General features: G+C 71.6%; 48 protein-coding genes (1 of these 48 running past the window's edge). 18 read left to right on the plus strand and 30 right to left on the minus strand.

Annotated features, from left to right (window positions below; translation table 11 throughout):
• The 3 genes from AB0B89_RS04705 to AB0B89_RS04715 form a co-directional block, all read left to right on the plus strand.
• Nucleotides 1-339: urease accessory UreF family protein (locus AB0B89_RS04705; protein WP_358548126.1), on the plus strand; the 339-nt coding region annotated here is incomplete at its 5' end.
• Entirely contained in the window at nucleotides 329-1,027 is a 699-nt protein-coding gene (ureG, locus tag AB0B89_RS04710) for an urease accessory protein UreG (protein ID WP_358548128.1), read from the plus strand. The genes AB0B89_RS04705 and ureG, both read left to right, overlap by 11 nt.
• A 23-nt stretch (nucleotides 1,028-1,050) precedes the next feature.
• The gene (locus AB0B89_RS04715) at nucleotides 1,051-1,980 is read left to right on the plus strand and encodes an urease accessory protein UreD (protein ID WP_358548131.1); all 930 of its coding nucleotides are present in this window, start codon (nucleotides 1,051-1,053) and stop codon (nucleotides 1,978-1,980) included.
• A gap of 8 nt (nucleotides 1,981-1,988) precedes the next feature.
• Here AB0B89_RS04715 and era read toward each other — a convergent pair whose 3' ends face one another.
• Genes era through AB0B89_RS04730 form a run of 3 tightly spaced genes read right to left on the minus strand, consistent with a single transcriptional unit; the run spans nucleotide 1,989 to nucleotide 3,926 of the window.
• Nucleotides 1,989-2,909 carry a GTPase Era gene (gene era / locus AB0B89_RS04720; RefSeq protein ID WP_358548134.1) on the minus strand — a complete coding sequence of 307 codons (921 nt, stop codon included), beginning with the start codon at nucleotides 2,907-2,909 and terminating at the stop codon, nucleotides 1,989-1,991.
• A gap of 9 nt (nucleotides 2,910-2,918) precedes the next feature.
• Nucleotides 2,919-3,257: a cytidine deaminase gene (locus AB0B89_RS04725; protein WP_358548136.1), complete on the minus strand. Its 339-nt coding sequence runs from the start codon at nucleotides 3,255-3,257 to the stop codon at nucleotides 2,919-2,921.
• Nucleotides 3,258-3,266: 9 nt separating this feature from the next.
• Nucleotides 3,267-3,926 carry a hypothetical protein gene (locus tag AB0B89_RS04730; RefSeq protein ID WP_358548139.1) on the minus strand — a complete coding sequence of 220 codons (660 nt, stop codon included), beginning with the start codon at nucleotides 3,924-3,926 and terminating at the stop codon, nucleotides 3,267-3,269.
• Nucleotides 3,927-4,298: 372 nt separating this feature from the next.
• Between AB0B89_RS04730 and AB0B89_RS04735 the strand changes: the two genes are divergently transcribed.
• Complete coding sequence (locus tag AB0B89_RS04735) at nucleotides 4,299-4,901, plus strand: hypothetical protein (RefSeq protein WP_358548142.1); 603 nt, start codon at nucleotides 4,299-4,301, stop codon at nucleotides 4,899-4,901.
• Between the two features lie 43 nt (nucleotides 4,902-4,944).
• Here the strand turns inward: AB0B89_RS04735 and AB0B89_RS04740 are convergent, their stop codons facing one another.
• Nucleotides 4,945-5,091: a hypothetical protein gene (locus tag AB0B89_RS04740; RefSeq protein ID WP_358548145.1), complete on the minus strand. Its 147-nt coding sequence runs from the start codon at nucleotides 5,089-5,091 to the stop codon at nucleotides 4,945-4,947.
• A 1,335-nt stretch (nucleotides 5,092-6,426) separates the two neighbouring features.
• Here AB0B89_RS04740 and AB0B89_RS04745 point away from each other — a divergent pair.
• Nucleotides 6,427-7,092: a hypothetical protein gene (locus AB0B89_RS04745; RefSeq protein WP_358548148.1), complete on the plus strand. Its 666-nt coding sequence runs from the start codon at nucleotides 6,427-6,429 to the stop codon at nucleotides 7,090-7,092.
• A 52-nt stretch (nucleotides 7,093-7,144) separates the two neighbouring features.
• On the opposite strand, the gene AB0B89_RS04750 is transcribed toward AB0B89_RS04745, so the two are convergent.
• From AB0B89_RS04750 to AB0B89_RS04770, 5 genes are all read right to left on the minus strand, one after another.
• Nucleotides 7,145-10,888, minus strand: a complete 3,744-nt coding sequence (locus AB0B89_RS04750; RefSeq protein ID WP_358548151.1) for a BTAD domain-containing putative transcriptional regulator — start codon at nucleotides 10,886-10,888, stop codon at nucleotides 7,145-7,147.
• Between the two features lie 110 nt (nucleotides 10,889-10,998).
• Complete coding sequence (locus AB0B89_RS04755) at nucleotides 10,999-12,309, minus strand: hemolysin family protein (RefSeq protein ID WP_358548154.1); 1,311 nt, start codon at nucleotides 12,307-12,309, stop codon at nucleotides 10,999-11,001.
• Nucleotides 12,306-12,785 (minus strand): rRNA maturation RNase YbeY, encoded by a 480-nt coding sequence (gene ybeY, locus AB0B89_RS04760; protein WP_358548156.1) that lies wholly within the window; start codon nucleotides 12,783-12,785, stop codon nucleotides 12,306-12,308. Before ybeY ends, AB0B89_RS04755 begins: the two co-directional genes overlap by 4 nt.
• 8 nt (nucleotides 12,786-12,793) lie before the next feature.
• Complete coding sequence (locus AB0B89_RS04765) at nucleotides 12,794-13,750, minus strand: PhoH family protein (protein WP_358548274.1); 957 nt, start codon at nucleotides 13,748-13,750, stop codon at nucleotides 12,794-12,796.
• Between the two features lie 257 nt (nucleotides 13,751-14,007).
• Complete coding sequence (locus AB0B89_RS04770; protein ID WP_358548158.1) at nucleotides 14,008-14,358, minus strand: histidine triad nucleotide-binding protein; 351 nt, start codon at nucleotides 14,356-14,358, stop codon at nucleotides 14,008-14,010.
• A gap of 267 nt (nucleotides 14,359-14,625) precedes the next feature.
• Between AB0B89_RS04770 and AB0B89_RS04775 the strand changes: the two genes are divergently transcribed.
• Nucleotides 14,626-15,105, plus strand: a complete 480-nt coding sequence (locus tag AB0B89_RS04775; RefSeq protein ID WP_358548277.1) for a SigE family RNA polymerase sigma factor — start codon at nucleotides 14,626-14,628, stop codon at nucleotides 15,103-15,105.
• Nucleotides 15,102-15,821 (plus strand): hypothetical protein, encoded by a 720-nt coding sequence (locus tag AB0B89_RS04780; RefSeq protein ID WP_358548160.1) that lies wholly within the window; start codon nucleotides 15,102-15,104, stop codon nucleotides 15,819-15,821. Before AB0B89_RS04775 ends, AB0B89_RS04780 begins: the two co-directional genes overlap by 4 nt.
• Here the strand turns inward: AB0B89_RS04780 and AB0B89_RS04785 are convergent.
• The 6 genes from AB0B89_RS04785 to pstC all read right to left on the minus strand — a co-directional run bounded on the left by AB0B89_RS04785 (nucleotide 15,772) and on the right by pstC (nucleotide 24,071).
• A complete protein-coding gene (locus tag AB0B89_RS04785) occupies nucleotides 15,772-16,707 on the minus strand; it encodes a methyltransferase domain-containing protein (protein WP_358548163.1) in 936 nt (311 codons plus the stop codon). The genes AB0B89_RS04780 and AB0B89_RS04785 overlap by 50 nt on opposite strands.
• Nucleotides 16,708-16,725: 18 nt before the next feature.
• On the minus strand, nucleotides 16,726-19,080 hold the full coding sequence (locus tag AB0B89_RS04790; RefSeq protein WP_358548166.1) for a hypothetical protein: 2,355 nt from the start codon (nucleotides 19,078-19,080) through the stop codon (nucleotides 16,726-16,728).
• Nucleotides 19,081-19,126: 46 nt separating this feature from the next.
• Nucleotides 19,127-21,004 (minus strand): substrate-binding domain-containing protein, encoded by a 1,878-nt coding sequence (locus tag AB0B89_RS04795; protein ID WP_358548169.1) that lies wholly within the window; start codon nucleotides 21,002-21,004, stop codon nucleotides 19,127-19,129.
• Nucleotides 21,005-21,032: 28 nt separating this feature from the next.
• Nucleotides 21,033-21,827: a phosphate ABC transporter ATP-binding protein gene (locus AB0B89_RS04800; protein WP_358548280.1), complete on the minus strand. Its 795-nt coding sequence runs from the start codon at nucleotides 21,825-21,827 to the stop codon at nucleotides 21,033-21,035.
• Between the two features lie 64 nt (nucleotides 21,828-21,891).
• Nucleotides 21,892-23,070 (minus strand): phosphate ABC transporter permease PstA, encoded by a 1,179-nt coding sequence (gene pstA, locus AB0B89_RS04805; RefSeq protein WP_358548172.1) that lies wholly within the window; start codon nucleotides 23,068-23,070, stop codon nucleotides 21,892-21,894.
• Nucleotides 23,067-24,071 (minus strand): phosphate ABC transporter permease subunit PstC, encoded by a 1,005-nt coding sequence (gene pstC / locus AB0B89_RS04810; protein WP_358548175.1) that lies wholly within the window; start codon nucleotides 24,069-24,071, stop codon nucleotides 23,067-23,069. Before pstC ends, pstA begins: the two co-directional genes overlap by 4 nt.
• Nucleotides 24,072-24,404: 333 nt before the next feature.
• Between pstC and AB0B89_RS04815 the strand changes: the two genes are divergently transcribed.
• The 3 genes from AB0B89_RS04815 to AB0B89_RS04825 are packed head-to-tail and all read left to right on the plus strand — an operon-like array spanning nucleotide 24,405 to nucleotide 30,787.
• Entirely contained in the window at nucleotides 24,405-27,002 is a 2,598-nt protein-coding gene (locus AB0B89_RS04815) for a hypothetical protein (protein WP_358548178.1), read from the plus strand.
• Nucleotides 26,999-28,471 carry a sortase gene (locus AB0B89_RS04820; RefSeq protein WP_358548181.1) on the plus strand — a complete coding sequence of 491 codons (1,473 nt, stop codon included), beginning with the start codon at nucleotides 26,999-27,001 and terminating at the stop codon, nucleotides 28,469-28,471. Before AB0B89_RS04815 ends, AB0B89_RS04820 begins: the two co-directional genes overlap by 4 nt.
• A 3-nt stretch (nucleotides 28,472-28,474) precedes the next feature.
• On the plus strand, nucleotides 28,475-30,787 hold the full coding sequence (locus tag AB0B89_RS04825; RefSeq protein ID WP_358548184.1) for a hypothetical protein: 2,313 nt from the start codon (nucleotides 28,475-28,477) through the stop codon (nucleotides 30,785-30,787).
• Nucleotides 30,788-30,814: 27 nt separating this feature from the next.
• Here the strand turns inward: AB0B89_RS04825 and AB0B89_RS04830 are convergent, their stop codons facing one another.
• Both AB0B89_RS04830 and AB0B89_RS04835 read right to left on the minus strand, forming a co-directional pair.
• Complete coding sequence (locus AB0B89_RS04830; protein ID WP_358548187.1) at nucleotides 30,815-31,693, minus strand: sulfotransferase; 879 nt, start codon at nucleotides 31,691-31,693, stop codon at nucleotides 30,815-30,817.
• 92 nt (nucleotides 31,694-31,785) lie between these two features.
• Nucleotides 31,786-32,970, minus strand: coding sequence for a substrate-binding domain-containing protein (locus AB0B89_RS04835; protein WP_358548189.1), 1,185 nt, complete (start codon nucleotides 32,968-32,970; stop codon nucleotides 31,786-31,788).
• A gap of 301 nt (nucleotides 32,971-33,271) precedes the next feature.
• On the opposite strand from AB0B89_RS04835, the gene AB0B89_RS04840 reads away from it, so the two are divergent.
• A complete protein-coding gene (locus tag AB0B89_RS04840; protein ID WP_358548192.1) occupies nucleotides 33,272-33,673 on the plus strand; it encodes a hypothetical protein in 402 nt (133 codons plus the stop codon).
• Nucleotides 33,674-33,694: 21 nt separating this feature from the next.
• Here the strand turns inward: AB0B89_RS04840 and AB0B89_RS04845 are convergent, their stop codons facing one another.
• From AB0B89_RS04845 to AB0B89_RS04860, 4 genes are read right to left on the minus strand one after another with little or no spacing between them, the layout of a single operon-like run.
• A complete protein-coding gene (locus AB0B89_RS04845) occupies nucleotides 33,695-34,372 on the minus strand; it encodes a class I SAM-dependent methyltransferase (RefSeq protein WP_358548195.1) in 678 nt (225 codons plus the stop codon).
• Between the two features lie 17 nt (nucleotides 34,373-34,389).
• On the minus strand, nucleotides 34,390-35,634 hold the full coding sequence (locus tag AB0B89_RS04850) for a glycosyltransferase (RefSeq protein WP_358548198.1): 1,245 nt from the start codon (nucleotides 35,632-35,634) through the stop codon (nucleotides 34,390-34,392).
• Entirely contained in the window at nucleotides 35,631-37,049 is a 1,419-nt protein-coding gene (locus tag AB0B89_RS04855) for an O-antigen ligase family protein (RefSeq protein ID WP_358548201.1), read from the minus strand. The genes AB0B89_RS04850 and AB0B89_RS04855 overlap by 4 nt, the downstream gene beginning before the upstream one ends.
• Nucleotides 37,046-38,566, minus strand: coding sequence for a hypothetical protein (locus AB0B89_RS04860; protein WP_358548203.1), 1,521 nt, complete (start codon nucleotides 38,564-38,566; stop codon nucleotides 37,046-37,048). Before AB0B89_RS04860 ends, AB0B89_RS04855 begins: the two co-directional genes overlap by 4 nt.
• Nucleotides 38,567-39,071: 505 nt before the next feature.
• Here AB0B89_RS04860 and AB0B89_RS04865 point away from each other — a divergent pair.
• The gene (locus AB0B89_RS04865) at nucleotides 39,072-40,268 is read left to right on the plus strand and encodes a glycosyltransferase family 4 protein (RefSeq protein ID WP_358548205.1); all 1,197 of its coding nucleotides are present in this window, start codon (nucleotides 39,072-39,074) and stop codon (nucleotides 40,266-40,268) included.
• Between the two features lie 6 nt (nucleotides 40,269-40,274).
• On the opposite strand, the gene AB0B89_RS04870 is transcribed toward AB0B89_RS04865, so the two are convergent.
• The 7 genes from AB0B89_RS04870 to hrcA form a co-directional block, all read right to left on the minus strand.
• Nucleotides 40,275-40,439, minus strand: coding sequence for a hypothetical protein (locus tag AB0B89_RS04870; RefSeq protein WP_358548207.1), 165 nt, complete (start codon nucleotides 40,437-40,439; stop codon nucleotides 40,275-40,277).
• The gene (locus AB0B89_RS04875; RefSeq protein WP_358548210.1) at nucleotides 40,436-41,047 is read right to left on the minus strand and encodes a class E sortase; all 612 of its coding nucleotides are present in this window, start codon (nucleotides 41,045-41,047) and stop codon (nucleotides 40,436-40,438) included. Before AB0B89_RS04875 ends, AB0B89_RS04870 begins: the two co-directional genes overlap by 4 nt.
• An 80-nt stretch (nucleotides 41,048-41,127) precedes the next feature.
• Complete coding sequence (locus AB0B89_RS04880; RefSeq protein WP_358548212.1) at nucleotides 41,128-42,645, minus strand: HtaA domain-containing protein; 1,518 nt, start codon at nucleotides 42,643-42,645, stop codon at nucleotides 41,128-41,130.
• Nucleotides 42,642-42,965, minus strand: a complete 324-nt coding sequence (locus tag AB0B89_RS04885; protein ID WP_358548214.1) for a hypothetical protein — start codon at nucleotides 42,963-42,965, stop codon at nucleotides 42,642-42,644. Before AB0B89_RS04885 ends, AB0B89_RS04880 begins: the two co-directional genes overlap by 4 nt.
• A gap of 394 nt (nucleotides 42,966-43,359) precedes the next feature.
• Nucleotides 43,360-44,085 carry a 16S rRNA (uracil(1498)-N(3))-methyltransferase gene (locus tag AB0B89_RS04890; RefSeq protein WP_358548215.1) on the minus strand — a complete coding sequence of 242 codons (726 nt, stop codon included), beginning with the start codon at nucleotides 44,083-44,085 and terminating at the stop codon, nucleotides 43,360-43,362.
• 111 nt (nucleotides 44,086-44,196) lie between these two features.
• Nucleotides 44,197-45,339, minus strand: a complete 1,143-nt coding sequence (dnaJ, locus tag AB0B89_RS04895) for a molecular chaperone DnaJ (protein WP_358548217.1) — start codon at nucleotides 45,337-45,339, stop codon at nucleotides 44,197-44,199.
• A complete protein-coding gene (hrcA, locus tag AB0B89_RS04900) occupies nucleotides 45,340-46,350 on the minus strand; it encodes a heat-inducible transcriptional repressor HrcA (protein ID WP_358548220.1) in 1,011 nt (336 codons plus the stop codon).
• Between the two features lie 184 nt (nucleotides 46,351-46,534).
• Between hrcA and AB0B89_RS04905 the strand changes: the two genes are divergently transcribed.
• From AB0B89_RS04905 to AB0B89_RS04915, 3 genes are read left to right on the plus strand one after another with little or no spacing between them, the layout of a single operon-like run.
• Nucleotides 46,535-47,491: a hypothetical protein gene (locus AB0B89_RS04905; RefSeq protein ID WP_358548223.1), complete on the plus strand. Its 957-nt coding sequence runs from the start codon at nucleotides 46,535-46,537 to the stop codon at nucleotides 47,489-47,491.
• Nucleotides 47,492-47,512: 21 nt separating this feature from the next.
• Entirely contained in the window at nucleotides 47,513-48,340 is an 828-nt protein-coding gene (locus AB0B89_RS04910) for a DUF3097 domain-containing protein (protein WP_358548226.1), read from the plus strand.
• On the plus strand, nucleotides 48,337-48,954 hold the full coding sequence (locus AB0B89_RS04915; RefSeq protein ID WP_358548229.1) for a DUF4870 domain-containing protein: 618 nt from the start codon (nucleotides 48,337-48,339) through the stop codon (nucleotides 48,952-48,954). Before AB0B89_RS04910 ends, AB0B89_RS04915 begins: the two co-directional genes overlap by 4 nt.
• A 78-nt stretch (nucleotides 48,955-49,032) precedes the next feature.
• Here AB0B89_RS04915 and hemW read toward each other — a convergent pair whose 3' ends face one another.
• Both hemW and lepA read right to left on the minus strand, forming a co-directional pair.
• A complete protein-coding gene (hemW, locus tag AB0B89_RS04920; RefSeq protein ID WP_358548231.1) occupies nucleotides 49,033-50,250 on the minus strand; it encodes a radical SAM family heme chaperone HemW in 1,218 nt (405 codons plus the stop codon).
• Between the two features lie 152 nt (nucleotides 50,251-50,402).
• Nucleotides 50,403-52,223 (minus strand): translation elongation factor 4, encoded by a 1,821-nt coding sequence (gene lepA / locus AB0B89_RS04925; RefSeq protein ID WP_358548283.1) that lies wholly within the window; start codon nucleotides 52,221-52,223, stop codon nucleotides 50,403-50,405.
• Nucleotides 52,224-52,596: 373 nt separating this feature from the next.
• On the opposite strand from lepA, the gene rpsT reads away from it, so the two are divergent.
• The 3 genes from rpsT to AB0B89_RS04940 form a co-directional block, all read left to right on the plus strand.
• Nucleotides 52,597-52,869, plus strand: a complete 273-nt coding sequence (gene rpsT, locus AB0B89_RS04930; protein ID WP_358548234.1) for a 30S ribosomal protein S20 — start codon at nucleotides 52,597-52,599, stop codon at nucleotides 52,867-52,869.
• A gap of 258 nt (nucleotides 52,870-53,127) precedes the next feature.
• Entirely contained in the window at nucleotides 53,128-56,478 is a 3,351-nt protein-coding gene (locus tag AB0B89_RS04935; protein WP_358548237.1) for an ABC transporter permease, read from the plus strand.
• Between the two features lie 43 nt (nucleotides 56,479-56,521).
• A protein-coding gene (locus AB0B89_RS04940; RefSeq protein WP_358548239.1) for an FtsX-like permease family protein crosses the window boundary here: on the plus strand, nucleotides 56,522-57,671 show its 5' portion. The gene runs 1,553 nt beyond the window's last position; 1,150 of the gene's 2,703 nt are visible here — the first part of the coding sequence; its start codon is at nucleotides 56,522-56,524; the stop codon falls past the right edge of the window.

Here is a 57,671-nt window from a genome sequence, read left to right on the forward strand (position 1 = left end):
GCGCTGGACGCCATGGCGCGAGCCGTGCCGGAAGGCGCGCACCACCCGATCGCCCTCGGCGCGGTGGCGGCCGCGGCGGGATGCGCACCCCACGACGCGGCGCTCGCCACCGCGTACACCTCGATCACCGGATCGGCCACCGCGGCGGTCCGGCTCCTCGGGCTCGACCCCGTCGTCGTGCATCGCGTGCTCGCCGGCCTCGTGCCCGACTTGGAAGGCGTGGCGCGCACGGCTCGCGCCCGCACCGCGTGGGAGGACCTTCCCGCGCATGCCGCTCCCGCACTCGATCTGCTGGCTGAACAGCACCTACGCACGGAGGTACGGCTCTTTGTCAGCTAACCACGACGACCGTCACCACTCTCCCGACCCGCATGGACGGGCGCTGCGCCTCGGCGTCGGCGGCCCCGTCGGGAGTGGCAAGACCGCGCTGGTCGCCGCTCTGTGCCGCACGCTCGGCCCGATACTCCGCCTGGGCGTGGTCACCAACGACATCTACACCACCGAGGACGCCGACTTCCTGCGCAGGGCCGGGGTGCTCGACCCCGAGCGCATCGTCGCCGTGCAGACCGGCTGCTGCCCGCACACCGCCATCCGCGACGACATCGCGGCCAACCTCGACGCGGTCGAGACCCTGGAGGAACGCTTCGGCCCGCTGGACCTCGTGATCGTGGAGAGTGGCGGGGACAACCTGACCGCGACCTTCAGCAGGGGGCTCGCCGACCAGCAGATCTTCGTGCTGGACGTGTCCGGCGGCGACAAGGTGCCGCGCAAGGGAGGCCCCGGCGTCACCACCGCCGACCTGCTGATCATCAACAAGACCGACCTGGCGAAGCATGTGGGAGCCGATCTGACCGTGATGTCCAGGGACGCGGCGGCCGTACGCGACGGCAAGCCGGTCCTGTTCACCTCGATCAGGGAGGTGCCGGAGGTGTACGCGGTCGCCGAGTGGGTGCACGGCGTGGTCGAGTCCTTCGCCCACGCGCGGGAGCACCCGCACGGCCCCGCCGTCCCGACGAGCAACGCCTGAAGCCGGCGAGCCGCGTACGAAAGATGAGCACCACGACCGGTACGGGTGACCCCTCGCCGAACAGGAGGTCGCCCGACGCGCGGGCGGCCGTCGCGACCGAGCGGAACAGGAGGTCGTTCGACGCGCGGGCGGCCGTCGCGACCGAGCGGGCGGGCGGCCGTACCGTGCTGGGCACGCTCAGGTCGGACCCGCCGCTGACGTTGCGCCAGACCGGGCCCTGCACGGTCCATCTGGTGGCGACCGCGGCGGGACCGCTCGGTGGCGACCATCTCGCGCTCCACATTGACGTGGCCCCGGGCACCTCACTGGAGATCGCCTCGGTCGCGAGCACGCTGGTGCTGCCCGGTCCTGGCGAGTCGGTGTCGGTCGTCGAGGCGCGGGTGGGCGCGGGCGCCACGCTGCGGTACGTGCCCGAGCCGACCGTCCTCGCGGCCGGGTGCGCCCACCGCGTGATCGTCCGGCTGACGCTGGAGGAGGGCGCATCCGTGCACTGGCGTGAGGAGATCGTCTTCGGCCGCCACGGCGAGCGGCCGGGCACCTGCCATGCGCGCTTCGACGCGACGATCGGCGGGGTGCCCCTGCTGCGCCAGGAGTTCCTCGTGGGCGACCCGTCCGTCGACGGCAGCCCGGCGGTGTACGGCGACGCGCGGTGCGTCGGCAGCGTCCTGCTCACCGGCTCCTTCGCGGGGGAACCCGCGCCGGACCCGGCCTCAGAGAGGCCGGGCACGTCCCCGGCCTCGGAGAAACCGAGCGCGGCCCCGGAGAAGCCGGACCGGGCTTCGGTGAAGCCCGTTCCGTCCTCGGAGAAGCCGGGCGCGGCCGAGGCGGTGCTGGCGGAGGGCTGCGCCGTGCTGCCCCTGGCGGGGCCGGGCACGCTGATCTCGGCCCTCGCCCCCGACGCCGCGACCCTGCGCCGGCGCCTGACCTGGGGGGAGGCCCAGGTACGGCGGTGACGCCGTGATCAGTCGTAGAAGCCGAGACGGCGAAGCTGCTTCGGGTCGCGCTGCCAGTCCTTGGCTACCTTGATGCGCAGGTCGAGGTAGATGTGGGTGCCCAGCAGGGCCTCGATCTGCTTGCGGGCGCGGCTGCCGACGTCCTTGAGCCGCGCGCCCTTCGGCCCGATCACGATGGCCTTCTGCGAGGGGCGCTCGACGAACATCTGGGCGTACACGTCGAGGAGGTCGTCGCGGCCCTCCCGGGGGGTCATCTCCTCGACCACCACGGCGATGGAGTGCGGAAGCTCGTCCCGCACGCCTTCGAGGACCGCCTCGCGGATCAGCTCGGCGACCAGCACCTGCTCGGGCTCGTCGGTGAGCTCTCCCCCGGCGTACAGCGGAGGGGACTCGGGGAGGCGCTCGACCAGCTGGTCGGCGAGGACGTCGAGCTGCTCCCCCGACTCCGCCGAGACAGGGATGATCTCGGCGAACTCCGCGAGCTGCGACACGGCCAGCAACTGGGCGGCGATCTGCTCGCGGGTCGCGAGGTCGCACTTGGTGACCACGGCGACCACCGGGGTCTTCTTGACCGCCGCGAGCTTCTCGGCGATGAAACGGTCGCCCTTGCCGATCGGCTCGTTGGCGGGGACGCAGAAGCCGATGACGTCGACCTCGGTCAAGGTGGACAGCACCAGGCTGTCCAGACGCTCGCCGAGCAGGGTGCGCGGCCGGTGGAGGCCGGGCGTGTCGACGATGACGAGCTGGGCGGCCTGCCTGTTGACGATGCCGCGGATGGCGCGACGGGTCGTCTGTGGCTTGGACGAGGTGATCGCCACCTTGGCGCCGACCAGCGCGTTCATCAGCGTCGACTTGCCGACGTTGGGCCTGCCGACGAAGCAGGCGAATCCGGCACGGAACTCAGCGGCTGAAGAACTCACGCCACCCATTGTCGCCGATCAGATGTACCGCCCCTTCACGCTGCCGTCCGGAGCGGCCAGAAAGACGACGGCGTCGCCGAGGTCGCGGACCACCGCGAGGTCCCGCTCGGCGGGCTCCTCGACGTCGCCGACGAGGGCCGCGGCCTCCAGCGAGACGGCCCCGCTGGACACGGCCATCGCGACCGCGACCTGCACGGCCGACAGTTTCAGCGAGGGCAAATCGACGTTGGTCGCGGTGTAGGTGCGTCCGGTCTCGTCGCGCACCGCGCCGCCCTCGGCGGTCCCGTTGCGCGCGCGGGCCGCACGGGCCAGGGTAATGATCTTGCTGTCCTCAGGGTCGAGGATGGTCTCAGTCACGGGCACAGGCTACTGGGCGGCCTCGTGGACCTTGGCGGCGAGGACGGTGGCCAGCCTCTGGGTCCGTCCGGGGTCGAGCTTGGCCAGGCCCGTGTGGACGAGCGAGATCACCATGTCGCCCGAGCGCACCACGACCAGATGCATCTCGTACGGGTAGCCGCCGACCCTGCCCTTGAACCTCCGCGCCTCGACCCCGTCCCCGATGTCGCCCACGGGCAGCGGGGAGCCCACCAGGCGGTCGCCCCCGCCCGCGCTCTTCACCGCGGCCACGGGGCAGTCGCGCATCAGGTCCGCGACCGTACGGAGAGCCTGGCGGGCCCCGGACGGGGCGTAGGCGGCGAGCACGACCCCGGCCGTCTCGCCCAGGCGGTTGCCCCGGAAGCTCGTGGACTCCGCCGTCGTCGCGGACGCGAGGTCGGACGCCTTGCCCTCGGCGAGCTCGAAGAGCCTGCCGCACTCCCGCTTCGCCGGGACGAACGGCGGCTGCCAGGCGGCCTCGGCCCGCTCGGTGAAGTCCACCGACGGGTCCTCGACCTCCGCCAGGGCCTTGCGCGCCCGCGACAGCTCCTGCTTGCCGGCGGACCCGCCGAAGACGCCCTCGCCCAGGCCGCAGGACGCCGTCATACCGGTGAGCAGGGCGAAGGCAAGGACCACACCGGTGATGCGCATCGTGCTCCCCCGAACTCCCGCCGGACGGGAATCCCCGGTTCCCGCCTGCGGGAATTCTTCCCGATCAACAAAAGGCGCAATCTCCCCGCGAACTGACAGATCGAAAAGAACCGTAAAGCCCAGTTGGCTAGGCTGCTCGGCCCCTCACGCGGGGCGAGGGCGTGACCGTGGCCTGATCGACAGCGGGGTGGACACGCGCCATCCGCAGGTGCGGGTCGCCAAGTCGGTCGACCTGACCGGCACCGGGCCTCTCGACTGCGTGGGGCACGGCACGGCGGTGCCGGGAGGACGGGCATGGACCCCGTACATCCGGAGCGGGACCCGGCCGATATCGTCGAAGGGCACCGGGAACGGCCGGCGAAGGGGGAGGCCATGGCATCGCTTCACGCGAGGACGCTCACGGAGGCCTACCTGTTCGTCGACCTCACGGCCGTGGCCACCGAGCGGGGCGACGCCCTGGAGCCGGTACGCGACTACGCGGCCCACACGAAGCTGACCGAGGTGGCGGGCGCCTGGAAGCTGCGCTTCGACGGGCGCGACATCGGCCTGCGGCTCGCCTTCGACGTCTTCGTGCCCTTCGAGAGCGAGTTCCAGGCCAGGCGTGAACGCCTGCGGTTCGGGGAGGGGCCCTCGGAGCTGATCGACGCCGGACAGTGGCGGGTGGCCGGCGCGGGGTACGCCCAGCGGGCCATGCGCGACGACCTGCGCCACCGCGAGGACCCCGGGGACGCCGCGCTGTCCGAGAGCGTCGTGGTCGGGTGGGAGTGCGCCAGGGACGCCGCCGCCGAGGTGGCCAAGTTCCTCCCCGAGGGCGCCGCAGAGGTGCCCGCCACGGCGTTCTGGTCGGAGATGGGCGAGACGGCCCTGCGCGACGAGCCCGAGCTGTTCACCCGGGAGGCGGTGGAGAGCGACATCGCCTTCTTCCAGCAGAGACGTGACCACCTCATCGCCAGGCACGCCGACCGGCATCCCTGACGAGCCACCGTGCGGACGCGGCGGGCGCGGTGTCCGCGAAGGTTCACGGTTCACCCGCCGTACAGCGGCGTCGAGTTCGCCGTCCCACATCCCGCCGCACCGGCGCCGGAACGAGGATGTTCTTGAGCATGATCTCGGCCGCGCCCTTGAACGCCTCCCCGTCCTGGGCCGTCCAGTCCCTGGGAGGCACGTCGCCGACGTGCTTCTTGAGGTCCGTCCCCAGGCCTTCGATTCCCTTGGCGATCTCGTCCCACTTGTCCCCCGCCCCCGACAGGCTGCCGGGGCCGGGAGGCGATGCCCGCGATGGCGAGCCCGATCATGCGCCCTCTCACCGGGTTCACCTCGGGAACGTTCGGATCAGGGATGCCGGGAACGTTCGGATCGGGGATGCCTGGGACGTTCGGATCGGGAACGTCCGGCACGCTGGGGTCAGGGACGTTCGGGTCCGGCACGTTCGGGTCCGGCACGTTCGGGTCCGGCACGTTCGGGTCCGGCACGTTCGGGTCGGGGACTTCGGTGGTGTCCGGATCGGCAGAGGGGGAGGTCACCGAACTTTGCCTGTTCAGCAGCGCTTCTATGCCCAGTTGCCCGCTCACTCCCGCCCCCGTCCCGCCCTGACAGCACGTGATCAACCGTTGAATCGCAGACTAGCCCAGCCCTCATCGGGCCGTACAGAAAGGCTCGAAGCCCGTCTTCCGGCCGTGTCCGGGCGTGAACCCCCACTTCACCGGCACGATGCCCGTCCCCGCACAGGCGCTTCTATGCTGTCCGCGATGACCCGCCAGGCAAGGGTGAGGTGGCATGCAGACTCGTCGCGATCTCTACCAGGCGCATCGGCTGATGATGCAGCGCCTGGGCATGGCCCTGCTCCAGGGGGGAGCCCGACGTCCCCCATGCGCAGGCACAACTCAGCGCGGAACCTGCCGGCCCGACCAGGCCAGAACGGGCCAGCCACGAACAGACCAGACCAAGATCCGACCCCCCCAGAACCAGTCGGCCCAACCCCACCAGACCGACGCCCAACCAGACCAGACTCGGTCAGGCCAGCACCCGTCAAACCGCACCCGGCAACACCAGGGCGCGTCGGACCGGTCGGCCCCATCAAGCCCAAAGGGTGCCTCACCCGCCCAGCGCAGGTGAGGCACCCTTTTGGGCGTGTCGGACCCGGCCGGTCTCCCGGCCAGGGCCGCCACGCGTCCCCCCCAGCTCTGCCGGTGCGCCGTGAACCCCTCCCCGGTACACCGGCCCTCCCCCTTGCCGGCGCCCCGAGCCGGTGAGCGCCTGGGGACAACCTTCCACGACCCACTTGCAAGACGCTTAAAGGTCGCTTGCCACGGTCGCGGCGACCGGCGGCGCACTCGGGTGAACTCCTCCCCGGCACACCGGCCCTCCCCTCACCGGCGCCCCAAGCCATCGGCGCCTGGAGGGAAATCCTCGCACTTGCAAGTCATTCGAATCCGGCTTGACGCGTATACCGGCGATCGCCCCCTAGAGCCCTCCAACCGCCTGCCAGCATGCTCGCCAGGTGACCATCGACTCCGACGACGACGTCCCAAATCGCTCACACCCCGCCGTCTCCCCCCACCACGGCCTGCCGGACCCCGTCCACCACGTCCACCCCGTTCATTCCGTCCACCCCGTCCAGCTTGTCCAGTCCGTCCACCCCGACCTGCCGGACCACGGCCACCACCGGTACCCCGTCGGCCATGACCTGCCCCGCGGCCCGGAACGCCGGCGCCTGGTCGAGCATGTCCTGCGCGGCGGGCTCCTCCAGCTCGCGATCCTGCGTCCCGACGGCGCCCCCGTCCTGTGCGACGTGTGGTACCGCGCGACCTTCTCACCCGACCGGCTGCACTTCCTGGCCCGCCCCGAGCGGCTGCTTCCCGGCGACCTGCGGCTCGACAGCCGTGTCGCCGGCTCGATCGTCACCCCTCCCCCGGCCGGACCCGGGCCGCGCGAGTTCACGGTCACCTTCACGGGCACCGCGCGGGAGTTGGCGGGTCGCGCCGCCGCCACAGAGCTTGCGGGTCACCTCACCCGCTGGCCCGTCCTCGCCGACACCACCGACCCCGTACGGCTGAAGCGCGGCGAGGCACCCGAGCGGATGTACCGCGTCGAAGTCACCGAATGGACCATCCTCGGCCACCAGGACGGCACCGAACGCCCCCGCACACTCCCCGCGAGCCCCTGATCCGCCCCGGCGCACGCCCGCGGCCGGACACCCACCCAATCCGGGCGGGCTGTCAGCCGCGGGCGGCGCAGCGGGCGAGTCCCTCGCGGGCGGCCCTCACCCAGGCGGGGGCACCGACGGCGGTGGAGATCTCCAGCGCCGCCCGATAGTGCTCCCGCGCCTCCTCGGGCCTGCCGAGGTAGAGATCGATATCGCCGAGCACCTGGGCCACCGGCCACAACGAGATCACGGCCGACCCGTCGGTGACCGGCCGCCTCGCGTAAGGCAGCAGCGCCTCGCGGGCCCACAGCACCCGCCGCCGGTCGTCGATCGCCACGCCGAGCAGCCCGCGCACCACGACGAAGAACCGCCCGAAGAAGTCGGGCCTGACACGGGAGAGATCGTCGCCGAGCACGGCGTCGGCCTCATCCGGCCGCCCGGCCCGTACCAGGGCGAGCGCGTGGGGCTCCCGTGCCATCTCCCAGTGGCCGGCGATCAGATCCGCCTCGGCCGCCAGCTCGCCCACGGTGTCGTCGAGCAGGTGCAGGCAGTAGCGCGCCATGAAGGACAGCCCGATCTCGAAACGCCAGGCGCCTGCCTTGCTGTGCGCCCGCGCCGCCTCCCGGTAGAGCTCCTCGGCCTTGCCGTAGTCCTCCGCGATCGCGTACCGGAATGCCCGGTAGAAGCCGGCGAGGGACGCCTGCATCGGCAGGTCGTACCGCGCCGCCAGCCGTTCCACGGCGCTCGCCTCCTCGTCGGCCCTCACCCAGTCGTAGGACGCGATGGCCTGCTGCATGAGGATGAGACGCGCCAGCACCTCCGCCACGGCCATGCCGTGCGCCTGCGCGAGTTCGAGCAGTTCGGTCCCGATCTCGCGTCGCTCCGCGAGGCCGTCGCCGCGGAAGGTGTGGAAGTAGCGCGCGTTCAGCGCCTTGGCCAGCAATCCCGGATCACAGAGCCGCCTGGCCATGGCGAGCGCCTCTCCCGCGGCCTGCTCGCCGCGCGTGGTCGCCTCACCGCCCAGCTCGGTGGCGAGGGAGCAGAGCAGCGCACACCTGGCGTGGCCGTCCCCCGGGCCCAGCTCGGCCAGCGTGTGCTCAACGACCTGGACGATCTCGTGGGACACCACCCCGTACTCGCGGATGCTCCACAAGGCGGGCACGTCGAAGGCCACGATGACCCGTGCGGTCAGCTCCGGATCGCCCAGCGGCAGCGCCAGCCGCACCGCCTGCTCGCGGTGCTCGCGCGCGGCCGACAGCTCGTTGGCCAGCGCCAGCGCGCGCACTCGCCGCATGAGCAGTTCGAGGTCCTCGCCGTCTCCGAGGTGGAGGGCCCTGTCCCAGAGCGCCGCGGCCTCCGAGTACGCGAACCTGCGCTCCGCCCGCTCGGCGGCGAGGACGGCATAGTGCGCGGCCTTGACCCGTTCCCCGCCCGCGGCGAAGTGGTGGGCCAGGGCCGCGACCTCGTCGCTCCTGAGCGCTTCGAGCGCGGCGGCGACGCGGGCGTGCGTACGCGTACGCCGTAGTCCCGAAATATCGTCGTAGAAGGTATCTCGGACCAGGGCGTGGGCGAACCGGAGGCGTCCTGGCTCGGGTTCCACGAGCAGGCCGGCCATCAACGCCGCCTCCAGGGCGTCGACCACCGCCTCCTCACCCCCTCCGTTCACCTCGGCCAGGACGTCCACGTCGATGTCCCTGCCGATCACCGCCGCCTCCCGCATCACGGTCTGCGCGGGGACGGGCAGCCGCACGAAGCGCCTCCGCAGCACGTCCCTGACCCCGGCGGGGACCACCGAGACCGCCGCGCGTTCCCCCTCGGACGCGATCAGGCGTGCGGTCTCGCGGACGAAGAAGGGGTTGCCCCCCGTACGGTCGGCGACGGCGGCGACCGCGCCCGCCGACACCTCGCCACCGGATAACGAGCGCAGCAGATCCCCGGTGGCGGCCCCGTCCAGCCCGTGGAGGGCGACGCGGACCGGTTCGCGGGCCGCGAGTGCGGCGGCGGTCTCGGTGAGCCGCGCCGCGCCCTCCTCTTCCCGGTAGGTCAGCACGAGCAGCACGCGGTCACCGCGAAGATCGGTTACAAGGTGGGTGAGGACGGCGAGGGTCTCATCGTCCGCCCGGTGCAGATCGTCCAGGACGATCAGCAGCGGCGCGGCACGCGCGACGTGGCGCAGGTACGCGGCGAGCGCCCGCCGCGCCCTGAACCGCCCACTCGAAACATTCCTCTCAAAACCCTTGGAGTTGACCGTCACTCCCCCGCGGACCATCGCCCCACCGGCATCGGCCGCTCCCCCGGGGATCCCCGGCGCGGCAGGCGCCGACCAGCCGCCGGGCGCTCCTCCGGCACTAGTGCCTACGGACCCCCCTCCAGCGACCACCCCTTCGCCGGCGCTCACGGCCCCACCACGGCCCGCTGGACGGTCGTCGGACGCTCCGCGAGAGATGCTCTCGCCCCCTCCTTCGCCCGAAGCGCCGGGGACCTGGACACCGCCCTCGTCCGCGAGAGGCCCGAGCGCGGTGGCGAGCGCCGCCTCGGCGGGGAACCGTTCCATCAGGCCGCGCAGGATCTCGGTCCACGCCCAGCCCGGGGGCGCCCCGTCGGTCTCCGGACACCGGCCGACGGCTACCTGCCAGTCGGCGTCGAGCAGTTCCCGCGCGAGGCCGTCGGCCAGAGCGCTCTTCCCCATGCCCGCCTCGCCGATGACCACGGCCGGCCGCACGCGTCCCGACCTGGCCTCCTCCGCCGCGCGGAGCAGGGCCGCCATCTCGGCCTCTCTGCCATAGAGACGGTCGGCTCGCATGTCATAGAGACGTCGGTCCTCCCTGCCATGAAGGCGGTCGGCTTCCGCTCCGTGGGCATGGCCGGCTTCCGCTCCGTGGGCATGGCCGGCTTCCGCTCCGTGGGCATGGCCGGCGTCCACGTCGGTGACGGGCTCGGCGTCCGGCCTGTGCGCGGGCGGATCATCCGCCGCCGTCACCGGCGAGGCCGGTGAACCATGCGGGTCGCCGGAAACAATGATCGGCACCGGTCGCGAGATCGGGGGCGGGGTCGGGACGTCCAGTCGGGGGGACTGGGCGAGGACATCGGCCTCCATCCGCTGGAGGGCGGGACCCGGGTCGACGCCCAGTTCCTCGGCGAGCGTCCGCCTGGCCTGGCGCAGAGTGGCGAGCGCGTCGCCCTGCCTGCCCACGTGGTAGAGGGCCAGCGCGAGCAGCCGCCAGCCCTCCTCGCGCAAAGGGTGGGCGCCCACGTATCCCTGCAGGTCAGGGACGACCTGCGCCGCATCGCCGAGGGTGATCAGAGACGCGGCCCGCTGCTCCACCGCGAACGCGTGCAGCTCCTCAAGCCTGGAGATCTCGGTCATCGCCCATTCGGCGGAGGAGAACTCCGGGTAGGCGGATCCCTGCCCGAGCCTCACCGCCTCGTCGAGTACGCGCGAGGCGGCCTGCGCGTCCCCGGAGCGGAGCAGCTCGATGCCCTGCCGTGCCCGCGCCTCGAACCGCCACGCGTCCACGTCCTCGGCGCGCAACACGTAACCGGGCGGGACGGTGACGAGGAGCCGTGCGGGGCTGCGGGTGCTCCGGCCCGGTTCCAGTGCCCGGCGCAGGTTGGAGACGTACGCCTGGATGGAGGCGAGCGCGCTCGGCGGTGGCTGGTCCCGCCACAGATCGTCGATGATCCTCTCGACGGGCACCACCTGACGGCGGGCGACGAGCAGCCGGGCGAGCACCGATCGTGGCCGGGGACCCCCGAGCTCGACCGGCCCAGAATCGCCTAGGACCTCGAAAGTGCCGAGCACCCGGAAAAGAACCACGACATGTGAGTCTATATGTCGTTACATACCCCGACCCGTAAACGGGGAAAGGGTAGGGGTGGCCGGGCGGAAGGCGGGCGGCCCGGCAACGGGATTTCGGGCGGGGTGAGTCAGTCGCGTTCGGCGGAGGCGTGCACGGCGACGTCCTCGGCGGGGGCCACGCGGTGCACGACGACCGTGCTGATGCGGTTGCGGCGGCCGGCGGTGCTCTCGGCGGTCAGGCTCAGGCCGTCGACGGTGGCCCGGGAACCGGCTATGGGGACCCGGCCGAGGGCGTGGGCCAGCAGGCCGCCGACCGTGTCGACGTCGTCGACCTCCAGCTCGATGTCGAACAGCTCTCCCAGCTCGTCCACGGAAAGCCGAGCGGTCACCCGGGCGCTCCCGTCGCCGAGCCACTCGACGCGCGGCGCCTCCTGGTCGTACTCGTCGGCGATCTCCCCGACGATCTCCTCAAGGACGTCCTCGATGGTGACCAGGCCGGCCGTGCCGCCGTACTCGTCGATCACGATGGCCAGGTGGATCTGCCGCGCCTGCATCTCGCGCATGAGCTCGTCGATCGGCTTGCTCTCGGGCACGTAGGTGGCCGGGCGCATCAGCGAGCCGACCTTCTCGTGCTCGGCGTCGCCGCCCGCGGTCGACTCGTGGACCCGGCGGACGATGTCCTTGAGGTAGGCGATGCCGACCACGTCGTCCTCGTTCTCGCCGACCACGGGGATGCGGGAGAAGCCGCTGCGCAGCGCGAGGGACAGGGCCTGGTCGAGGGTCTTGCCCCGCTCGATGAACACCATGTCGGTGCGCGGCACCATCACCTCGCGGACCAGGGTGTCACCCAGCTCGAACACCGAGTGGATCATCTGGCGCTCGTCGGGCTCGATGACCCGGCGCTCCTCGGCGAGGTCGACGAGATCGCGCAGCTCCGCCTCGGAGGTGAACGGGCCGTCCCGGAAGCCCTTGCCCGGCGTGAGCGCGTTGCCCAGCAGGATCAGCAGCTTGGGAAGGGGCCCGAAGATGCGCGTCAGCCCGTACACGATCGGGGCGCTCGCCAGCGCGACCGGCTCGGCGTGCTGCCGGCCGAGTGTGCGCGGCGAGACCCCGACGATGACGTAGCTGATCAGGATCATGACGCCCGCGGCGGCGGCGTACGCCTGGCCCTCGTCGCCGAACCAGTCGATGAACAGCAGCGTCGCGATCACCGTGGCGATCAGCTCGCAGCTGAGCCGGAGCAGCAGCAGCAGGTTCAGGTAGCGGGGCGGGTCGGCGACGATCGCCTGGAGGCGCTGGGCACCGCGCCGCCCCTTGCGCGCGAACTCCTCCGCGCGCACCCGCGAGATGCGTGCGAGAGCCGTCTCGGCGCTGGCCAGAAGGCCGCCGATGACGATCAGAAGGGCGGCTGAAAGCAACCACCCGCTGGGGGAACTCACGGCTCCCGCCGCACCTCCCGCCACGCGTCGAGCAACTCGCCCTGGAGTCCGAACATCTCGGCGTGCTCCTCGGGCTCGGCGTGATCATAGCCGAGGAGGTGAAGGATGCCGTGGGTGCAGAGAAGCTCAAGCTCGTCGCGGGTGCCATGGCCTGCCTCCGCCGCCTGCTTGGCCGCGACCTGCGGGCACAGCACGACGTCGCCCAGCAGGGCCGGGTCGAGCGGGGCGTCGCCCTCCTGGCGGGACCCGCCCGGGCTCGGCCGCAGTTCGTCCATCGGGAATGCGAGCACGTCCGTCGGCCCGGGCTCGCCCATCCACTGCTCGTGGAGCTGCGACATCGCCGCCTCGTCCACGATCAGGATGGACAGCTCGGCGAGCGGGTGGATGCCCATGCGCCCGAGCACGTGACCGGCCAGCTTGACGAGCGAGGACTCGTCGATCTCGACGCCCGACTCGTTGGCCACCTCGATACTCATGGTGTTTCTTATCTCCCCCGAGGGCGCTTGGCGCCCTTGATGGCATGAGGCTCGGCGGTCGCGAGGTCGTAACGGCTGTAGGCGTCGACGATGTCGCTCACCAGCTTGTGCCGCACGACGTCCGCGCTCGTCAGCCTGCTGAAATGGATGTCCGGAATGCCCTCCAGGATATCCTGGACGACCTTCAGGCCGCTCTCGGTGCCGCCGGGAAGGTCGATCTGGGTGACGTCACCCGTGACGACGATCTTGGCCCCGAAGCCCAGGCGCGTGAGGAACATCTTCATCTGCTCGGGCGAGGTGTTCTGCGCCTCGTCGAGGATGATGAACGCGTCGTTGAGCGTGCGCCCGCGCATGTAGGCGAGCGGCGCCACCTCGATCGTGCCCGCAGCCATCAGGCGCGGGATCGAGTCGGGGTCGAGCATGTCGTGGAGCGCGTCGTAGAGCGGGCGCAGATAGGGGTCGATCTTCTCGTACAGCGTGCCGGGCAGGAAGCCGAGCCGCTCCCCCGCCTCGACCGCCGGCCGGGTCAGGATGATGCGGTTGACGTCCTTGTTCTGGAGGGCCTTGACCGCCTTGGCCATCGCCAGATAGGTCTTGCCCGTGCCTGCGGGGCCGATGCCGAACACGATCGTGTGCTTGTCGATCGCGTCGACGTAACGCTTCTGGTTGACCGTCTTCGGGCGGATCGTGCGCCCCCGCGCCGACAGGATGTCGAGGGAGAGCACGTCGGCGGGGCGGCCGGAGCTCATGCGGAGCATGGCGATGCTCCGCTCCACCGCGTCGCCGGTGAGCTGCGCGCCCGACCGGACGATCTCCACCATCTCCTCGAAGAGCCGCACCAGAAGGCTGCTCTCCTCGGGGCCTCCGCTGATGGTGATCTCGTTGCCGCGGACGTGGACGTCGGCGCGGAACGAGGCCTCGATGACCCGCAGCAGCTCGTCACGGGAGCCGAGAAGGCTCACCATGGAGTATTGGTCGGGGATGACCACCTTGGCCTGCGTGCGGGACGGGCCCTTGGTGCGCGGCGGTTCGCTGGTCTGCGCGCCGTTCGGCGCGCTGCGGGAATCGTGTGACTCGGACATGGGCGGCCCTGCGGCCTGCTCGCCTCCCGGCCTGGTGTACCTGGTGTACTTGTCTGTCGCGCTCGCTAGGATGACCGTGCAGTCGCCTGGCATCCGGCCCGACCGCGCCGCTGGCTAAGCCCATCGTATCCGGGCCGGGCTCAGCCCGGAGGCCACTGCATGGCCCGGCCGCCGAGCACGTGGCCGTGCACGTGGAACACCGTCTGACCGGCCTGGGGGCCGGTGTTGAACACCAGGCGGTAGCCGTCGCCGGCCACCCCTTCCTGGACGGCGACCGCGTGGGCCGTCTTGAGCACCTCGTCGGCGAGCCCGTCGTCGGCCGCCGCGAGCACCGCGGCGTTCTCGTAGTGGTCCTTGGGGATCACCAGCACATGGGTCGGGGCCTGCGGGTTCACGTCGCGGAAGGCCACCGTGCGGTCGGTCTCGTAGACGATCGCGGCCGGGATCTCCTTGGCCACGATCTTGCAGAACAGGCAGTCTGTCACGCCCAAAGGGTAGTCACCTCTGTTGCCAATCGGTAATACCGAGGAGGTCCCGTCGAAAGATCCTCGCGGATAGGGTTGGTGTGCGACACTTCAGCGTCAGACAGCGGTCAGTGTCGGCGAGGCCACCGGCGAGGACACAAGTGGGTCATGCCCCCTAAAGAACCGGCAGAGAGTAAACCCTCTGGGAAGGCCGTGCGTCCAACAGATGTGACCACCGAGACCCTCGTGGCCGAAAGGTCGCTGGGGGCGGTGCCCGTCGGATGGGACGCCGACATGGCCGTTACGGCGCTTTACAGCGCCCACTATCGGTCGCTCGTGCGTCTCGCCATGCTGTTGGTGCGCGATACCGCCACCGCGGAGGAAGTCGTGCAGGACGCGTTCGTCGCCCTCCATGGGGCGTGGCGCCGCCTGCGCGACACCGACAAGGCACTCGCCTACCTGCGCCAGTCGGTCGTCAACCGATCGCGCTCAGTGCTCCGTCATCGTGCCGTCGTGGAGAAGTACGCCCCCAAGGGCCTCCCCGACGCGCCGAGCGCGGAGAACGGAGCCATAGGAGAGCTCGAACGGTCCGCCGTCATCGAGGCGCTCCGCGGGCTCCCCACCAGGCAGCGCGAGGCGTTGGTGCTGCGGTACTACGGCGATCTCTCCGAAGCGGAGATCGCCGGCGCCATGGGCATCAGCAAGGGTGCGGTGAAGAGCCACACAGCCCGCGGCATGGCCGCCTTACGCACCGTACTGGAGCAATTGTCATGACCGAGTCCCCCGACGAGTACGGCGAGGTCCTCCGCCGTGTCTTGCGCGCGGAGGCGGATTCTGTCGTGCCCTCCGCAGAAGGACTGCAGATCATCCGCACCCGCATCGACCAACGTGGTCTGCGGGGTGTCTTTTGGTGGCGAGCCGCCGCCTCGGCCTGTGGGGCCGTCCTGGTGGCGGCCACGGTCGTGATGGTCGTGCCTCCACTGCGCGAGCACATCACCACCGACCAGCGCATCACCCCCGTGCAGTACGACACCTCGCCGCCTGACGAGTCGAGCACGCGCAGGCCGGGGAACGGCGTCCAGCCGCCGGTCGGCGGCACAGAGCGCCCCGCCCAGGCCAGCCCGACCACCGCCTCGACGCCGATCACGACGCCGACGCCCACCCCGACGACCGCTCCGGGCAACGACTGCGCCACCACGGTGCCGTCGGACGCGGTGCCGTCGGCCGAGGCGCCGGAGCCGGAGCCCTGCCCCTCGGGCACGGGCGACTCCCAGCCGGAGCAGACCACCAAGCCGGGGCCGACGCCCACCCCGACGCCCATGCCGACGAAGACCACCAAGCCGACCGTGAAGCCGAGCAGGACCCCGACGGCGGACCCGACCCCGGACCCGTGCCAGCAGTGCTCGCCGGCGCCCACCGATCCTCCGGCGGCGCCGACGGTCACTCCCGAGTTGACGATCGACGCCCAGTCGCCCGCGCCCCCTGGTTAGGCCGCTGATCAGGCCGCCTGGCGAGGAGGGTGAAGGTCAGCAGCGCGAGGTCATCGGCGTCACGCGTCCGGTACGGGCGCGCGAGGCCCGGGCGCGCCGACTCCACGTAGGCCGTGGGCGCGACCAGTCCGGGCACCACCCGGGCGTTCCACCCGGTCGCGGCGGCGGCGTCGAGGAAGTCCCGCGCCCGTAGCCGGTTGGGGACGCCGGGGAAGCTCATCGCCCGGTAGAGCGGGGCGGGGTAGCGCAGCATGTTGAGCGGGTCACGCGACCGGATCCCGCGCATGTGCGTCATGCCGTCGATGTGGTGGCACATGACGCCGCCCGGAGCGACCAGCTCGGCCAGCCGTGCGAACGTCGCCGGGACGTCGTCGAAGTGTTCCAGCGCCGCGTTGCTCACCACCAGGTCGAACGGCCCGGCGACGCCGGGCATGCCGGGGAAGGCGGTGACCCGGTAGTCGAGCCGGTCGCGCTCCACCGGACGGCCGAGGCAGGCGCCGAGCGCCTCGTAGAACGCGGGGGCGGTGTCCGACGCCAGCGGGAACAGGTCGGCCGCGGTGTAGGACTCCGCGCCGCGGGCGAGCATGATCGCACCGGTGCCGAGGTCCGGCCCGGGGCCCAGTTCCAGGACCCTGCGGCCGGTGAAGTCGAGATCGCCGTCTCGCGCCCACCGCTCGACCACCCCGGTGACGTAGGCGACGCCGCGCCCGACCTCGTCCGCGCCGAACGGGCGCGGGGTGCGGTAGCCGCGCAGCCGGTGCCGCACCGCGTTCGCCAGGCCCATCCCGAGGCCGGCGCTCCACCACACGGCGCGCGGGTGGCGGGTGGCCGCGTAGGTCACCTCGCCGGGCCCGGCGGCGCGGTCCCGCGCCTCAGAAGCGGTCATAGGAGTCCTGCCGTCCTCTCATGGAGCGGTCCGGTCGCGGCCCCAGGCGCCGGCGACCGCGGCGGGATCGGTGACCGTGGCCTGCCCGCTCGCCGCCCGCAGGGCGGTGAGGAAGTCGTTCAGGCAGTACGCCTCTGCGCCGCCCGTCCAGTGGCTGCGCCAGCTCGATCCGGTGCAGTCCCACGACTCCCCCTGGCCGGAGTCCACGATCCGCTTGCCCCGCATGAACCGGTACGCCTGGAGCACCCGCCACGTGCCGGGGTAGCCCCTGAGGAACTCCGCGAGCTGGTCGGGCGAGGTATAGCGGTAGTCGTTGGCCCCGGTGACGCTCGGCACCCAGCGGGCGCACAGCAGCGAGGGGTCGTCGCACCTGCCGGCGGGCAGGCTCCAGGTGCTCTGGAAGTACGGCGGGGCGACGCCGGACCGGCCGGTGACGCCGGTGCCGTACTTGCGGCCGAAGGCGAAGCACGTGGAGACGACATCCTGCTGGATCGGCGTGGTGAGCCTGTCGTCGGGATAGGCGAACAGCCCCCAGGCGCGGGTGTGGCCCCGGCTCGCCAGCGGGGCGAGTGATCCGCATGATTCCGCCCGCTGCTGCTCGGGGGTCAGCGTCGTCATGTTCCGGTAGCCCATGCCGTGGCTGACGAACGTCCAGCCGTACTGGTCACGAAGGGCGGCGAGGTCGGCCCAGTTGGCGTAGTCGACGAAGCCGGCCAGGCACTGCCTGTTCTGGTCCAGGGTCCGGTCCACGACGACGGTTCCGCTCGCGGGAAAGCCCCGCGCCCTGAATTCGCGGGCGACCTCGTCGAGCTGTACGGCCCCCCGCAGCGGGCGGCACGCCCGGTCGACCGCGCTCCACTGCGACCGGGACATGAGCAGGGTGACGTACCTCCCGTCGGAGCCGGGGTCGTAGTCGAACCCTCGCCAGCGCGAGCTCTCCCTGCCCGCCTTGTCGACGAACCGCACGGTGACGCCGTAGTGCCCGGCGGCCGGAGCCCCCCACTGGTAGGACCAGGTGGACCCGGTAACGGTGGCGGCCCCCCAGCCGGGCGAGGCTCCCCAGGTGCCGCCCGCCTGCCACCATCTGCCGGTGTCCCTGTCCTGGACGCCGACGCGGACCTTGTCGACGGCGACGTCGTCGGTGACCGTACCGGCCACGCGGACGCCGGGCGAGGTCAGGCCCTGGTCGGGGAGCGGCGCGGTCACCTCTCCCACAGGCGGTTCGGCGTCCGGCCCCGGCGCGGTGACCGAGAAGGGCAGCCACGGGTGCGCGGTGTCGAACAGGCCGATCGCGTCGGTGGCGAACACCGAAAGGCCGTAGTCGCCGGGGCGAGGCGGCGTCCAGGTGAACGTCCAGCCGACCTGGCTGAACGCGAACTGGCCCGCCGGGGAGGCCGTCCACGGCATGCCGCCGTCCGGACCGGTCAGCGTCGCGGGCAGGGACTGGTAGTCGCCCCAGGTGCCGTCGCCGCGCGCCCACAGCTTGGCGGCCCGATCGTAGATCGCCACGCTGACGGAGACGACGCCCCGGTTGTCGGAAGCGCTGCCGGTCCAGGTGATCGGGCGCTGGTCCGGGTAGGAGGCCCGCCCGGCGGCCGTGACCGAGGGGGGCGCGCCGTCGGCGGCGAACACGACGGACGGCGAGATGGCGGTCACCCCTCCCCCGTCCCGGGTCGCCACCTCCAGCAGGTAGTCACCGTCCTTCGGCGGGGTCCAGTCGAAGGACCACGCCACCCTGCTCGCGCCGGCCGCGCCGATCGTGACCGGTTGCCGCTCGTAGGCGCCCCAGGTGCCGTCCGCGTGCCACCAGGCGTGCGCCGCCCTGTCGAGGATCGTCACACCGGCCCACACGACGCCTCCGGACGCCTGCCCGGCCCCGCGGATGGTCATCTTCTGCCCCACCGGGACGACGGCGCCCGCGACGGGCTCGGCGATCACACCGGCCGGTGCCGCCGGATCCGCCGGGAGGTCCACGACCGTGAACCTCCGGTACGGCAGGGCAGGATCGTAGGACCCGTCGGACGCGACCGCCTTGGCCTGGACGAGGTAGTCACCGGGCTCGGGGGCCGGCCAGGTGAACCTCCACGAGCCTCCGTCCAGGACGGCCTGCCGGCCTTCGTAGTCGCCCCAGCTCCCGTCGGAGTGCCACCAGAGCTTGCTGACCCTGTCCTGGACGGCCACCACCATCTGGGCCGCGCCGCTCAGCGTTCCACGCACCAGGATGGGCGCCCGCGTGTAGAGGGCCCCGTCCGCCGCGGGCTCGGCGATCGTGCCGGACGGAGCGGCCGCGGCGGGCGGGGCGGCCACGGCCACCAGGCCGGCGGCGGCCACCGCGAAGGCCACCAGGCCCGCGAGCAGTGTTCGGACTCTCATCGTGTTCTCTCAGTCGCCGGGACGGCCATGCGGAAATCGGGTTCTGTCACTCACCGGGACCGCTCATGCGGATCAGGCGGCGGACACCGTCGAGGATCATCGGCGCGAACACGATGGCCAGCAGCGTCACCGCGAGACCGAGCAGGGTCCACGGGGTGCCGATCGACGACGCCACCGTGTCGATCTCGCGGGCCGCCCCCGCGGCGAGGGTGGGATCGATCAGGCCGTTGCCCGTCGACCCGGGCGTCTCGGACACGGGCAGGCCGTTCTGGTCGACGGCCACCGTGCCCCCTCCGGTGGCCCCGCCGGCGGTGTCGGGCGTGGTGGACCCGGGTTCGCCTCCGCTCGCCGCGGCCCCCGGGGTGGCGGAACCGGACGCGGCCGGTCCAGCGGTGGCCTTGGGGCCGTTGCCCGCACTGGGTCCTGTGGTGGCCTTGGGACCAGTGGTGGCCTTGGGGGATTTGCCGGCCTTGGGACCCGGCGCCTTCGTGCTCGCGCTCGCGCTCGGCGTCGGACTGGGGTTCCCCGTACCCTTGTCGTCCTTCTTGTCATTGTTCTGCTGGTTGTTATCGCTGTTCTGATTGTTCTGGTTGTTGGTGCCGGTGTTGTTGTTCTGCTGCGGAGGGGGATCGTTCGCGGTCTGCTCGCCCACCTGGCCGCATTTCTTTCCGTCCGGCAGTTGCAGGTTCTCGTAGTACTTGCCCCACGTGTCGGGGTTTCCGGGGACCGAGGGATGACCCGGCACCTGGCCGAGCACGTCGAAACCCTGCTGGATCAGGTTCGAAGGCAGCGGGGAGTAGCCGATCTGGTCGACGTTCTTCTGGCCGTCGGTGATCGAGTAGAGGACGAATCTCGCCAGGGTCTCGCCCTTGCCCGCGTCGAACCCCTCGGTGGGGACGATGATGTAGTTGTAGCTGGAGATCGCGTAGGCGCTGGGGTGCGGGTGCGTGTGCACGTTGTCGAGCTTGTACGTGCCGTCGCCGTTGCGCTCGGCGGCGGTGAGGGCGATCGCCTGGTTGCACGCCGTGGGCAGGGTGTACTGACCCGCGGCGTTCTTGATCTTCGCCACGGGCACGTTGAGCTGGATGGCGTAGGCGTACTCCGCGTATCCGATCCAGCCCCAGCTCGCGTTGCCGTTCTTCACCTGGATCGCCACGCGGTCGGAGCCGTCCACGAGGTCGGTGTCCGGCCGGTTCGGCCACACGTCGGTCGGGCCGCACACCTGGTCGGTGCACTTGGACGACTTCTCGGTGGAGCACCCGTTGGGGTTGCCGCCCACGCCCTGCATGTAGGCCTTCCACCGGCCGGGGTCCATCTGGTTCAGGTAGTCGGTGAACACCGCCGTGGTGCCGGAGCCGCCGGCGCGGACGACCGGGCGCACCCGGACGTGCGGGAGCCGCGCCGCGAGGCCGGGGTTGTCGTCCTTGATCGCCTGGTCGTCCCAGAAGATCTCCTGCTCGGCGCCCTTGTTGGCGCACGAGAACATGTTCTGCGTGAACAGCCTCACGAGGAGGCCGCCCGAGAGCTGGAGGTCGGTGATCGGCCTGCCCGCGTTGTCCTTGAGGTTGACCATGATCGCGGTGCCGCCGGCGACGAGCGGCATGTAGGTGAACTTGAAGGGCGGATCCTGCTCGACGCCGAGCCCCCCGGGGAAGTTGTAGGAGACGTCACTGGAGGCGAAGTCCGCCTGGCGCGTGGCGAACTCCTGCCGGCCCTGAGTCGATCCCTTGGGCGCGAAGTTCACGCTCAGCCCCTGCAACCGGGCGACGTCGGACATCCACTGCTGGATCGCGACATAGGCGAAGGTGGACCCGGACCCGTTCACGGGCGAGGCGGCCCACGCGGGCGCGGCGCCCAGCGACGCGGGCAGGATCATGAGCGTCAGCACCACGAGCAGCCGGGCGCCTCGGCGGAGGATTGGCATTCCTGTGCTCCAGAAACTCGCGGGCGGCTCAGCCGAACCGGCCGTTGACGTAGTCGGCGGTCCTCGGGTCCTCGGGATCCGAGAAGATCTGCTCCGTGGGGCCCTGCTCGACGACGCGCCCCGGCTCGTTCTCGGCGGCGAGGAAGAAGGCGCAGTGCTGGGAGACGCGCTGCGCCTGCTGCATGTTGTGGGTGACGATGACGATCGTGACCTGGTCCTTGAGTTCGAGGATGGTCTCCTCGATGCGCCTGGTCGACGTGGGGTCGAGAGCCGAGCACGGCTCGTCCATGAGCAGGACGTCGGGGCTGACGGCCAGGGACCTCGCGATGCAGAGCCGCTGCTGCTGGCCGCCCGACAGGCCGCCCGCGGGGGCGTCCAGCCGGTTGCGCACCTCGTTCCACAGGCCCGCCCTGCGCAGGCTGGCCTCGATGAGCTCGTCGCGGTCGCGCACCTTGGTCCCGGTCAGCTTGAGGCCCGCCGCCACGTTGTCGGCGATCGTCATGGCGGGGAACGGGTTCGGCTTCTGGAACACCATGCCGATGCGGCGGCGCACCTCGGTGAGGCGCAGGCCGGCTCCGTAGATGTCGTCGCCGTCGAGCAGCACCGAACCGGCGAGCGTGGCGATCGGCACCAGCTCGTGCATGCGGTTCAGGGTCCTCAGGAAGGTGGACTTGCCGCACCCGGATGGGCCGATCAGCGCGGTCACGACCCCCGCGTCCATCTTGATGCCGACTCCTTCAAGCACCTTCCGCGAGCCGAACCAGCAGCTCACGTCCACTCCCTCAAGGACGCCGCCGGCGGGGCGGGCGTCCGCCTCGGGCATGGGCCGGGTGTGCTGGACGTCTGGCACGGTCATGACGTCCGTCCTCTCCGCATCGGATACGCCTTCAGCGGCCACGGCGCTGCCCGCCACGGCCGGGGAAACGGGCTCGGCGCCGCCCAGAGCCCGCGGAGCCCGCGATCCGGGCCAGCACGAACAGCAGCAGCACGACGACCAGCAGGATCAGCGCGCCGCCCCAGGCCCGCTCGACCTGGGTCTCCTGGGAGCTCCTGATCTGGGTGAACACGAACAGCGGCAGGTTGTCCTGGTGGCCGGAGAACGGATTGGTGTTCAGCACCGTCGTGCCACCCGTGGTCATCAGCACCGGCGCGGTCTCGCCGACCACGCGCGCCATGCCGAGGATGACCGCGGTTGCGAGACCCGCCCGCGCGGTCGGGAGGACCACCAGCAGCACGCTGCGCCAGTACGGCGCGCCGAGCGCCAGCGCGGCCTCGCGCAGGCTTCCCGGCACGACACGAAGCACCTGTTCCGCCGTGATCGTCACCGTGGGGAGCATGAGGATCGCCAGCGCGAGACTGCCGAGGATTCCCGACTGCAACCAGAGGTGCGGCTTGATCAGCAGGGAGTAGACGAACAGACCCGCGACGATCGAGGGCAACGCGGTCATGGCGTCGGCGACGAGCCGCACGGGACGGGCGAGGGGGCCCTGGATCTCGCTGAGGTAGACGGCGGTGAGCACCCCCAGGGGCACCGCGATGGCCGTGGCGAGCGCCAGTTGCTCCAGGGTGCCGATGATCGAGTGGAGGGCGCCTCCCTCGGTCGCCTTCGAAAGCGGGCCGACGATCTGCATGGTCTCGGTGAAGAAGTTCGGGCGCAGCACCTTGAGGCCCCGGTAGCCGACGTACCCGATCACGAACACGATCGGCGCGAAGGCGAACATCGCCCCGGTGCCGATGAGGACCGTGACCAGCCGGTCCTTCGCCGCCGGCCGGCCCTGGCCGTCCTTGGTCACCAGCCAGTGGATCGGCAGGAACAGCGCGTACCAGACCACGGCGAACGCGACCGGCATGACGCGGAACGGCAGCAGCCGCGTGAAGAGCAGCCACGTGAGGAAGAACGCGGCCACGAGCGAGCCGGCCGTCTCCATCATGTCCGTCCAGCGCCACGCCCTGGGGCGCCGTCTCGGCGGGACCTTCCGGGGCGGGCCGGCGCCGGCGTCCGTATCGGGCCGCCGTTCCCCGGTCCCCGAGGTGCTGGGCAGTGCCTTGGTCTCCGGCGCCGTCATGCGCCGGCTCCCGGTCGTGACCTGTTGGCCACCAGGGCCGCGAGGAAGTTGATGGCGAAGGTGACGAGGAACAGCGCGAGCCCGGCGGCCATGAGCGCGCTGAGGCCGAGCTCCTGCGCGTCCCTGAACTCGATGGCGATGCCGCTCGCCACGGTGATGCCGCCGTTCTCCAGGATGCGGGGTTTGATCTCGAAGGCGATCGAGAGGATGAGCGTCGCGGCGAGCGTCTCCCCGAGCGCGCGGCCGAGTCCGAGCATCGAGCCGCCGACGATGCCGCTCCTGCCGAACGGCAGGATGACCGCCGTGATCATCCCCCACCGGGTGCCGCCCAGGGCCAGCGCTCCCTCGCACTCGTGCCTCGGCGCCTGTGCGAGCACCTCACGGATGATCGAGGTGGTGATCGGTATCGCCATGCACGCGATGATCAGCCCCGCGTTGAACAGGGACCCTCCCGTGGCCGAGGCCTCCATCAGGGGCATCCACCCGCCGAACTGCGCGACGGCCCAGTCCTCGATCGGCTGGAGGAGCGGCACGAGCAGGAACAGGCCCCAGATGGCGAAGATCAGGCTGGGGATGGCCGCCATCAGGTCGACCAGCGACGTGAGCCCCCTGCGGAGGGACCGGGGGGCGTACTCGTTGATGAAGAGCGACGTGCACACCGCGACCGGCACGGTGATCACCATCGCCACCGCCGCGCTGACGAAGGTGCCGAACATCATCGCGGCGACGCCGAACTTCGGTGGCTGACCGTCGGGTGCCCATGGCTGCGTCGTGAGGAACGACAGTCCGGCCGTCCTGAGCGCGGGTAATGCCCCGATCAGCAGGAAGACACCGATGAGGGTGATCAGCACCAGGGTGGCCCCGGCGCCGGACGCCACGAAGGCCCGGTAGAGACGGTCGGCGTCGGTGAGGCGGGCTTCCAGCTTTCGCGGTTCCTGAGCGTGCGGCCCCTTCTCGGGCATGTCACTCGTGACCGACCCCTCGGGGCCAGTTGGCTGCACGTCGATCCCCTCGTAGGCGTGTGGTGAATGCGTGAGCGGGTTTCCCCGGTCAACTGCGTTTCCCGAGGTCCGTGGCCAGTGTCGAGCCAGGCCCATGGCCGGTGCGATAACGGCGCGTGAACGGGCGCGGGCACGTGCCCGACACCTTTCCTTCGCCATTCCACGGCCTTTTGGGGTTGTTTCCAGCGGCGGAATGCCGGATGAACGACGCCGGACGGCACCCCGACGAATGTCCGCAGCCATTGTCCGGAGGAAGTCCCGGACGCTTCCCTATACGGGGGGAACCGCGCGCGTTGACGCACGGCCCCCGTTCCTGGATATAGGAGAGCGGACGTGTTGCGACGTAGACGTTGGGCACTGCTGGCGGTCGCCGTGACGGGAAGCTCCGCCGTTCTGGCGGTCACCCCTGTCTCGGTGCAGTCCGCGGCCCGCGCCGCGGAGGAGACCCCCACGGTCGAGGTGTGGTCGGCCGACGGCGGCGCGAGGCTGGACGGTGTTCCCGCCCAGAAGCTCGGCGCCGCGCAGGAGGTGACCGTCCGCTGGAAGGGCTTCACGCCGAACTCGGCGGTCGTCCTCACCCAGTGCGTCGATCCCGTCCGAGCTTGGTCGGAGTACGACGGCGAGGCCTACGGCTGGAAGGACTGGCACCCCTTCCAGTGGTGCGCCCACCAGATCCGCCAGTCAGGCACCACCAAGCCGGACGGCACGGGGTCGGCCGTTTTGACGGTCAAACAGGGCACGATGACGCCCTCCACGGTGTACGAGAACGCCAGCGGCGGCGTGACGGCGAACTACCCCTTCACCTGCAACTCGCGGAACGCACCCTGCATCGTGATCGCGAGCGAGTGCGAGTGGCAGCAGCCGCTGAAGTACGTCACAACGCCGTCACCGGCGCTGCTTCCCCAGACGACGCCGCCGCAGGGCATCAAGGAACCCGCCCGCGCGGCCGCGAGCGGGGACCTCGGTTTCGCCGCCGGCGGCGACGGAGCACCGGTCACCGCCGCCGTTCCCGCGCTGGTGTCACCGGACTTCCCCACCGAGAAGCCGCCGCCCCCGCTCGACCCGATCACCGGCGAGCGCGTGGGCGACCACATCCACGGCAGCGGTGCCTCCAACGTGGTCACGGCCTTCGAGACCTGGCTGACCGACGTCCGCGCCCTGCCGAAGGCCGCCGACGTGAGCTTCTCGCGCACGACGTCCGTGCAGGGAGCCGGCACGCTCAAATCCGGCTTCCAGAGCGGGTTCGAACGCGGCGCCGACTTCTCCGTCACCGGGATCCCGTACGACCGTGACACGGCGGGGGGTGAGGTGGCGTACGCGCCCATCTCGCTCACCGCGCTCGCCGTCGCGAACGAGGTCGAGATCGCCGGCCGTCCGATCCGCGAGGCGCGCCTGACCCCCACCACCCTGGCATGGATGCTCGGCCAGGCCTCCGCGCCCGGGGGCGGTGCGCTCGCCTACCTCAACGACTACACCAGCGGCTGGAGCGCGCTGGGGCAAAGGTCGCTATTCAGCGTGGACAACCACGGCTGCGAACTGCCTCCCCGCGACGTCGTCAGCGTCTTCCGCCTCGGCCAGTCGGCCCAGAACCAGGTGCTGTCCTCGTGGCTCGCGGCTAACATCCCGGCCGACCTGTTCAAGCGTGAGTTCCCCAACAGCGATCCGGGCGGTCTCGAACTGCTCGCGGGCGCCGCGGGGACCCGTGGCACCCAGAGCGGCGCCGAGACCGCCCGGCAGATCGCGACGCAGTTCGGCGACCTGACCAAGCTCGACCAGTCGGGCAAGCCGGACCCGAACGCCAAGACGCTCAGGAACCAGAGGGCGGCCCTCGGCTACGTGGACATCACCGAGGTCAGGGCCCTCGCCGAACGGGGATTCCCGCTGGGGGTGTCCGCCCTTGCGAACGCCGCCGGGACGTACGTCAAGCCGACCAAGGAGTCGATCCTCGCCGCCTTCTCGTCGATGAGGAAGAACGACGACGGCACCTACACGGCGGTCTTCGACGACAAGGGGAACGCGGCGGCCTACTCCCTGCCGATGGTCCACTACATCGCGGTGCCGAAGGCCGACGCGAACGGCCAGAACCCGTTGCCCCTGGAGAAGCGCAAGGCGCTGTCGCTGTTCGTCAGGTACGCGGTCAGTGACAAGGCGCAGGCCCGGGTCGAGGAACTCGGAGGCGCGCCGCTTCCCCAGGCGCTCCGCGACCAGGCCGTCGCGGTCGCCGACATGCTGCTCATCACTCCCTCCCCGACCCCCACGCCGACGACGTCGCGGTCGAACACCGACGGCGGCTCGAACGGCGGCTCGAACGAGGGCGGGAACAACGGCGGGGGCGGCCGTTCGGAGAGCGGAACCCCCGGCCCCGAGGACACCGGCGCGGCGTTGCTCGACGGGAAGGCCACGCCGAAGCCGACGCCGGCCGTCACGGTCACGAAGACCCACCGTCCTCTCGCTGCCCCCGCCAACGCCGGGAGCGGCGCGAGCAGGACCACGGCCCCGCCGGGTGGCGGCGGTTCCACGGGCACGCAGCCCGTCGGCGGCCCCGCGACCACGGGGACGCAGGACCCCGGAGGGGCGCCCGCGGCGGGCCCGCAGCCCCAGCCGCAGCTCAGCCCGGTCGCCGGCAGCGGCTCGGCCCCCCAGCAGGTGGCGGACGAGGGCAGCGTGCGCGGCGGCACGATCCCGGCGCCCTCGTGGGTGATCCAGACCGGCATGCTGCTGATCCTCGGCGCGGTCGCCCTCTCGCTGGGAGGCACGTGGCGCGGTTACCTGCTGTGGCGTGCGCGGTCCAGACCGGCTCTCCCGGCCGCCACACGACCCGCCGCAGGCCCCGCCCCCGGCGTGGGCCCCATCCCCGCCACGACCACGGCACCCGGCGTGAACGCCGCCCCCACTGTGACCATGCCGCCGGCATCGGACCCGCGCCCATGACGCCGCTGGACACCACGGGCGGACCGGCGCCGTACGCGGGGGCCATGGAACTGGCGGACCAGGCCATCCAGAGGCTGGAGGAGATCGTCTCCCGCGTCTCGGGCACCGGCGACGGAACCGGGCACGCGAACGCCCTGGTCCTCGCGGGTTCGGCGTCGGTGCTGCTCGGACAGCTGGAGCTGACCGTCGCGCCCGGCGACGGCGCGGGCAGGGCCTCGGCCGCCACCCTGCGCTCGCGCTACGACACCGCCCTTTTGGCCCTTGGATCGGCCTCCGCTCCCGCGCGGCCACCGGCCCCCCAGCCGTACGGCGCGGCCCCGTGGGTTCAGGTCGCCCCCGGGCAGTGGGCACAGCTCGCCCCGCCCGCCATGGTCCCCCCGTTCCCCGGAATGCCACCGGGGTACGGGCCACCGGCGGGGTACGGGATGCCCGGGGGGCACGGGATGCCGCCGGGATACGGTCCTCCAGCGGGGTATCCCGCCGCGCCGGTCCACACCGCGCCCTCGGCGTACGGCATGCCGGGGCCCGGCGTGGCGGCGCCGTTCGTCCCGCAGGCACCCGCCACCAAGCGCCGCAGCCTGCGCGCTCTGGTCGACGGGCTCCCCCCGGAGATTCGGCGGCTCGGCGGCGTCGCGATGACCGGGCTGACCGTGATGGGCGCGCTGCTGGTCGCCTTCTCGCTGTACGGCTCCCTGTTCGGCCACCTGACCTACGAGCGGAACCAGCGGGTCATGATCGACCAGCTCAACGAGAAGTTCAAGGTCGCGGCGGCGATCGCCGCCGCGCCCGTCGCCGGGGACAAGAACCTCGCGGCGATCCCGGCGCGCGACGAGCCGATCGCCCTGCTGGAGATCCCCGGCATCGGCGTGCGCGAGGCCGTGGTCCAGGGCACCGGCACCGCCGAGCTGAGGTCGGGCGTCGGCCACTACCGCCCTTCGCCGATGCCCGGCCAGGTCGGCAACGCGGTGCTGGCCGGGCACCGGAACCTCTACGGCGCCCCGCTGGCCCGCATCACGGAGCTCAAGCCGGGAGACAAGGTCGCCGTCACCACGCAGGAGGGCCGGTTCACCTACACGGTCGAGACCACGATGCGGGCCAGGACCGGTGAGCAGGACTTCCTCTCGCAGGCGACGACCGTCAACCGGCTCACGCTGCTGACCACCTCGGATGGGGACCGGCCCGGAGGCCGGCTCGCCGTGGTCGCCAGGCTCGACGGCCAGGCCGCGTCCCTGAAGACCCACGACGACGGCGGGGTCACGGTGGACGAGCTCGGCCTCGGGCGCGACCCCTCGGCGTGGTGGCCGACCCTCGGGTGGGGCGCGGTGTTCTTCGGCGTGCTCAGCGGCACGCTGGTGCTCTACCGCCGGTGGCGCCGTACGTCCACCTACCTGATCACCACTCCGGCACTGATGGCCACGGCACTGATCTGGTTCGAGGCACTCGCGCGCCTGATCCCTTCGACGTTCTGAACCGTGGAGGCCACCATTCGCCGCGGCAGGCTCGCGTTCACCCCGAAGACGGCATGGGGGCTCGCCGACCAAGCGCTGGCCAGCGCGAGCAGCATCGCGCTCACCGTGGTCGTCGCCCGCGAGGTGGACATCTGGGCGCTGGGGGCGTTCGCGGTGGCCAACACGTTCTACATGATCATCCTGGGCTTCTCGCGGACGGTCGTCTCCGAGCCCCTGCTGGTGCGGTTCAGCCACGTCAGCGCGACGGAGCACCGCCGGGGCACCCGGCAGTCGACGGGGCTCTCGCTGGTGATCGGGCTGCTGGGCGGCGCCCTGCTGCTCGCCGCCTGGCCGATGTACGGGGACGCGGTGGCCGAGGCGATCGTCCCGCTCGCGATCTTCCTTCCCGGGCTGCTGCTCAAGGACGCCTGGCGGTTCGCGTTCATCGCCGCGGGCCGCCCCGGGCAGGCCATGCTCAACGACCTGATCTGGGCGGGCGGCCAGGTCGCGGGCGTCGGCTGGGTCCTGCTGTCGGGCCGTCCCGGCCTGGGCGGGCTGGTGACGGCCTGGGCGGCCTCGGCCGCCGTCGCGGCGCTCGCGGGATCGGCGCAGGCCCGCCTGCTGCCCTCCCCCCTGGGCGCGGGCGGCTGGATCCGCGGGCACCGCGACCTGCTCCCGGCCTACACGGTCGAGTTCCTCGCCCGCGCCTTCGGCCGCAACCTGGCCCTGCTGGCCGTGGGCTGGGTCGGCGGGCTCCCCACGCTGGGCGCGATCCGCGCCGCCGAGGTGGTGTACGGCCCGCTGAACGTCGTGCTCCAGGCCGGCAGCCTGGTGGCGATCCCGCAGGCGGTGGGCGCGGCGAGACGTTCCCTCGCGACACTGCGCGCCACGGTGGTCGCGCAGTCGGGAGCGCTGACAGCGCTGGCCGCCTGCTACGCGGCGCTCACCCTGGTCTTCCCCGACGGGCTGGGGAAGGCCCTGGTCGGCGGCTCGTGGGCCCAGGCGCAGGCCGTGCTCCTCCCGACGGCCCTCATCTACGCCGGCGTGGCCGCCATGACCGGGCCCATCGTGGGCCTGCGCGCCCTGGGCGACAACCGCCGCAGCCCAGCGGTGCGCCTCGCGCTCGTACCGCTCACCATCGGCTGCGGCGTGGCCGGGGGCCTGCTGGGCGGGGCGGTGGGGGCCGTGACGGGCCTGGGCCTCGCCAACCTGGCCGGGGCCGCGCTCTGGACCAGGCAGTTCCACAACGCCCTTGTCAAGCCCATCCAACGACCCTCCCGAGGAGACACGATGGAACTCTCGGAATACGGGCGACGGTATCGCGGGATCATCCTTCCGCTGGCCGCCATCCCCATCGTCGCCGCGCTCGGCGGCGCGAGCTGGACGGTCGTCCAGCCCTCCACCTACCGGCACGTCGTCGAGCTGCAGGTGGCCGCTCCCTCGGACACGGCGGGCCCCGCCGTCTCCGAGCAGAGCATCGCCACCTTCCGCACGCTCGTCACCTCTTCCACCGTGACCGCGAGGGTGGTGCGCGAGACGGGCGCGGACGCGGACGCGGTGGCCGGGGGGCTGTCCACCACCAGGCTCGACAACGGCAAGGAGCGCGGGGCCGTGGTCCAGGTGGTCTTCTCCGGGACGGACGCCCGGCAGGCCGCGGTGATCACGAAGGCCGCCGCCGTCGCCGCGTTGGACGAGCTGATGCGGCCCTACGTCGAACGGGCCAGATCAGACACGGAAGGGGCGAAGCGGGCCGCCCAGGACCGGGCGAAGGCCCTGACGAAGGCCATCAACAAGAACGGGCTGGCCCCCGACCAGTACCGGGTGCTCTACGCGGAGATCACCCGGCTGCGATCGGAGCTCACGGCGCCGACCGGGGTGCGTGACAAGGCGGAGATCCTCCAGGCGATCGACGATCGGCAGAAGCAGCTGACGCGGCTCACGCGGGACATCGTGCCGTTCATGTCGGCCCAGAACGAGGCCGACCAGGCGAACCGCTACCTCATCCAGGTCCAGCAGAACCTCCGCCAGGCCGAGGCACGGCTCGCCCAGTCCAAGGCGTCCATGACGCCGGTGACCGCAGAGGGGGTGGAGGTCGGGAAGGGACCGCTCGCCGCCCGCGCGGCGGCCATGGCCGCAGGGATCGGAGCCCTGCTCGCGGTGGTCATCTTGGTGCTGCGCGAGCTGCTGCGCCAGCGCCGTCCGGTCGCCCACCTGAGCCCCTCCCGCCGCGTCTCGGCCATGCGCGTGGCCTCCGGCCCCCCGCGCGTCGAGGTGTCCCCGGGCGACGTACGGGTGATCGAGCGGAGCGACCGCGCCGACCAGCACCGGCTCAACTGAGAGCCCCGGCCCGTCTGGCTCGGCCGCTCAAGTCGCGTAGCCGGACCGTACGAGGTGGGCGGCGAGCGAGCGATCGAGCAGGTCGACCTGGTCCGGGGTGAGGTCCCGGCGGAAGGCGTCGGTGCGGCCCGCGGCGAAGGTGTGCCTGGCGAACCCGCGCTCGAAGCCGGCCGTCCAGGACAGCCCGAGGAAGTCCAGGATGATCTCCAGGTGTCCGCGCGGGTCGGCGACGACGTCCTCGTAGCGCACCTCCAGCCACACTCCCGCGGGCAGCGACTCGCGTGCCAGGTCGTAGGCGTCGATCAGGTGCTTCCACGCGATCCCGGCGAGGTGGACATGGGACCGTCCCGCGTCGTCCCACTCCCGCCGGTACGGCTCCGGCAGCGGGCCGAAGTGCCAGCGATCAGGGCCGAGGTGGCCGCGCCACCAGGGCATCTGCGACCACGAGTTCGCCACAGCCCGCCCGTCCCTGACGACGTGGACGAACCGCGCCCCTGGGAAGACCTCGCCGAGGAAACCCGCCCTCGGCCAGCCGGTGAGCTTGTGGAGGTAGGCGGGAGCGCCCTCGGCGGCGGCGCGGGACTCGAAGAAGGCCCGCGTGCGGGCGGCGAGCCACGGTGTGACGTCCGAGGCGAGCAGGTCGCGGAACGGGTCGACGAGCAGGGGGGACACCTCGCGGGCGAGCGCGGAGTACGCCTCGGACGGCGCGTAGCGAAGGCGGCCCTTGGCGGTCAGCCGTGGCGGCACCCTGCGGTAGATCGCGCCGCTGCGCCGGCGCACCCAGCGGGGACAACGGGCGTACCGGTCGTCGAGGTTGGAGACGAACCCCACGTCCGGGTGCCGGGCCAGCACCTCGTGGACGAGCGTCGAACCGCAGCGTCCGGTGCCGACGATGAAGCCGTACACGGGGTCCTCCTTGGAACACGGGCAGGGAACACGCCGGAACCGGGCCAGGCTCGCGAGAGCCTGGCCCGGAGGGGTGTCGCGAGCCGGCTGTCTCAGTTGACGTCGAAGGTGACGCACTTGTCGCCGGTCGGGCGGATCTTCACGAAGCCGTTGGCGGCGATGGCCTGGTCGATGGCCACGCCCCAGTTACGGTCCACGTTGCTGTTCTGGATTCCGGGGTTGGGGTCGCCGGCGGGCTTGCTGTGGAGGGCGTTGGGCTTGCACAGCCAGCCGTTCGGGCCGACGTAGCCGGCGATCCAGGGCGGGCCGTTGCGGCGGATCACGTTGAACAGGGTGCGGTTGAACTGGTAGGTGCCGTCCTGGATGGTGGTGGCCGACGGGGCGACGCCGCCCACGCTGACCAGCGCCGTGCCGCTGAGGCTGCAGTCCGCCTCACCGGTGCTGTACTTGCCGTACGACAGGGCCCAGATCGAGCGGCCGCGGTCGGCGGTGCCGAGGTTGTTGATCGGGGTGCAGTTGTTCTCGAACAGGGGCTGGCCTCCGGTGGCGGAGACACAGGTGTTCGGGTCGCCGCCGAGGAAGGACGACCACGCGGAGTAGGTGCCGGAGCTGGTCTGGATGCCGTGGACGAGGATCGGCGCGTTGGCCCCGCCGAACTCGCTCCAGTTGCGGGTGCAGCCGCCGGGGCCCGTGCCGAGGAAGATCTCCTTGAGCTGGGCCACCGACAGGTTGGCGACGGCGTCGGACGCGCCGCCCTTCCACTTGGGCACGGCGATGGCGTCCTTGGCCCAGCCGACGTAGGTCAGCGGGTCCTGGGCGTTCTTGCACTCGCTGGGAACGCTGGCCGGAGCCGAGGAGGACCGCGCGTAGCTGTAGTAGATCGTGCCGGTCAGGCCGTCGTTCTCCTGGCACAGCATGCGCAGGCCCGCCGAGGAGCCCTGCGGGAAGTGCTCGACCGCCATCTCGTGGTCGTAGTTCTCGGTGGTGACCGTGTTGGTCGTGTCGGCGAGACAGGTCCACTGCGGGGTCGCCGGCGGGACGGTCAGGTTGCAGCCCGGCGACTGGTTGAACAGCTTGTCCAGGTCCTGCATGGCGAAGTAGGTCGTGTCCGACCCCGCGCCCGTCATGGTGAAGTTGAACTTGCCGTCGGAGAAGGGAGGAAGCGCCGAGGCGGGAAGGGCGAACGCGCAGACCGCGACGATCATCGTGATCATCGCGACGGCGCGCCTGCTCACACTTCCCATGCGGGACTTCCGGTCATGGATTTCGCTGGACATGAATCCTCGATCCTCTGGAAACACCGAGCCGCGGTTGAGCCCGAGCATTCCGACGCGAGGAGCGGGAGTGTTCGGCGCGGCACCACAGGGATCATCAACGCGGCCCGGCTCGCCGCCAACCAACTTCGCGTGTCCGCCACGAGAACACGAGGCCATAAATGCGCATATTCCGGATTCTTCTTTTCCTTCCATGACTTTGTGGATTGTTTACCTTATAAGCACTTTACGGATGATGGCTCGGCATTTCGCGGCTGGATAGTGCCGTCCTATGAGACGACGGCTGATCACAATGTCGATGGCGATGAGCGGCCTTCTTGCCGTGACCGGATGTGCGGTCGGCGCCCAGGAGCGGCCCGTCCCGGCGCGGGTGCGCGAGGTGACCTCCTCCCCGCTTCCCCGGGCTGCGTCGGACCAGATCGCCGCGGGCGGAACCGTGCGCGTCACGCCGAAGGGACCGGTGCCCCACCAGCTCGTCGCGGGCACCGGTGAGACGATCACGTGGCGCAACGAGACCGCGAAGACCATCTCCGTACGGCTGATCGACGGCAGCGAACCCTCGGGCGAGGTGAAGCCGGGGGGTTCGTACACGCACGTCTTCGACACGGCGGGATCGTTCGCCTACCGGATCGGGAAGTCCGGCGACCCGGCGGGTGTCGTCGAGATCCTCCCCCACACCGACGGGACGCCGGTGACCGGTCCCTGACGAGCCTGCACCGCCGTGGCGTCAACCGGCACGGCAGGCGATGAGCGACTTGGTCAGCCCGGCGAAACGCTCGGCGAGCAGTTCGGAGTCCGGGAAGTAGTGCCGCATCTGGGTGCGGCTCAGCAGTTCGATCTCCAGCACCATGGGAAGCGCCTCGGCCCGGTCGCGCGGACGCGTCCCCCACGACAGCGGCCATCGCGCCGCCAGCGCGGTCCGCACCGGCAGCGGCAGGAACTGGAACATCGGGAAGACCCAGTGCGGCTCGATCGGGAAGTACAGGTACGGCACCTGCACCCAGTGACGGTCGGACAGGCGGTGTACCGAGTCGGCGAACCGCCTGCGCATCTCGTGCCCGCCGACGTGCTCCATCACCGAGTTGGAGAAGGCCAAGTCGAAGCGCCGGCCGGCGAGGTGGCCGGGCAGGTCGCAGGCGTCGCCGATCTCCACGGTGACCCAGTCGGGCACCTCGTCCACCGGCGGCTCGAAGTTGACCAGGTGGACGTGCGCGGGCCGCTTGGGCGCGCGGGTCCAGGTCCGCACGGTGCCGCCGAGATCGATGATCTCCATTCGCTCCAGGTCGGGGAACCGCTCCAGCAACATCATCATCCGCCGCGTGCGCAGGCGGGTGTTGAGCGAGTCGGGGCGGCCGATGAGCCGCTCACGCACCCGCGTGCCGAGGTCGGGACGTACTCCGTCCATGTCCACTCCTTCGTACGTCATCTCGCCTGCTTCTCCATGGCGCGCCTGGCCTCGGCGTAGATCTCCGCGAGAGCGGTGAGGTGGCTCTCCGAGGAGTACCGGTCGGCGGCCACCGAGCGCGCCGACCTTCCCATCGCGAGGCTCTTCCGGGGATCGCGCAGCAGCGCGAGCGCCGCCGACGCCAGCTCCATGGGGTCGTCGGGCGGGACCAGCCGCCCGGTGGCGCCATCGGTGACCAGCTCCGACACCCCGCCGAGCACGGTGCCGACCACCGGCACGCCGCACGCGTACGCTTCGAGGATCGTCATCGGCTGGTTCTCGTACCACCGGGAAGGAACCAGCAGGGCCGTCGCCGAGACCAGCAGGTCGAGCACCTCCTGACGCGATATCCGGCCGAGGAAGCGCACCCGGCCCGGCGCCAGGTCGGCGGCCATGCGCTCCAGGCGCTCCCGCTCGGGACCGTCACCGGCGATGACCAGGCGGGCGTCCTTGCCGAGCAGACCCATCGCGCGGATGGCCGTGTCGATGCCCTTGGTCTCGTGCAGCCGCCCGACGCAGACCAGCGGACCGCCCGGCTCCGACTTGGGCGTGACCCCGCTGACCTCGGCGAAGTTGCTGAGGACGCGCAACCGGTCGGGGTAGATCCCCGCCCGCGTCATCTGCCCCGCCAGGAACCTGCTCGGGCTGACGAAGACGTTCACGCCGTCGTAGGCGCCGAGGCGGCGGTGCAGCCAGGTCTCGGTGGCCAGCATCGCGCTGGCCGCGCGTGAACCGTCCTTGCATCGGCGCCGCACCGCCTCGATCGGGCCGCCGTCCACGCACGCCGTGCAGACCTTGCCGTGGTCGAGGAAGCTGTAGGTCGGGCAAGCCAGCTTGTAGTCGTGCAGCGTCATGACCACGGGCACGCCCGCGTCGCCGAGGGCCGCCACCACCGAGGGTGAAAGCTGGTGGTAGACGTTGTGCAGGTGGGCGACGCCGGGCCGGAACTCCTCGACCACCTTGGCGATCCCGCGTCGGGCGCTCCTTGACCACAGCATGCGTGCCGCGCCCTTGGCCTTGCCGATGGGACTCCTCGGCATCGGGTTCAGCTCCACGTACCGGGGGAAATGGCGCTCGTACTCCGACGGGACGTTGTCCGGGTGGCGCATGGCGAAGAACGCCACCTCGTTGCCGCGCCCGGCCTGCGCCTCGGCGAGGTCCATCATGTACGACTCCGCGCCGCCTCGGCGGTGGAGGAACTTGTTGACGTGCAGCACCCTCACGGGGTCTCCTTGCCCGCTACCACGATGCGCTGGGCGAGCCCGGCGAACACCGCGAGATACCACATCACGACCACGGCGGTCATGATGTTGTCGGCCATCGCCGAAACACTGAAGGCGACCACACAGCCGGCGAAACCCACGGCCGTCCCGCGAGACAGGCTGACCTCGGGCGCGCCCCTCCTCGGGTCGGTGGCGCGCAGTGCCCGCCGCGCGGTGTCGAACAGCGCGGCGAGCAGGCCAAGGTAGGCCAGCAGTCCGACGGCCCCTGTCTCGACCAGGGCGCGCAGGTAGTCGTTGTGCACCTCCTTGAAGAGGATCAGGCGTGTGGTCCCGAGCCCGAGTCCGGTGACCGGGTTGCCGGGCAGCAGGCCGAGGGCCGCGATCCAGTGGTCGAACCGCCATACCAGGGAGTTGGCCTCAAGGCCCCCCTCCGTATAACTGCTCGCCAGGTCGGAGAACCGCTGGAGCACCGACGGCACCGTGGCGACCACTCCTCCGGCGACGACGACGAGGCCGTAGATGACGCGCCGGTCCTGGAGCAGGCCGACCACTACGAGACCGGCGAGACAGGCGATCCACGGACCGCGCGCGGCGGTCGCCAGCAGGGCGGAGCCGAGCCCGGTGACGAACACGACCAGGGCCACCCTCGCCCATCCCCGGACGTGCCACGCCAGCGCCAGGCCCATGATCAGGAGCATGAAGCAGAACATGCCGAGCGCGTTCGGATGCCAGAACGTTCCGGTCGGCCGCATGAGGCCGTCGAGGTCCATCAGCCCGTCGCCGGTCGTGATCTGGTAGGCGGTCACGAGCACCGGAAGCACGGCCGAGGTGAAGACGGCGCAGAGCAGAGGCATGCGCATACCGGGCTCGTCGGCGAGCAGCCGTTCGACCACGAAGATCATGACGACGAACGCGGCGATGCGCGACACCTCGCCGACGCTGACCGCCGGCGCCCGCGAGCCGAGCAGGCTGAGCAGCGAGGCGCCGAGGAACGTCACCGCCGCGACGGGCAGCGCGGGGTGGGGGCGCTCACCGGCGGGGCGGCGTCCCTGCACGATCAGCCAGGCCACGCACGAGAGCAGGAACAGGACGCCGAGCATGGTCGAGGGGTCGAGCAGGCTCCAGCCCGTCTGCTCCCCTCCGTCGGTGGCGCCGCCCGCCAGCTTGGTCGCGTCGAGCGCCGCCCGCACCGTGAGGACGACGATGACGAACAGGGTGAACCGCGTGACGGCCATGACGGTCAGCGCGAGCGCGATCACGAGGGCGACCGGAAGGACGACGTCGGTCCGCGACCCGCCCGACGCGAACGTGATGCCGCAGTGGACCGCGAGGATGACCGCGAGGACGCCGGCGACGTACAGCCCCTTTCCCGGCGAGACGCGCGGCCTGCTGTGCGAGGCGGTGTGCGGGATCATGTCGGCTCAAGCCAGCGCAGCGTGTCCGCGAGAGGCGCGGGGACGGTGACGATGACGGGCGTGGCCCCCACCTCCAGCGTCCCGCCCGGCCAGGTGCGCGACCGGCCGTCCGGCAGATCCGTGACGGTGGTCTCCCCGGCCGTCTCCCCGGCCGTCTCCCCGGCCGTCTTCCCGGCCGTCTTCCTTGCCGTCGCGCCCGCCGTCTCCCCGGCCGTCTCCCTCGCCGTCCTTCCTGCCGTCGCGCCCGCCGGAGGGGACAGGGAAACGGTGCCCCCTCCGGCGCTCCACATCACCACCGCCGTCGTGGCTCCCTGGTCGACCAGCCCTCCGTCCAGGCCCGGCAGCGTCAACCGGTGCCAGACTCCGGCCGGGAAACGCTTCCTGAACTGGTCGAACACCGTCTTGGCCGGGCGGGCGACATCGTCCACGCCGTACAGCCCTCTCCAGTGTTCCTCGGAGACGACCACGCCCGGCCTGTAGAACAGCGGGAGGTAGACGACGCGCTTGACCCCGCGGGCGAGCAGGATGGTGACCAGCTTGGCGACCTCGGCGCCATGGGCCACGGGGTCGTAGTCGCCGCCCGGCCAGTAGGACCCCACCTCCCAGCCCTCGATCGGCATCGCCGGGCCGGCCTGCGCGCGGATGTAGTCGACGACCTCGGGGAGCGCCGCCCAGGAGTCGTAGTAGTGGAGCTGGTAGGCGTCGAACACCCCGGCCCTGTCGAGCTCGAAAGCCGCCGCGTGGGCGGCGGTCGCCCGCCGCCCCGCCGGTGAGTCGATCACCGCCCGCAGTTCGCCGGCCGTGGCGGCCGGGGGGAACCGTCCGTCGCCCCGGGCGTAGAAGGCGCGGTAGAAGGCGAGCGCCCGGTCCGTCCGGCCGGCGTCCAGCATCGTGCGGGCCACGACGACGCCGTAGCTCCCGCTGGTGAGCCCCACGTCCAGCAGCCGCGCCAGCGGATCGGCCCGTCGTACGGCCTCCGCCCCGGCGCGGCCCACGTCACGGTAGGCGAGTGGGTCGCCGCCCCACATGTTCCTCGCGTCGATCTCGTTCTCGATCCCGTACATGTGCACCCCCCTGGCGGCGTAACGGATCACGGCGTCGCGGACGAATGCCTGGTAGGCGGCGATGTCGGCGGGAGGGTAGGAGACGGCGATCCGGGGCCTGCCGGCCGCCGGCCGCCCGTTCGCCCAGCATGTTCCGACGCGGATCCGCAGCATGACGCGGTAGCCGTACGAGAGCAGGCCGTCCACGACCCGGTCGTCGAGATCCCAGTAGCGCTCACCCTGGCGTGCCTCGATGGCGCACCAGACGAGCTCGTGGAACGTGCCACCGCCGCCGTATGCCTCGATGTCGGCGTCGTACTTCGGCGGATGCTGGTAGCCGTCCCACTTCAGGCCGAAGGGCTGCTCGGGCACCTGCCGGGTGGCCGTCGTCCCGACGGGAGCGGGGCCCCCGGGGTCGGCGGCGCAACCGGTGGCGGCCAGCATGGCCACGATCGCGAGTACGGCAGAGGCCACCCGGATCACGTTTCTCCCTCCGCACGGACAGCCATTTATAGCGCCGCATATCCCGACCGCGCAGTCACCATTACGCGAACCCCGAAATACGCGTAGACAACTGACTGGGGTCGTAACTTTTCCCTTACGGCGCGGGGTTCGGACATTTCCAAACCTGCAAAACCTAGCTGCTGTACAGCAAATGCTCGCGCAAGGTGGGGCGCCGGCCCGGACGGCCGCCCCCACCCAGCTCACGGACGGGTCCGGCCGTGAAAGGAGGCGCGATCTTATGGGCACCTTATGGAAGATCGGCCATACGGCTCATGAATGATGGAGAGCGCGAGTATGAACATCAGGCCGGTGCGGTCCGGGCCCGGCCGGCGGCACACCTCGGGGCCATCGCGGGGACCAACCAATGGTGAAGAGCGCGGAAATACCCTGATCCCCCCTTTCCGCGCCTTCCGCGATTCCCTAACGTCCAGGCCAAAGACGCGTCCCGTGCTTGTTTTATATGGGGAGTTCCGGCATGCCCGCCGCAGAGACTTCAGGATCCCTCGCATATTCCCCGACGCCCGCCGGCCCGCGGGTGCTCCGCATCGCCATGATCGGCCAGCGCGGCCTCCCGGCCACCTTCGGCGGCATCGAACACCACGTGGCCCATCTCGGGAGGCGGCTGGCCGCCCGAGGGCACGAGGTGACCGTCTACTGCCGCGCCAACTACGTGTCCGAGCGCAGGGACGCCATAGACGGCGTGCGGCTGCGGCACCTGCCCACCCTCGGCACCAAGCACTTCGACGCCCTCGCCCACAGCCTGCTCTCCACCGTGGCTGCTCTGGCGGACCGGCACGACATCGTCCACTACCACGCGCTCGGCCCCGGCCTGTGCTCCCCGCTGCCGCGCTACCTGTCGCGCGCACGGGTCGTGCAGACCATCCACGGGCACGACGACCGCAGGCAGAAGTGGGGTGGCGTGGCCAAGGCCGTGCTGCGCGGCGCCCGCTGGCTGAGCGAGCACGTCCCCGACGCGGTCATCGGGGTCTCCGACGAGATCACCGACGAGTACGCCCTGGTCCGCGACCGCCTGACGGTCCACATCGGGAACGGGGTCGAGCGCCCGGTCCCGGCCGTACCCCCCGACCCCGTCATCCGGCGCGGGCTGCTTCCCGGCAAGTACGTGCTGTTCGTCGGGCGGCTCGTGCCGGAGAAGGCCGTCGACCTGTTGCTCAGGGCGTTCAGCGGGGTGGAGGGTGATGTCAGGCTCGCCGTCGTGGGCGGTTCGTCCTTCACCGACGGCTACGTCTCCCGGCTGCGCGAGCTGGCCGCGTCGGACTCCCGGGTGCGCATGCTGGGCTACGTGTACGGCGACGAACTGGCGTCCCTCTACCGCCATGCCGCCGTCTACGTGCAGCCCTCGCACCTGGAAGGGCTGCCGCTGGCCCTGCTCGAAGGCACGTCGTACGGCCTGCCCACGATCGCCAGCTCCATCGGCTGCCACCGCGAGGTGATCGCGGAGGAGGGGCCGGGGGGCCGGCTGTTCCGCGAGGGGGACGAGGAGCACCTCCGGGACGTCCTGGCGCGGGTGCTCGCGGCGCTCGACCACGAGAAGGAAGGCGCGCGGGCCAGGGCCGAGGACGTGCTCGGCCGCTACTCCTGGGACGTCGCGGCCGACCGTACCGAGTCGCTCTACCGCTCGCTGCTCGCGGCACCGGCACGAAGGCGGTGACCCGCGCTAGCGGCCGTCCACCGTGACGTCGTCGAAGGGCAGCAGGCCGTCCACCAGCGGGAACACGACGAACCACAGAAGCAGCACCACCGCGCCGATCAGCAACGCGGAGCAGAGCGGCTTGCCGAAGCGCCCGCCGGGAAGCCGCTCCCAGATCCACGGGAATATCACGGATGCCCCTTCAGCTCGGCCGGTCGGCCGCGTGACTTGGCCTGCTCCCGCACCAGCTCGGCGTGGACGACGAGGCGCTGCCAGTTCTGGAACTTCGGGTTGCAGGTGGTCAGCGTGAGCATCGCCTTCCGCGGCGCCTCCCCCGGGCGGCCGGGGGACGGGGCGATCACCTCCACCTGGCGCGGCAGCACGAGACGCTGCCTGACCACCCGGTAGACGAACCAGCCGGTGCGGGTCTCCGCCACGATCACGTCACCCCGGTCGAGCCTGTCGACGTCCCAGAAGACCGACGAGATGCGATGGCCGGCGATCGCCACGTTCCCGATCTGGCCGGGCTGGGCCGTACGCGGGTAGTGGCCCGGCCCCTTCCTGAGGTCGGCCTGGGACACGCCCTCGACCACCGCCCACTGCCTGCCGAGCTTGGGAATGTGGATGCGGGCCATCGGCTGGCCTTCGACCGGGCGTCCGGCGCTCGCCGCCCAGCTCCGGTCCAGCTCGCCCGCGAGGGCGTTCTGCTCGGACTCGATCCGCCATGCCTTGCCGTAGGTCGCGTAGGCGGCGAAGAGCACCAGCACCAGCCCGGCGGTGAGCATGAGCTCACCGAGCATCCGCCCCACCCGCCGGGAGGGGGGCTCCCAGTCCTCCTCAGTCCGGCGGCGTGACGGCGCGTCCCACTCGACGAGGTGCGTCACAGGTCGTCGCGGAGGTAGACGGTCCTGCGGGAGGCCCGCAGGGTGATGCCACCACCCGCGATCAACCCGATGCCGAGGGTCATCAGCGGGATGACGTACCCGTCCCCCGTCTTGGCCAGAGTGTCGTCGTCACCGGTGTTCACGGCGGGGAGAGTGGTGTGCTGCGTGACGGTCTTCCTCGGGGTGGGAGACGAACTCGGCGAGCTCGATCCGGACGGCGAGGGAGAAGGAGAGCCGGAGGCGCTCGGGCTGGGAGACGAGCTGGTCGTGGGGCACCCCGACGTCGTGCCGAGCGGGCTCGGGCTGGGGCTCGCGCTCGGGCTCGTACTGGCGCTGGGGCTGGCGCTCGGGCTGGGGCTCTCCGTCATCGTCCGGGCGTGGACCAGCACCACGTTCGCACCGCCGGTGACCGCGCTGAGGGCCTGCGAGGAGGAGGGGGTCGCGGACACCGAGGGATCGGCCGAGGCCGAAGGGCTCGCGGACGCCGAGGGGCTCGCGGACGCGGAGGGGCCGGCCGACGTCGTCGGGGCCGAGGTGGGACAGGTCGCCGAAGGACTCGGTGACGGAGAGTGCGAGACGGTGCTCGACGGGCTGACGCACGGGCTCGGCGTGGGGTCGGCCGAAGGGCTCGACCCGGCCGAAGGCGTCGCGCCGACCGAGGCGGACGGGCTTCCGGACGTACACGGGGAGGAGCTCGGACTCGGCGTCGAGGACCCGCTCGGCGTCGGGCTTCCGGAGGTGAGCAGACCTTCCCCCGCGCCCAGGGCGGGCTCCTGGTCGTAGGTGAGGGCGATCGTCACCGGCGTCAGCGCCTCGTCGTCGCCGAGCAGCCCCGCGAGCGCGCCGGCCGAGGCCTCGGTGGCCGTCGCGGGCACGGCGGTCCACGTGACCGCCTGTCCTCGTACGTCCGCGGTGTCCTTCACGACGCTCAGCCGGGCGAGCTCCGTAAGGGGCTTGCCATCGGCGTCCGATGCGCCGGGCACGGGCACGCCGGAAGCGTTCTCCGTGGGGGTGACCATGGGAACGGCGCCGGCCGGAGGCGTCTCACCGGCGCCGGTGGGAGCCGGTGCGGCGGTGGGCGTGGGGCCGGGCGTACCGACCTCGGCGCGCAGCGTCGAATCCGCCCCGTCGATCACGACCACGGGGTTGGCGATGACCACGCCCTTGTGGTCACGGACGACGGTGACGCTGCCGCCGTAGGTCACGGTGCCCGTTCCGGTCTCCGGATCGTAGGCGCCTCCGGCGGCGGGAAAGCGGAACACGCCCTCACGGTCGCGCTCCGCTCCGCCGGAGAGGGTGACCTCGACGTGGTCCCCGGCACCCAGCCGCTCGGCGACCGCCCAGGTGAGCGACCCGCCCGTCACCTCCCGCACGGTGGGCGCCGGTGCCGAGACCGTGGCCATCGCCCCCACGGTGGCGAGGCCGCCGGCGAGCAGTTGCACAAGACCCAGCGTGCTCAACCAGCCGACGCGCCGGCGCGCCGACCGCATCCGGCCATTGGACGTGCTCCTCATCGAACCAACCATCCAGAATCTGTTCGCGCCGGCCGTACCGGGGCGGTCGCCCCGGCCTCCGCCCGCGCCTCGAACGCCGTAGTGAACACCCCAAGGAGGACGACCACGAGCGCGATGACCATCGCCAGCACCAGAACGACGCGCATAGGCCATCCGAGCAGGTCCCAGGACCTCGGGACGCGCGCCGGAGCGACCACCCAGGCCACCGGCGGGTACACCGGCACGCCGGGGTCGCCCGGCACGGGGAGAGTCGCTTCCTGCCGGCCGGAAGCCGCCTCGGGCTCGCTGCCGGCCGCCGCGGGCGGCCCGCCGTGGATCACGATCGCCGCGGCGCCTGGCGCGCCGCCACGGCCACAGCGATGCGGCTTCCTGGTAGCAACATGTCTCTCTGCCTCTCACCGTGTCCGCCCGACCAGGGCGAGGACAGCCTGACCAGCTTCGGTTACGGCAAGGGGTGAGTCCGGAGGCGCATCGGTGTTGCCGCTGTGAAGCGTCTGCCGGAAGGTGCACGTCGAGCGACACAGAGGTTGCCGCCAGACGTCCTGCGGGACAAGAACCGGAAAGACCTCGGGTGTTTCCCCAGGAGAGGGCCCGCCGCCAGGGGTTCCGCGCTATAAGCCGCGCGAGGCGGGGCCGCCGTCCTCGCCCGGCCTCACCAGCGGCCGTACGTAGATGGCGGCCAGGGTGACCAACGGCCCGAGACGGCGGCCGGGGTCACCAGCGGCCGGAGCGGGTGAGCAGCACCGCGGCGGCGGCCACGCCGGCCGTGGAGGTCCGCAGCACGGTGGGGCCCAGCAGGGCCGTCGTGGCGCCCGCCTCCCTGAACCGCTCGACCTCCTCGCCGGTGATCCCGCCCTCGGGGCCGACCACCGTCACGATGTCGCCGGACGCGGGGAGGGCGAGCTGGGACAGGGGCGCCTCGGCCTCCTCGTGCAGTACGGCCGCGACGGCCGCGCCCCGCAGCAGAGCGGCCACCTCGGCCGTCGTGGCCTGCTCGGTGACCTCCGGCAGGTGGAACCGCCGGGCCTGCTTGCCGGCCTCCCTGGCGGTGGAGCGCCAGCGGGCCAGCGCCTTGCCCGCGCGGTCGCCCTTCCACTGGGTCACGCACCGGGCGGCGGCCCAGGGGACGATGACGTCCACCCCGGCCTCGGTCATCATCTCGACCGCCAGCTCGCCCCTGTCGCCCTTGGGCAGGCCCTGGACGACCACGAGGCGCGGGGCCGGCGCCGGCACCGTGCGACGGCCGAGGACCTCCAGCCGGAGGGAGTCCCTGGCGACGTCGCGCACGACGCATTCGGCGACCGCGCCCCTGCCGTCCGTCAGGTCGACGCGCTCACCGGCGCGCAACCGCCGCACGGTGGCGGCGTGCCGCCCCTCGGGGCCGGAAAGGACGATCTCCTGCCCGGACAGGTCGTCGGCGAGGAAGACGGGGACGCTCACCCGCAAACCTTAGCCACGCCCGCACGACCTCCGCGAACCACGGGCCGTACGGGCTCCGGCGAATGCCTTACGTGCCGAGTCCGGCGGGTGCCTTGTGTTGGCTCCGAGGGGTCAGCGGCCGTTGAAGGCGTCCCTGAGGCGGGAGAAGAAGCCCTGCTGCCCGGGGGCGAACTTGCCCGGGGGGCGCTCCTCGCCGCGCAGCTTGGACAGCTCCTTGAGCAACTCCTCCTGGGCCGGGTCGAGGCGGGTGGGCGTCTCCACGTTCACGTGGATCAGCAGGTCGCCCCGGCCGGTCTCGTTGAGCCGCTGGATGCCCCGGCCGTACAGGGGAAGGACGTGACCGGCCTGGGTGCCGGGCCGCACGTCGATCTCCTCGGCGCCGTCGAGCGTCTCCACGGTCAGGATCGTGCCGAGCGCCGCCGCGGTCATCGGGATCTGGACCGTGCAGTGCAGGTCGTCGCCCCGCCGCTCGAAGATCTCGTGAGGCCGCTCGACGATCTCCAGGAACAGGTCTCCGGGGGGGCCTCCGCCGGGACCGACCTCGCCCTCTCCGGCGAGCTGGATGTGGGTGCCGTCCTCGACGCCCGCCGGGATGCGGACCTTGATCGTGCGCCGGGTGCGCACCCGCCCGTCGCCGGAGCACTCCTGGCAGGGATGCTGGATGATCGACCCGAAACCGCCGCACTGCGGGCAGGGGCGAGCGGTCATCACCTGGCCGAGGAACGACCGGGTGACCTGCGAGATCTCACCGCGCCCGTGGCACATGTCACAGGTGTCGGGGTGGGTGCCCGACGCCGCGCCCGACCCGTGGCAGATCTCGCACAGCACGGCGGTGTCGACCACCAGCTCGCGCGTGGTGCCGAACGCCGACTCGGCCAGGTCGAGCTCGACGCGGATCGTCGCGTTGCGCCCGCGCCTCGCCCGGGACCGGGGCCCGCGGGACCCGCCACCGCCGCCGAAGAAGGCGTCCATGATGTCGCTGAACGGGAAGCCCGCGCCGAAGCCGGCCGCACCGGCTCCCGGGCCGGCGCCCGCGCCGCCGAAGGGGTCGGCTCCGAGATCGAACATCTGGCGCTTGTTCGGGTCCGACAGGACCTCGTACGCCTGGTTGATCTCCTTGAAGCGCTCCTGCGTCTCAGGGTCGGGGTTGATGTCGGGATGGAGCTCGCGCGCGAGGCGGCGATACGCCTTCTTGATCTCATCCGGGCTGGCGTCACGGCGGACCCCGAGGATGCCGTAATAGTCGCGGGCCACCTAGGACCCCGCCAGGATCTGGCCGACATAGCGTGCGACTGCGCGCACCGCTCCCATAGTCACCGGGTAGTCCATTCGCGTCGGGCCCAGCACTCCGAGCCGAGCCAGTTCATTGTCGCCCGAACCGTATCCGGCGGCGACGATCGAGGTGCCGTGAAGCCCGGAGTAGGGATTCTCCGAGCCGATCCGCACCGTGAGCGCGGCCGAGTCGCCCGCCTCGCCGAGCAGCCGCATGAGCACGACCTGCTCCTCCAGAGCCTCCAGGACCTCGCGCAGGCCGACGCTGAAGTCGCCCGCGAGGTTGGCGGCCCCGGCGAAGACGATCTTCTCGTCGTGCCGGTCGACCAGGGTTTCGAGGAGAACGGACAGGATCGTGGTCGCCACCGGCCGGTCCTCCTCGGGAAGCCGGCCGTGCAGGTCGGCCACCGTCTCTGGCACGCGGTTGAGGCGGCATCCGTCGAGGCAGGCGTTGAGCACCGCCCGCAGATGCGCGATCCGGTCGTCCTCCACCACATCGGGAAGGTCGACGACTCGCTGCTCGACCCGCCCGGTGTTGGTGATCAGCACCAGCATGATCCGCCGCTCGGCCAGCGGCACGAGCTCGACGTGCCGGACCGTGGAACGGATCAGCGATGGATACTGCACCACGGCGACCTGCCGAGTCAACTGCGCGAGCAGCCGCACCGTGCGGGTCACGACGTCGTCGAGGTCGACGGCGCCCGCAAGGAAGGTCTCGATGGCCCGGCGCTCGGCGCCGGACAGCGGCTTGATCTGGGACAGCCGGTCGACGAACAACCGGTAGCCCTTGTCGGTGGGCACGCGACCCGCGCTGGTGTGGGGTTGCGTGATGTAACCCTGCTCTTCGAGCACGGCCATGTCGTTGCGCACGGTGGCCGGAGAGACCCCCAGATTGTGCCGCTCCGCGAGCGCTTTGGACCCGACCGGCTCGTTGGTGGACACGTAGTCCTCGACAACGGCGCGCAGAACTGCGAGCTTACGCTCATCGAGCAACGTGCTCACCTCCCTGCCCTGCGTTCGTGCCTGCGTGAACACCTGGTCTGGCACTCTGTGTTCCCGAGTGCCAAGTGTACGGCTCCGGCCGACAGGGTGCGATAACCCATACGCACGACCTCCCCTAGTCAGGGTCAAGCCACTTGCTATCGCTCGGCAAGTCGGATCCTCCACACTCTGGTACATGAGTGAGAACGACCCCCGGCTGAACGACGCGACCACCAGGCTTCCGCGTCCCAACTCCCCCGGCGACCATGGTCCCCTGCCCGGCTCCCCGTCCGTAGGCGCGCCCGCCGGCGGCGCCCCTTCCTACGGATCGCCCGCATATGGCAACTCCCCCGGCGCCCCCTCCTACGGCACCCCGGCGGCCCCCTCGTACGGCACCCCGGCGGCCCCCTCGTACGGCGCCCCGTCGGGCCCCTCGTACGACGCGCCTCAGGGCGCCCCTCAGGGCGGCCCTTCCTACGGCCCCTCGTACGGCACGCCGCCTCCCCCGCCGCCCGGCTCGCAGCAGCGGCCCTACGGGTCCCCTGCTCACTCCGCCCCCGGCCCCATCCGGCCCCGCGTGCTGTGGATCGTGCTGGCCTGGCTCATCGCCATCGTCTGCGTCGTCGTGGGCGTCGCCGGCTTCGCCGGAGGGGTGTCCAAGACCCTCAACGACGCGGCGCCGACGCAGACCTTCGAGAGCGGCGGCAGCGTGTCCGCGGCGATCGACCCCGCGGACAAGCCCATCTTGTACGCCTCGACGTCCGGGCCCGCCAAGGTCACCTGCTTCGCGCTCAACGCCGAGGGCAAGAAGGCCGACCTCACCAAGCCGACGTCCAAGCAGACCGTCACCGCGGACGGGCGGCTCTGGGAGTCGCTGTTCACCATCGGCGTCCCGGCGGCCGGCACGTACAAGATCAGCTGTGACGCGTCGGACGGCAAGCAGGTCCTGTTCGGTGTCGGCAAGTCGCTGGCCGGCAGCACGGGCGCGCTGGCCGGTGGAGTGGCCTCGCTGGTCCTCATCCCGCTGGCCGGGTTCGTCTTCGCGGTCGTCACCACGATCGTCGTGCTCGTCCGGCGCAGCCGCGCCCGCAAGCGCCGGGCCGCCGCCTCCTACGGTGGCGCGTGGCCGCAGGGCACGCCGCCCGGAGCGTGATCTTTGCTAGCGTGCCCAGGTATGCGGGACTACGGACGGGACGTTCTGGCCGGCGACTGGCGGAGGCCGCTACGCGGGAAGATCCCGCAGGTCCCCGCCGAGCCCGACCTCGTGGTGGAGGACGCCGAGGGCGGCTTCTGCGGGGCCGTGGTGGCCTGTGACAAGGAGGCCGTCACGCTGGAGGACCGGTTCGGGCGCCGGCGGGTGTTCCCGCTCGCGCCCGCCGCGTTCCTCCTCGACGGCAAGCCCGTGACGCTCGTGCGCCCGGCTCCTGCCGCGGCGGGGGGCCCGGCGCGCAGCGCGTCCGGCTCGATCGCCGTCGGCGGGCTGCGGGCGCGCGTCGCCCGGGAGAGCCGCATCTACGTCGAGGGCGTGCACGACGCGTCCCTGGTGGAGAAGATCTGGGGCCATGACCTGCGCGTGGAGGGCGTCGTCGTCGAGTACCTCGAAGGCGTCGACGATCTCCCGGCTATCGTGGAGGATTTCGGGCCCGGCCCGGGGCGGCGACTCGGGGTGCTGGTCGACCACCTGGTCCCGGGGTCGAAGGAGAGCCGGATCGCGGCCCGGGTGTCCTGTCCGGAGGTGCTCATCGTCGGTCACCCCTTCGTGGACATCTGGCAGGCGGTGAAGCCCTCCGCCGTGGGCATCCCCGCCTGGCCCTCCGTCCCGCGCGGGGTGCCGTGGAAGGAGGGCGTGATCGGCGCCCTCGGCTGGCGACTGGAGCCGGCGGACGCCTGGCGGCGCATCCTCGGCTCCGTCCACACGTTCACCGACCTGGAGCCGGAGCTTCTCGGCCGCGTCGAGGAGCTGATCGACTTCGTGACAACCGAGAACGAGGTGCAGGCATGAGCGAGACTCCGCAGGACCGCCGCCCCGACGACCACCCCCACGACCGGCGACCGGAGGACGGGCAACCGGGCTACGGGCAACCGGGATACGGGCAACCGGCGTACGGCCAGCCGGGATACGGGGCCCCCGGCCAGGGGCCACAGGGGTACGGCGATCCCGATCATGGGCGACCCGGCTACGACCGGCAGGGGTACGGGCAACCCGGCTATGGGCAGCGCGGCTATGGGCAGGCGCCGTACGGGCAGATGCCCTACGCGGCGCGGCCGCATGTGCCGGGGATGTACGGGCCGCGCCCGGGGACCGACGACACGACGATTGCGATGCTGGCCCACCTGCTCGGCCTGCTCACCTCGTTCATGGGCCCGCTGGTGTTGTACCTGGTCAAGAAGGACGAGTCGCCCTACGTGCGCGACCAGTCGGCCGAGGCGCTCAACTTCCAGATCACGCTGTTCATCGCCTACGCGGTGTGCTTCGTGCTGGCCTTCTTCATCATCGGCGTCCTGCTGATGTTCGTGGTGTGGATCGGCTCCCTGATCGTGATGATCATCGCGGCCGTGGCGGCGAACCGCGGCGAGAGATACAGCTACCCGATGACCATCCGCTTCGTCAGCTGAGGCTTGATCGGCTGAAGCCGCCGGACCGGCGGAAGGCGCGGGCCCGCCGGGCGGCGTGCGCGTGACCCGCGGCGCCGCTCAGGTCAGGTCGCGCACCAGCGCGTCCGCGAGCAGCCGGCCCTTCAGCGTGAGCACGGCGAGGCCCCTCCTGAAGGCCCCGGGCTCCAGCAGCCCGTCTCCGAGGGCGCGGGCGACGGCTGTACGGGCGTCCAGGCCGATCTCCGCGAGCGGGAACCCCGTGTCGAGCCGCAGCTCCAGCATCAGCCGCTCCACATGCCGGTCGGCCTCGGACACCACCTCGCGCGCGTGGGCCGGCGAGGAGCGGGCGGCAAGGCGCGAGGCGTAGGCCGCCGGATGCTTGACGTTCCACCAGCGGGTGCCGCCCACGTGGCCGTGCGCGCCGGGCCCCACGCCCCACCAGTCGCCGCCGGTCCAGTAGAGCAGGTTGTGGCGGCACCGGGCCTCCTCCGATGTGGCCCAGTTGGACACCTCGTACCAGGAGAACCCGGCCTGCGACAGCATCGCGTCGGCGATGACATACCGGTCGGCGGCCACGTCGTCGTCGGGCATGGGCAGCTCGCCCCTGCGGATCCGCGCGGCCAGCCGGGTGCCCTCCTCGACGATCAGCGAGTAGGCCGACACATGGTCGGGACCGGCCTCGATCGCCGCCGCCAGCGAGGCCCGCCAGTCGTCGTCGCTCTCCCCCGGCGTGCTGTAGATCAGGTCCAGGTTGACGTGCGCGAACCCCGCGTCGTGGGCCTCTCGTACGGCCCGCGCCGGGCGGCCCGCGGTGTGCCTCCGGTCGAGGACGGCCAGCACGTGCTCCTTCGCGCTCTGCATGCCGAAGCTGACGCGGTTGAACCCGCCGGCCCGCAGCCCTTCGAGGTAGGCGGGGTCGACCGACTCGGGGTTGGCCTCGGTGGTGACCTCGGCGCCCGGCGCCAGCCCGAACTCCTCGTCCACGGCCCGCAGGATCCTCACCAGGTCGCCGGCGGGCAGCAGGGTCGGCGTGCCCCCGCCGAAGAACACGGTCTCCACCGGCAGCTCGGCGTCCCCGAGCACCCTGCGCGCCAGGCGCACCTCCTCGATCGCCGTGGCGGCGTAGTCGGCGCGGGAGGCGCCGGGGCCCAGCTCGGTGGCGGTGTAGGTGTTGAAGTCGCAGTATCCGCAGCGGGTCACGCAGAACGGCACATGGACGTAGAAGCCGAACGGCCGCGTGCCGAGGCCCTCATGGGCGCTCGCGGGCAGCTCGCCCGACGCGGGAACGGCGTCGCCGTCGAGAAGTACGGAAGGCACGCTCCCAGTCTGCCGCTCCGGGACCGGTGCCCCGGACGGGCCGCCCCCGGCACGATGCTCCGGAGGCGGGCCTTGGCCCGATGCCCAGGAGGCGGGCCCCGGCTCCACGCTTCGGACGGCCTGCCCGGCTCGCGCCCCGGACGGCCCCTCGGCTACTTCTTGGCCTTGTCGGCGGCGGGGGCCTCCGTGGAGAGCGCGGCGACGAAGGCCTCCTGCGGGACCTCGACCCGGCCCACCATCTTCATGCGCTTCTTGCCTTCCTTCTGCTTCTCCAGCAGCTTGCGCTTACGGCTGATGTCACCGCCGTAGCACTTGGCGAGCACGTCCTTGCGGATGGCACGGATGTTCTCGCGGGCGATCACGCGGGCGCCGATGGCCGCCTGGATCGGCACCTCGAACTGCTGCCGGGGGATGAGGTCCTTGAGCTTCTTGGCCATCTCGACGCCGTACGCGTAGGCCTTCTCGCGGTGGACGATCGCGCTGAAGGCGTCGACGGCCTCGCCCTGGAGCAGGATGTCGACCTTGACCAGGTCGGCCTCCTGCTCGCCCGAGGGCTCGTAGTCGAGCGAGGCGTACCCCCGGGTGCGGGACTTGAGCTGGTCGAAGAAGTCGAAGATGATCTCGCCGAGCGGCAGCGTGTAGCGGATCTCCACGCGGTCCTCGGAGAGGTAGTCCATGCCGAGCAGCGCGCCCCGGCGGCCCTGGCAGAGCTCCATGATCGCGCCGATGTGGTCGGACGGCGAGAGCAGCGTGGCCTTCACCACCGGCTCGTGGATCTCGGCGATCTTACCGGCCGGGAACTCCGACGGGTTGGTGACGATGAGCTCCTTGCCGTCCTCCATGACCACCCGGTAGATGACGTTCGGCGCGGTGGAGATCAGCGAGAGGTTGAACTCGCGCTCCAGCCGCTCGCGCACGATCTCCATGTGGAGCAGGCCGAGGAAGCCGCAGCGGAAGCCGAACCCGAGGGCGGCGGAGGTCTCGGGCTCGTAGACCAGGGCCGCGTCGTTCAGGCGCAGCTTGTCGAGGGCCTCGCGCAGCTCGGGATAGTCGTCGCCGTCGATGGGATACAGCCCGGAGTACACCATCGGCCTCGGGTGGTCGTACCCGCCGAGCGGCTCCGCCGCGGGACGTACGGCCGAGGTCACCGTGTCGCCGACGCGCGCCTGCCGCACGTCCTTCACGCCCGTGATGAGGTAGCCCACCTCGCCCACGCCCAGCGACACGGACGGCACCGGCTCCGGCGAGATGACGCCGATCTCCAGGGTCTCGTGGGTGCCGCCGGTGGACATCATGACCGTGCGCTCGCGCTTGGAGAGCTGCCCGTCGACCACCCGGACATAGGTGACGACACCGCGGTAGGTGTCGTAGACCGAGTCGAAGATCAGCGCCCGCGCGGGGGCGGCGGCGTCGCCGACGGGGGCGGGCACGTGCTGGACGACGTGGTCGAGCAGCTCCTTGACGCCCACGCCGGTCTTGCCCGAAACCTTCAGCACGTCGGACGGGTCGCACCCGATGAGCCCCGCGAGCTCCTGGGCGTACTTCTCGGGCTGCGCGGCGGGCAGGTCGATCTTGTTGAGCACCGGGATGATGTGCAGGTCGGCGTTCATGGCCAGGTAGAGGTTGGCCAGCGTCTGCGCCTCGATGCCCTGCGCCGCGTCCACCAGGAGCACGGCGCCCTCGCAGGCCTCCAGCGACCGGGACACCTCGTAGGTGAAGTCGACGTGGCCCGGGGTGTCGATCATGTTGAGCACGTGGCCGTCCCACGGGAGCCGGACGGCCTGCGACTTGATGGTGATGCCGCGCTCGCGCTCGATGTCCATGCGGTCGAGATACTGCGCGCGCATCTGCCGGGCGTCGACCACACCGGTGAGCTGGAGCATCCGGTCGGCGAGCGTGGACTTGCCGTGGTCGATGTGCGCGATGATGCAGAAATTGCGGATCAGCGCGGGGTCGGTCTGGCCAGGGTGGATGCGCACCGGGGTCCGTTCGGCAGATTGACGACGATCAGAAGGCTGGCAGGGCAGCCGCTACCCATGGTGGCACGCCCGGATGGGCACCCGGACAGCGTCACCTGGACAGCAGATCGGCGCGGCGTCGCGCCCGCACACCGCCCGGACGAGGTGTTTCCGCCCCGTCTCGCCGGCGTGCCGGTGCCGCGCTCGGGCTCCAGTTTACCGGCACCAAGACCACCAAGCTCGCCGCTGCGCTAACATAAGGGTGCAGGGGTGTGCCGTGGCCTCCGATTTGAGCGTGGTCCCGGCATGTTGGTACCCTGTTCAACTGCGTGTGGCGCGCCCTCTCTGCCCGCGCGCCCCATCCATCGACTTTCACCGAGGCTTCTTCGTGGCGAACATCAAGTCCCAGATCAAGCGCAACCGGCAGAACGAAAAGGCCCGGCTGCGTAACAAGGCCGTCAAGTCGTCCCTGAAGACGGCGGTTCGCAAGTTCCGCGAGGCCGCCGAGCAGGGCAACGTGGATGAGGCGGCCGTCCTCATGCGCGCCGCGTCGCGTCAGCTCGACAAGGCTGTCAGCAAGGGCGTCATCCACAAGAACCAGGCGGCGAACCGCAAGTCGGCGATCGCCAAGCGCGTCGCCACCCTCCAGCCCGCCAAGTAGGCTCGGGCTTTCTCCACGACGCCGTGTCCTTCGCGGACACGGCGTTTTGGCATGCCCGAGCCCTGCTCGCATCCGGCTGATCTGCCCTGGATGTGGGGCCCTTCGCCCCTCCGGGGCAGACGTTCGGGGTATGTCACGATTTCGATATCACGTGGCAATTTCCGCCGCATATCGGATGCATCACCGTGATACCCGGCCCTCTTTTGTTAGCCAAAACCATAACTATGGTGTGCGAAACAGGGCAGCGGAAGGCGGGCCATGCGGGGGCGGACACCTCTGGTGCTGCGGCGTGCGTTCAGCGAGCCACTGCTGCTCTTCGCCGCCTTCGGCTCGATCCTTCTCGCGACCACGGCGCTGGTGGCGCTCACGATGTACGCCTCCACGATCGCCGACATCGGCGTGCGGCGCGCCCTCGCGACCGCGTCGATCAGGACCACCGCGACGACGATCAGCGCGCCCGTCCAGCAGGGCACCTTCGACAGTACCGACAGGGCCGTACGGGCCCGGGTCGCCGCCCTCGGCACGGGTGACGGCCACGCGCCCGTACCCCTCGACGTCACCCTCAGCGCCCGCTCCGACTCCTACGCCCTGCCCGGACAGGAACGGCTGGAGCACCCCGAGCTCGCCCGGTTCGGGACCTACGACGGGCTGGAACACCAGGCACGGCTGCTCGAAGGCGCGTGGCCCGAGCCGGCGCCGCAGGGCGTCATCGAGGTCGCGCTCTCGCAGCCCGCCGCCCAGTCGATGAGACTGTCCGCCGGCGACGAGTTCACCCTCGTGGGACGTCTCGACCACAAGGCCGTGCGCGCGAAGCTGACGGGCGTCTTCCAGCTCACCGACCCCTACGCAGAACGCTGGAACGGTGAGGAACTGCTGCGCAGGGGCGTGGAGCGCGGCGGCTACACCACCTACGGCCCCCTGATGGTGCCGCGCGCGACCTTCCTGGCCCGCTTCACCAGCACCAGCGTCACGGTCACCTGGACCGCCGTCCCCGACCAGCGGAACCTCACCCAGAGGCGGCTGCGGCCCTTCGCGGCCTCGGTGGCGGGCCTCGGCGACTCCCTCAAGCCCGACTGCCCCTCGTGCGAGACGTTCAGCCGCCTGCCCGAGATGCTGACCCAGCTCGACCAGGCGGCGCTGGTCGCCCGGTCGACCATGCTGGTGCCGGTCCTGCAACTGCTGCTGCTCGCCGCGTACGCGCTCATCCTGACCGCGCGGCTGCTCGTCGACCACCGGCGCATGGAGATGGCGCTGATGCGCTCGCGGGGGGCGGGCAGCGTGTGGCTGGCGGTGCTGACCGGCACCGAGGCCCTGCTGGTGGCCATCCCGTGCGCGGTCATCGCCCCGTTCCTGGCTCCCCTGCTGCTGCGCCTGGTGAACCTGATCCCCTGGATCCGGGCGGCGGGGGTGCGCATCGCCCCCGAGGCCGGGACCGCCACCTTCGCCGTGTCCGGGGCGGTGGCCCTGGCCTGCGCCGTCCTGCTCATGCTGCCCGCCCTGCGCGGCGGCCGCCGTACGTACGTGGAGGAGCAGGCGGCGCGCGGCCGGGGCGACGCCCAAGGGCTGCTGCAGCGGGCGGGCGGCGACGTGGCGCTCCTGGTGGTGGCGGCGCTGGCCATCTGGCAGCTTCAGCACTATGGCGCCCCGGTCACCGCCACGACGGGCGGCGAGCTCGGCATCGACCCCCTGATCGTGACCGGCCCGGCGCTGGCGCTGCTCTGCGGCGGCATGCTCGGCCTGCGGCTGGTGCCGCGCGTCTCGCGGATCGTCGAGCGGTTCACCTCACCGCGTCCGAGCCTCGCGCCCGCGCTGGGCGCCTGGCAGGTGAGCCGCCGCCCGACGCGGTACTCCGGGCCCGCCCTGCTGCTCACCATGGCCGTGGCCATCGGCGTGGTCTCCCTTGCGACCTCGGCGACCTGGCGCACCTCGCAGGTGGACCAGGCCAGGCACCAGGCGGGGGCCGACCTGCGCGTGTCCGGGCCGGCGGAGTCCCTGGAGCTCGGCCCGCTCGGCAGGGGGGCCACCTTCGCGGCCCTGCCGGGGATCACCGAGGTCAACCCGATGTACCGGGGCACGGCCACCTTCGCGGCCGGCGCCGGGACGCTTCTCGCCGCCGACGCGGCCAAGCTGGGCCCGATGCTGATGCTGCGGCCCGACCTCGCAGGTCATCCGGTGACCACCCTGGCCGCGCGGCTCGCCGCCGGAAGGCCCGACGCCCCCGTCGTCCCCCTGCCAGGCACGCCGAAGAAGCTCACCCTGGACCTGCGGCTCCGCCTCGACCAGCCGTACCTCAGCTCCGCGTACGGCTCCCTGGACGTGAGGATGGTGATCGTCGACGCCCTTGGGGTGCAGTGGAGAGCCGTCGTGAGGCCGCCGGTCGCCGACGGCGAGCCGCATCAGGTCGAGGTCGACCTGGCCGGGCTCGCGGGGGTGTCGGGAAAGCTGAGCTACCCGCTGGACATCCGGGGGTTCTCCGTCGCAGTGCCGATCCCCCACATCGGAACGGGCCTCGAACTGTCGGCCGAGGCGATCAGGACCGACACCGGCGCCGAGGTGACCATGCCCGGCGGCTTGCGATGGGGGCACATCCCCCGGGGAGTCGTCCACGTTCCCGGTGAGGAGGTCACCACCGGCCCCGCGCTGTTCACCCTGACCGTCCCGGCGCCGAAGGCCGTGGGCTCCGACGACCCGGCAGCCGTCGAGAACGTCGCCGTGGTCGCCGCGCCCGCCGGAGTCGAGAACACCGCCCTGTTCGCGCAGGCGGACGCGCCCTCCGGCGACGGCGGACCCCTGACGCCGGCCGCGAAGGCCGCGATCTTCAGACCGCTCCCCGTGGTGATCACCGCGGACATCGCGGCCCGGGAGAAGCTCCCGGAGGGCAGGAGCGGCGTGCTGACGCTGGACGGCGAGCCGGTCAGGGTCACCGTCGCCGGAGTCGTCCAGGCCATGCCGGGGACCCCGGCCGGCACCCCGGCCGTTCTGGCCGACCTGCCCACTCTGCAGGCCCAGGACGTCGCCCTGGCCCGTGACCCGCGCCTGGCCGGAGAGTGGTGGATGTCCGCCCGCGGCGGCGAGACGGCGGCGGCGGTCACCACGCTGGCCCGCCACGGCGAGTGGGACCAGACCACGGTGGACCTCGGCTCGCTGACCCGCCGGCTCCGTGACGACCCGCTGGCCAGCGGGCTCCAGGGGGCGCTCATCCTCGGCTTCGCCGCGGCGCTGATCTTCGCGGTGCTCGGCTTCCTGGTCAACGCGGCCGTGGCGGCGCGCGAGCGCGTCTCCGAGTTCGCGATCCTGCGGGCCCTCGGGGTCGGCTTCCGCCAGATATTCGGCCTGCTCGCCGTGGAGCAGGCGTTCCTGATCGGGCTCTCGATGGTCGGCGGCACGCTGCTGGCCGTGGGGGTCGCGACGCTGGTCGTCCCGCACATCGTCCTGACCGGCCAGGCGGCCTCGGTGACCCCGGCCGTGCTGCTCGACGTCCCCTGGCCCGCCACGCTCGGGATGCTGGCGGGGATCACGGCGCTGCTGTTCGCGATCGTCGCCGGCCTCACCCGCTCGCTGCGACGCCAGGGCCTCGGCCGTACCCTGCGCATCGGGGAGGACCGATGAGCCGCACCGGCCGAGTCCAGCGGACCCGCACCGGGGAGGACCGATGAACCCCTTTGTCCTGCTCAGGGTCCACCGGGGGCCGGCGGCCCTGCTCGCGCTGCTGGCGCTGAGCGCGTCGCTGCTGGTCGCCGGCCTGCCACGCGGCTTCGAGGCCTCCTATGACGAGGCCCTGCACGGCATCATGCACGACAGCCCCGCGAGCCTCACGGACGTGGTCGTCAGGCTCCAGCCGAGGCTGGAGGAACAGAACCTCACCAGCGAGGCGCGGTTCAGGGACAAGGACAAGAACCTGCGTGCCGGCCTGCCGCCGGCCCTCACCTCCGTGCTGAGCTCCGGTGAGGGCGACGACAGCCACTTCGCCGCCAAGACGTACGGAACCCCGGTGGCCGACCGCGTCGGGTCCCCTCAGCCGGGGGCTCAGTTCGTCGACCTCGCCTGGCTGTCCGGGGTCGACAAGCGCGTGCGCTACGTGGAGGGAAGCGCGCCGGGGCCGCCGGCCACCGTGGCGAGCGTGCCCGGGCATCCGACGCTGAAGGACATCAAGCGCTTCGACGTCGCGATCGCCAGGAGCGCCTCCGCGAGGATGGCCATCCCCGTCGGCACCACCCTGGTGCTCGGCAACAGCCATCCCGCGCTCGCGCGCGTCACCGGCCTGTTCGAGCCGGTGGCCCCCGCCGACGCGTTCTGGGCGCACAACCTAGACACGATCCAGGTCACCGCACGGCGCACTCCCGCGGACACCGAAGAGCTGCACATCACCGCGCTCACCAGCGAGAGCGGGCTGGCGCAGCTCAACACCGCGGACCGGGACCTGAAATACAGCTGGGTCATCGGGATCAGCACCCCCTCCGTGGACGCCCGTAACGCGCCCGACGTGATCCAGGGCCTGGACGAGTTCCAGTCCTTCCTGGTCCGGACGAACGCGGGCTCGGTCACCGACTACCGGCTGGTCGCCGGATTCGCCGGGCTCCAGCTCGACACGGCGCTGGGCCGGATTCTGACGGACTTCCTGAAACGGCTCGCGACCGCTCAGGCGCTGATGTTCCTCATCCTCGGCGGCCTCGTCGTCGTGGCGGCCGGCGTGCTCGCCCTCGCCGTACAGCTGATGACCGAGCGCATGCGCCCCGCGCTCACCCTGGCCCGCGCCCGGGGCGCCTCGATGGAGGAGCTCGTCCGGGCGGTCGTGAGCACGG

This window comes from Sphaerisporangium sp. NPDC049002, assembly GCF_040649355.1.
GTDB lineage: Bacteria > Actinomycetota > Actinomycetes > Streptosporangiales > Streptosporangiaceae > Sphaerisporangium.

Coding starts and splice junctions, on each gene's coding strand:
- era (WP_358548134.1), bottom strand. CDS start 2,909: ATGGGTGGCGTGAGTTCTTCAGCCGCTGAGTTCCGTGCCGGATTCGCC.
- AB0B89_RS04775 (WP_358548277.1), top strand. CDS start 14,626: ATGGCCGTTACGGCGCTTTACAGCGCCCACTATCGGTCGCTCGTGCGT.
- AB0B89_RS04905 (WP_358548223.1), top strand. CDS start 46,535: ATGAGTGAGAACGACCCCCGGCTGAACGACGCGACCACCAGGCTTCCG.
- AB0B89_RS04880 (WP_358548212.1), bottom strand. CDS start 42,645: ATGAGGAGCACGTCCAATGGCCGGATGCGGTCGGCGCGCCGGCGCGTC.
- AB0B89_RS04790 (WP_358548166.1), bottom strand. CDS start 19,080: ATGAGAGTCCGAACACTGCTCGCGGGCCTGGTGGCCTTCGCGGTGGCC.
- AB0B89_RS04915 (WP_358548229.1), top strand. CDS start 48,337: ATGAGCGAGACTCCGCAGGACCGCCGCCCCGACGACCACCCCCACGAC.
- AB0B89_RS04840 (WP_358548192.1), top strand. CDS start 33,272: ATGAGCGGCCTTCTTGCCGTGACCGGATGTGCGGTCGGCGCCCAGGAG.
- AB0B89_RS04800 (WP_358548280.1), bottom strand. CDS start 21,827: ATGCCCGAGGCGGACGCCCGCCCCGCCGGCGGCGTCCTTGAGGGAGTG.
- AB0B89_RS04835 (WP_358548189.1), bottom strand. CDS start 32,970: ATGTCCAGCGAAATCCATGACCGGAAGTCCCGCATGGGAAGTGTGAGC.
- AB0B89_RS04875 (WP_358548210.1), bottom strand. CDS start 41,047: ATGCTCGGTGAGCTCATGCTCACCGCCGGGCTGGTGCTGGTGCTCTTC.
- AB0B89_RS04730 (WP_358548139.1), bottom strand. CDS start 3,926: ATGCGCATCACCGGTGTGGTCCTTGCCTTCGCCCTGCTCACCGGTATG.
- AB0B89_RS04855 (WP_358548201.1), bottom strand. CDS start 37,049: ATGATCCCGCACACCGCCTCGCACAGCAGGCCGCGCGTCTCGCCGGGA.
- AB0B89_RS04795 (WP_358548169.1), bottom strand. CDS start 21,004: ATGCCAATCCTCCGCCGAGGCGCCCGGCTGCTCGTGGTGCTGACGCTC.
- AB0B89_RS04935 (WP_358548237.1), top strand. CDS start 53,128: ATGCGGGGGCGGACACCTCTGGTGCTGCGGCGTGCGTTCAGCGAGCCA.
- ybeY (WP_358548156.1), bottom strand. CDS start 12,785: ATGAGTATCGAGGTGGCCAACGAGTCGGGCGTCGAGATCGACGAGTCC.
- AB0B89_RS04845 (WP_358548195.1), bottom strand. CDS start 34,372: ATGGACGGAGTACGTCCCGACCTCGGCACGCGGGTGCGTGAGCGGCTC.
- AB0B89_RS04910 (WP_358548226.1), top strand. CDS start 47,513: ATGCGGGACTACGGACGGGACGTTCTGGCCGGCGACTGGCGGAGGCCG.
- AB0B89_RS04715 (WP_358548131.1), top strand. CDS start 1,051: ATGAGCACCACGACCGGTACGGGTGACCCCTCGCCGAACAGGAGGTCG.
- AB0B89_RS04865 (WP_358548205.1), top strand. CDS start 39,072: ATGCCCGCCGCAGAGACTTCAGGATCCCTCGCATATTCCCCGACGCCC.
- pstA (WP_358548172.1), bottom strand. CDS start 23,070: ATGACGGCGCCGGAGACCAAGGCACTGCCCAGCACCTCGGGGACCGGG.
- AB0B89_RS04735 (WP_358548142.1), top strand. CDS start 4,299: ATGGCATCGCTTCACGCGAGGACGCTCACGGAGGCCTACCTGTTCGTC.
- AB0B89_RS04820 (WP_358548181.1), top strand. CDS start 26,999: ATGACGCCGCTGGACACCACGGGCGGACCGGCGCCGTACGCGGGGGCC.
- AB0B89_RS04765 (WP_358548274.1), bottom strand. CDS start 13,750: ATGGTGAGCCTTCTCGGCTCCCGTGACGAGCTGCTGCGGGTCATCGAG.
- AB0B89_RS04785 (WP_358548163.1), bottom strand. CDS start 16,707: ATGACCGCTTCTGAGGCGCGGGACCGCGCCGCCGGGCCCGGCGAGGTG.
- AB0B89_RS04780 (WP_358548160.1), top strand. CDS start 15,102: ATGACCGAGTCCCCCGACGAGTACGGCGAGGTCCTCCGCCGTGTCTTG.